Annotated in this window: 48 protein-coding genes and 3 pseudogenes; 28 read left to right on the forward strand and 23 right to left on the reverse strand. The window is 69.5% G+C overall.

The genetic code is table 11. The features are described from left to right. The first annotated feature begins 259 nt into the window (after positions 1-259). Together MXD95_RS05490 and MXD95_RS05495 are read left to right on the forward strand one after the other, a co-directional pair. On the forward strand, positions 260-538 hold the full coding sequence (locus tag MXD95_RS05490) for a UBP-type zinc finger domain-containing protein (protein WP_250639443.1): 279 nt from the start codon (positions 260-262) through the stop codon (positions 536-538). 153 nt (positions 539-691) lie between these two features. Continuing rightward, positions 692-2,755: a serine/threonine-protein kinase gene (locus MXD95_RS05495; protein ID WP_250639444.1), complete on the forward strand. Its 2,064-nt coding sequence runs from the start codon at positions 692-694 to the stop codon at positions 2,753-2,755. A gap of 169 nt (positions 2,756-2,924) precedes the next feature. Here MXD95_RS05495 and MXD95_RS05500 read toward each other — a convergent pair whose 3' ends face one another. Further along, positions 2,925-3,224 carry a hypothetical protein gene (locus MXD95_RS05500; RefSeq protein ID WP_250639445.1) on the reverse strand — a complete coding sequence of 100 codons (300 nt, stop codon included), beginning with the start codon at positions 3,222-3,224 and terminating at the stop codon, positions 2,925-2,927. 376 nt (positions 3,225-3,600) lie between these two features. Here MXD95_RS05500 and MXD95_RS05505 point away from each other — a divergent pair, with 376 nt between their 5' ends. Both MXD95_RS05505 and MXD95_RS05510 read left to right on the forward strand, forming a co-directional pair. Then, complete coding sequence (locus MXD95_RS05505; RefSeq protein ID WP_250639446.1) at positions 3,601-5,256, forward strand: FAD-dependent oxidoreductase; 1,656 nt, start codon at positions 3,601-3,603, stop codon at positions 5,254-5,256. Positions 5,257-5,707: 451 nt separating this feature from the next. After that, entirely contained in the window at positions 5,708-6,937 is a 1,230-nt protein-coding gene (locus MXD95_RS05510; RefSeq protein ID WP_250639447.1) for a cytochrome P450, read from the forward strand. Here MXD95_RS05510 and MXD95_RS05515 read toward each other — a convergent pair. Beyond that, a complete protein-coding gene (locus tag MXD95_RS05515) occupies positions 6,924-7,772 on the reverse strand; it encodes an enoyl-CoA hydratase/isomerase family protein (RefSeq protein ID WP_250639448.1) in 849 nt (282 codons plus the stop codon). The genes MXD95_RS05510 and MXD95_RS05515 overlap by 14 nt on opposite strands. Positions 7,773-7,868: 96 nt before the next feature. Here MXD95_RS05515 and MXD95_RS05520 point away from each other — a divergent pair, with 96 nt between their 5' ends. From MXD95_RS05520 to MXD95_RS05535, 4 genes are all read left to right on the forward strand, one after another. Next, positions 7,869-8,339 carry a winged helix-turn-helix transcriptional regulator gene (locus MXD95_RS05520; protein WP_250639449.1) on the forward strand — a complete coding sequence of 157 codons (471 nt, stop codon included), beginning with the start codon at positions 7,869-7,871 and terminating at the stop codon, positions 8,337-8,339. Positions 8,340-8,431: 92 nt separating this feature from the next. Next, positions 8,432-9,229, forward strand: coding sequence for an NADPH-dependent oxidoreductase (locus MXD95_RS05525; protein ID WP_250639450.1), 798 nt, complete (start codon positions 8,432-8,434; stop codon positions 9,227-9,229). 322 nt (positions 9,230-9,551) lie between these two features. Beyond that, positions 9,552-10,172, forward strand: coding sequence for a GNAT family N-acetyltransferase (locus tag MXD95_RS05530; protein WP_250639451.1), 621 nt, complete (start codon positions 9,552-9,554; stop codon positions 10,170-10,172). 6 nt (positions 10,173-10,178) lie between these two features. Continuing rightward, on the forward strand, positions 10,179-10,667 hold the full coding sequence (locus MXD95_RS05535) for a hypothetical protein (RefSeq protein WP_250639452.1): 489 nt from the start codon (positions 10,179-10,181) through the stop codon (positions 10,665-10,667). A 367-nt stretch (positions 10,668-11,034) separates the two neighbouring features. On the opposite strand, the gene MXD95_RS05540 is transcribed toward MXD95_RS05535, so the two are convergent. The 7 genes from MXD95_RS05540 to MXD95_RS05570 form a co-directional block, all read right to left on the reverse strand. Continuing rightward, positions 11,035-13,071 (reverse strand): serine/threonine-protein kinase, encoded by a 2,037-nt coding sequence (locus MXD95_RS05540; RefSeq protein ID WP_250639453.1) that lies wholly within the window; start codon positions 13,069-13,071, stop codon positions 11,035-11,037. A gap of 233 nt (positions 13,072-13,304) precedes the next feature. Next, positions 13,305-17,798, reverse strand: a complete 4,494-nt coding sequence (locus MXD95_RS05545; RefSeq protein ID WP_250639454.1) for a PDDEXK-like endonuclease domain-containing protein — start codon at positions 17,796-17,798, stop codon at positions 13,305-13,307. 338 nt (positions 17,799-18,136) lie between these two features. After that, entirely contained in the window at positions 18,137-19,132 is a 996-nt protein-coding gene (locus MXD95_RS05550; protein WP_250639455.1) for an aldo/keto reductase, read from the reverse strand. A gap of 161 nt (positions 19,133-19,293) precedes the next feature. Next, on the reverse strand, positions 19,294-20,061 hold the full coding sequence (locus MXD95_RS05555) for a DUF11 domain-containing protein (RefSeq protein WP_250639456.1): 768 nt from the start codon (positions 20,059-20,061) through the stop codon (positions 19,294-19,296). A 125-nt stretch (positions 20,062-20,186) separates the two neighbouring features. After that, positions 20,187-29,492, reverse strand: coding sequence for a DUF7927 domain-containing protein (locus tag MXD95_RS05560; RefSeq protein WP_250639457.1), 9,306 nt, complete (start codon positions 29,490-29,492; stop codon positions 20,187-20,189). Positions 29,493-29,625: 133 nt separating this feature from the next. Further along, positions 29,626-30,579, reverse strand: a complete 954-nt coding sequence (locus MXD95_RS05565; RefSeq protein ID WP_250639458.1) for a hypothetical protein — start codon at positions 30,577-30,579, stop codon at positions 29,626-29,628. Between the two features lie 267 nt (positions 30,580-30,846). Continuing rightward, positions 30,847-31,311: a hypothetical protein gene (locus tag MXD95_RS05570; RefSeq protein ID WP_250639459.1), complete on the reverse strand. Its 465-nt coding sequence runs from the start codon at positions 31,309-31,311 to the stop codon at positions 30,847-30,849. 798 nt (positions 31,312-32,109) lie between these two features. Between MXD95_RS05570 and MXD95_RS05575 the strand changes: the two genes are divergently transcribed. From MXD95_RS05575 to MXD95_RS05600, 7 genes are all read left to right on the forward strand, one after another. Then, positions 32,110-33,030 carry a CLIPPER-2 domain-containing protein gene (locus tag MXD95_RS05575; RefSeq protein ID WP_250639460.1) on the forward strand — a complete coding sequence of 307 codons (921 nt, stop codon included), beginning with the start codon at positions 32,110-32,112 and terminating at the stop codon, positions 33,028-33,030. Between the two features lie 152 nt (positions 33,031-33,182). Further along, the gene (locus MXD95_RS29165) at positions 33,183-33,899 is read left to right on the forward strand and encodes a class F sortase (RefSeq protein ID WP_374121976.1); all 717 of its coding nucleotides are present in this window, start codon (positions 33,183-33,185) and stop codon (positions 33,897-33,899) included. A gap of 138 nt (positions 33,900-34,037) precedes the next feature. Further along, positions 34,038-34,136 (forward strand): type II toxin-antitoxin system HicA family toxin, encoded by a 99-nt coding sequence (locus tag MXD95_RS05580; RefSeq protein ID WP_250639461.1) that lies wholly within the window; start codon positions 34,038-34,040, stop codon positions 34,134-34,136. Between the two features lie 120 nt (positions 34,137-34,256). Continuing rightward, positions 34,257-35,198 (forward strand): LLM class flavin-dependent oxidoreductase, encoded by a 942-nt coding sequence (locus tag MXD95_RS05585; protein WP_250639462.1) that lies wholly within the window; start codon positions 34,257-34,259, stop codon positions 35,196-35,198. A 172-nt stretch (positions 35,199-35,370) separates the two neighbouring features. Further along, the gene (locus MXD95_RS05590) at positions 35,371-35,868 is read left to right on the forward strand and encodes an NUDIX hydrolase (RefSeq protein ID WP_250639463.1); all 498 of its coding nucleotides are present in this window, start codon (positions 35,371-35,373) and stop codon (positions 35,866-35,868) included. A 226-nt stretch (positions 35,869-36,094) separates the two neighbouring features. Beyond that, positions 36,095-36,283, forward strand: a complete 189-nt coding sequence (locus MXD95_RS05595) for a hypothetical protein (protein ID WP_250639464.1) — start codon at positions 36,095-36,097, stop codon at positions 36,281-36,283. A 218-nt stretch (positions 36,284-36,501) separates the two neighbouring features. Continuing rightward, entirely contained in the window at positions 36,502-37,833 is a 1,332-nt protein-coding gene (locus MXD95_RS05600) for an APC family permease (RefSeq protein ID WP_250639465.1), read from the forward strand. Positions 37,834-37,932: 99 nt separating this feature from the next. On the opposite strand, the gene MXD95_RS05605 is transcribed toward MXD95_RS05600, so the two are convergent. Together MXD95_RS05605 and MXD95_RS05610 are read right to left on the reverse strand one after the other, a co-directional pair. Continuing rightward, complete coding sequence (locus MXD95_RS05605) at positions 37,933-38,133, reverse strand: DUF86 domain-containing protein (protein WP_308301450.1); 201 nt, start codon at positions 38,131-38,133, stop codon at positions 37,933-37,935. 19 nt (positions 38,134-38,152) lie between these two features. After that, positions 38,153-38,638, reverse strand: coding sequence for an HAD family hydrolase (locus tag MXD95_RS05610; RefSeq protein WP_250639466.1), 486 nt, complete (start codon positions 38,636-38,638; stop codon positions 38,153-38,155). A 70-nt stretch (positions 38,639-38,708) separates the two neighbouring features. Between MXD95_RS05610 and MXD95_RS05615 the strand changes: the two genes are divergently transcribed. The 3 genes from MXD95_RS05615 (at position 38,709) to MXD95_RS05625 (ending at position 39,884) form a co-directional block, all read left to right on the forward strand. Next, complete coding sequence (locus MXD95_RS05615; RefSeq protein ID WP_250639467.1) at positions 38,709-38,915, forward strand: putative endonuclease domain-containing protein; 207 nt, start codon at positions 38,709-38,711, stop codon at positions 38,913-38,915. Positions 38,916-38,987: 72 nt separating this feature from the next. After that, a complete protein-coding gene (locus MXD95_RS05620) occupies positions 38,988-39,452 on the forward strand; it encodes a flavodoxin family protein (RefSeq protein WP_250639516.1) in 465 nt (154 codons plus the stop codon). Between the two features lie 267 nt (positions 39,453-39,719). Continuing rightward, a complete protein-coding gene (locus MXD95_RS05625) occupies positions 39,720-39,884 on the forward strand; it encodes a hypothetical protein (RefSeq protein WP_250639468.1) in 165 nt (54 codons plus the stop codon). A gap of 102 nt (positions 39,885-39,986) precedes the next feature. On the opposite strand, the gene relB is transcribed toward MXD95_RS05625, so the two are convergent. From relB to MXD95_RS05640, 3 genes are read right to left on the reverse strand one after another with little or no spacing between them, the layout of a single operon-like run. After that, a complete protein-coding gene (gene relB, locus MXD95_RS05630; RefSeq protein ID WP_250639469.1) occupies positions 39,987-40,322 on the reverse strand; it encodes a type II toxin-antitoxin system RelB family anti-toxin in 336 nt (111 codons plus the stop codon). Next, on the reverse strand, positions 40,319-40,624 hold the full coding sequence (locus MXD95_RS05635; protein WP_308301451.1) for a type II toxin-antitoxin system RelE/ParE family toxin: 306 nt from the start codon (positions 40,622-40,624) through the stop codon (positions 40,319-40,321). Before MXD95_RS05635 ends, relB begins: the two co-directional genes overlap by 4 nt. Positions 40,625-40,627: 3 nt before the next feature. Further along, positions 40,628-41,584, reverse strand: a complete 957-nt coding sequence (locus MXD95_RS05640; RefSeq protein ID WP_250639470.1) for a GlxA family transcriptional regulator — start codon at positions 41,582-41,584, stop codon at positions 40,628-40,630. Between the two features lie 71 nt (positions 41,585-41,655). Here MXD95_RS05640 and MXD95_RS05645 point away from each other — a divergent pair, with 71 nt between their 5' ends. The 4 genes from MXD95_RS05645 (at position 41,656) to MXD95_RS05660 (ending at position 43,830) form a co-directional block, all read left to right on the forward strand. Beyond that, positions 41,656-42,603, forward strand: a complete 948-nt coding sequence (locus MXD95_RS05645; RefSeq protein ID WP_250639471.1) for an NADP-dependent oxidoreductase — start codon at positions 41,656-41,658, stop codon at positions 42,601-42,603. A gap of 76 nt (positions 42,604-42,679) precedes the next feature. Beyond that, complete coding sequence (locus MXD95_RS05650) at positions 42,680-43,147, forward strand: Fic family protein (protein WP_250639472.1); 468 nt, start codon at positions 42,680-42,682, stop codon at positions 43,145-43,147. Positions 43,148-43,156: 9 nt separating this feature from the next. Further along, positions 43,157-43,444: a type II toxin-antitoxin system Phd/YefM family antitoxin gene (locus MXD95_RS05655; RefSeq protein ID WP_250639473.1), complete on the forward strand. Its 288-nt coding sequence runs from the start codon at positions 43,157-43,159 to the stop codon at positions 43,442-43,444. Continuing rightward, on the forward strand, positions 43,441-43,830 hold the full coding sequence (locus MXD95_RS05660; protein WP_250639474.1) for a type II toxin-antitoxin system VapC family toxin: 390 nt from the start codon (positions 43,441-43,443) through the stop codon (positions 43,828-43,830). The genes MXD95_RS05655 and MXD95_RS05660 overlap by 4 nt, the downstream gene beginning before the upstream one ends. A 188-nt stretch (positions 43,831-44,018) precedes the next feature. Here the strand turns inward: MXD95_RS05660 and MXD95_RS05665 are convergent, their stop codons facing one another. Together MXD95_RS05665 and MXD95_RS05670 are read right to left on the reverse strand one after the other, a co-directional pair. Continuing rightward, positions 44,019-44,675 carry an alpha/beta hydrolase family protein gene (locus tag MXD95_RS05665; protein WP_250639475.1) on the reverse strand — a complete coding sequence of 219 codons (657 nt, stop codon included), beginning with the start codon at positions 44,673-44,675 and terminating at the stop codon, positions 44,019-44,021. Positions 44,676-44,769: 94 nt separating this feature from the next. Continuing rightward, positions 44,770-47,157: a 2OG-Fe(II) oxygenase gene (locus MXD95_RS05670; RefSeq protein ID WP_250639476.1), complete on the reverse strand. Its 2,388-nt coding sequence runs from the start codon at positions 47,155-47,157 to the stop codon at positions 44,770-44,772. Positions 47,158-47,365: 208 nt separating this feature from the next. Here MXD95_RS05670 and MXD95_RS05675 point away from each other — a divergent pair. Next, positions 47,366-47,828, forward strand: a pseudogene (locus tag MXD95_RS05675) (flavodoxin family protein). Between the two features lie 320 nt (positions 47,829-48,148). On the opposite strand, the gene MXD95_RS05680 reads toward MXD95_RS05675, so the two are convergent. Further along, on the reverse strand, positions 48,149-49,741 hold the full coding sequence (locus MXD95_RS05680; protein WP_250639477.1) for a P-loop NTPase family protein: 1,593 nt from the start codon (positions 49,739-49,741) through the stop codon (positions 48,149-48,151). Between the two features lie 181 nt (positions 49,742-49,922). Here MXD95_RS05680 and MXD95_RS05685 point away from each other — a divergent pair, with 181 nt between their 5' ends. Then, positions 49,923-50,066, forward strand: coding sequence for a hypothetical protein (locus MXD95_RS05685; protein WP_250639478.1), 144 nt, complete (start codon positions 49,923-49,925; stop codon positions 50,064-50,066). A gap of 556 nt (positions 50,067-50,622) precedes the next feature. Here the strand turns inward: MXD95_RS05685 and MXD95_RS05690 are convergent. Continuing rightward, positions 50,623-51,606: an NAD(P)H-binding protein gene (locus MXD95_RS05690; protein WP_250639479.1), complete on the reverse strand. Its 984-nt coding sequence runs from the start codon at positions 51,604-51,606 to the stop codon at positions 50,623-50,625. Positions 51,607-51,718: 112 nt separating this feature from the next. Here MXD95_RS05690 and MXD95_RS28840 point away from each other — a divergent pair, with 112 nt between their 5' ends. From MXD95_RS28840 to MXD95_RS05705, 3 genes are all read left to right on the forward strand, one after another. Further along, complete coding sequence (locus MXD95_RS28840) at positions 51,719-52,507, forward strand: AraC family transcriptional regulator (RefSeq protein WP_250639480.1); 789 nt, start codon at positions 51,719-51,721, stop codon at positions 52,505-52,507. A 488-nt stretch (positions 52,508-52,995) separates the two neighbouring features. Continuing rightward, a complete protein-coding gene (locus MXD95_RS29545) occupies positions 52,996-53,328 on the forward strand; it encodes a type II toxin-antitoxin system PemK/MazF family toxin (RefSeq protein ID WP_250639481.1) in 333 nt (110 codons plus the stop codon). 69 nt (positions 53,329-53,397) lie between these two features. Further along, positions 53,398-53,865 (forward strand): Rossmann-fold NAD(P)-binding domain-containing protein, encoded by a 468-nt coding sequence (locus MXD95_RS05705; RefSeq protein WP_250639482.1) that lies wholly within the window; start codon positions 53,398-53,400, stop codon positions 53,863-53,865. A gap of 40 nt (positions 53,866-53,905) precedes the next feature. On the opposite strand, the pseudogene MXD95_RS05710 reads toward MXD95_RS05705, so the two are convergent. Together MXD95_RS05710 and MXD95_RS05715 are read right to left on the reverse strand one after the other, a co-directional pair. Continuing rightward, positions 53,906-54,148 (reverse strand): annotated as a pseudogene (locus MXD95_RS05710) (flavodoxin); the annotation flags it as partial. Positions 54,149-54,227: 79 nt separating this feature from the next. Beyond that, the gene (locus MXD95_RS05715) at positions 54,228-55,217 is read right to left on the reverse strand and encodes a GlxA family transcriptional regulator (protein ID WP_250639483.1); all 990 of its coding nucleotides are present in this window, start codon (positions 55,215-55,217) and stop codon (positions 54,228-54,230) included. 51 nt (positions 55,218-55,268) lie between these two features. Between MXD95_RS05715 and MXD95_RS05720 the strand changes: the two genes are divergently transcribed. Continuing rightward, on the forward strand, positions 55,269-55,664 hold the full coding sequence (locus MXD95_RS05720) for a cupin domain-containing protein (RefSeq protein WP_250639484.1): 396 nt from the start codon (positions 55,269-55,271) through the stop codon (positions 55,662-55,664). Positions 55,665-55,806: 142 nt separating this feature from the next. Here the strand turns inward: MXD95_RS05720 and MXD95_RS05725 are convergent, their stop codons facing one another. The 3 genes and pseudogenes from MXD95_RS05725 to MXD95_RS05735 form a co-directional block, all read right to left on the reverse strand. Continuing rightward, entirely contained in the window at positions 55,807-56,208 is a 402-nt protein-coding gene (locus MXD95_RS05725; protein ID WP_250639485.1) for a type II toxin-antitoxin system VapC family toxin, read from the reverse strand. Further along, positions 56,205-56,450 carry a hypothetical protein gene (locus MXD95_RS05730; RefSeq protein WP_250639486.1) on the reverse strand — a complete coding sequence of 82 codons (246 nt, stop codon included), beginning with the start codon at positions 56,448-56,450 and terminating at the stop codon, positions 56,205-56,207. The genes MXD95_RS05725 and MXD95_RS05730 overlap by 4 nt, the downstream gene beginning before the upstream one ends. Positions 56,451-56,518: 68 nt before the next feature. Next, positions 56,519-56,758: pseudogene (locus MXD95_RS05735) on the reverse strand (flavodoxin); the annotation flags it as partial. Positions 56,759-57,671 lie beyond the last annotated feature (913 nt).

Consider the following 57,671-nt stretch of genomic DNA (forward strand, 5'->3'; position numbering starts at 1 on the left):
CTTCACCACCCGCTTCCCCATACCTGACAGAATACATGAATCCGGCGTCACCGTGACGGCGGAGTTGATGCGCTAACCCCGCCCGGAAGGACGGGGCCTGCGCGCTACGTTTCATGGTCGCTGGTCTGACCACCCCTGATCCGCCGCCTTGGGCGGTCCGCGCGCAGGGGCCGAGCGGCCGCGACGGCCGTAGGCTGGCGGCCGATGCCGTGGCGCGGGCGGCGAGCTGGCCCGCCGTCTTCGTGGAGGTGCCGAGCGGATGAGCGCGACCTGTACCCACCTGGACTCCGTCAAGGTGACCACGCTGCCCGCCGCCATCCGCGGCTGCGAGGAGTGCCTGGCCACCGGCGGAGTCTGGGTCCACCTGCGCATGTGCGAAAGCTGCGGCCGGATCGGCTGCTGCGACAGCTCACCGGGCCGGCACGCCTCCCGGCACGCCGCGAGCGCGCACCATCCGATCGCGCGTTCCGCCGAGCCTGGCGAGCACTGGAGCTGGTGCTTCGTGGACGAGACCCCCGTCACGCCAAACCCGAGCTGAGGACCCCGGCGGCGCAGTGGTCCGCAGCCCCACACCACCCGCCCGCTCCACGCAGCGATGGCGGGTTGTGGCCCTTCGTGGCGGAATACTAGGCTCCATCCCGATGGCGCCTAGTGCAGACGAAGTGGGGCGACGGACCTTGCGGGACGATCGGTGATCGTCGACCGGGAGCGGGTGGCGAAGGCCCTGCCTGGTTATGAACTGGGCGAGCAGCTCGGGTCCGGGGCGTTCGGGCTGGTGCTGGCGGGCACGCACCGTCAGATGGGCCGACCGGTGGCCATCAAGGTGGTGGAGGCCAGGGGCACCGCGGCCGCCGCCGCGGGTTTCGCCGCCGAGGCGCGGGTCCTGGGCCGGCTCGATCATCCGCATGTCGTGCGGGTCTACGACTACGTCGAGGACAGCGGCCTGTGCATGGTCGTGATGGAGCTGCTGGCGGGGGGCACCCTGAACGGGCGGCGAGCGGCGATGAGCCCCGAGCGGATCTGCGCGGTGGCGCTCGCGGCCGCCGCGGCGCTGGAGCATGCGCACCGCCACAAGGTGCTCCACCGCGACATCAAGGCCGACAACGTCATGTTCACCGCCGACGGCACGCTCAAGGTCACCGATTTCGGCATCGCCAAGTTGTTCGAGGGGTCGGGGACGACCGCCAGCGGCATCGCCGGCACGCCGGCGTACATGGCCCCGGAACAGATCGAGGGTGGCCAGCTCGGGCCGTGGACCGATCTGTACGCGCTGGGGATCGTCCTGTACAGCCTGTTCACCGGGCGGCTTCCGTTCGATCCGAAGACACCTCTACTCACCCTGCTGAGCCAGCAGATCTCCGAGCCGCCGCCGTCGATGGCCGGTGTCGCCGCTCCGCTGGCCGACCTGGTCGTGCGCATGCTGGCCAAATCCCCCGCCGACCGACCTCCGGACGCCGCCACGTTCGCACTCGAGCTGGCCGCCGCCGCCACCGCCGTGTTCGGTGTCGGGTGGGCCGCCCGCGGGCAGTTGCCGCTGTTTCTCGGCGATGCGGTCCGCGCCGCCACCGACCGGCCATCCGAGCCGGCTCGCTGGCGAACGGGCTCCCCGGTACCGGCCGCGGGCCCCGATTCGCTGGGGCTGGACCAGCTGGTGCCGATCGGAACCGGCGGCGGCATCAGCTCCGTCCCACCGAAGTCGGAACCACCGAAGTCGGAACCGCCGACGCCGGACTGGCCGACACCAGAGCCCTCGGCGCCGGACTCGCGGGAGCCGCGGGAGCGCGCGCTGACCGGACGCGGCGACGACGACATCACGTTCGTTCCGCCGACGCCCGAACCGCTCGTGTCCGCGCCGCCGAACTCCCTCCCGCCGACGTCCGAACCGCTGGTGCCGGACGGGCGGGGGTCCGAGGTGGCTGGGCTGCCGACCGAGGTCGTCGCGCAGCACGCGCGGCGGTCGGCGGACGGATCCGGGGAGAAACCGCCCACCGGCTCGCCCGCCGCTTCGCCCGCCGAGGGGCCGCGACGGCGGCGGGACCGTGGCGCCTGGATCGTCGGCGCTGTCGCACTCGTTCTGGTCGTCGCGGTGGCGCTGGTCGGGCTGGTCATCTACCCCGACCTGACATCTCCGCGGCACTCCACGGCGCACCCGTCCGCCTCGGCGTCGGCCGGCACGGTGCCCGTGGTGAGGGCGGCGGGGTCGCCGTCTTCGGGGCCGCGTGGCACGGCCGCACCGACCGCCGGGTCGGCCGTGCCACCCAGCGGTTCCAGCCCGGCCACGGCGGTGAGCACCGCGCCCACCGACGCCGGGGCCACCCACGCCACGACCGCGGACGTCACGCTCACGCACGCCCCCACGGCGAACGCCCTACCCGAGGTCGCCGCACACCCGACCGCGTCGGCGATCCGCGGCATCAACGGCGGGGACGACCGGGCCCAGGTCCCGGGCTCCGAGGCGGACACCGTCTGGGTGGCCAACGCCGCCGCATGTTCGGCGTGGTTGGACGACAACGGTTCCGGCGCACTCGCGGGAGTACTCAACACATCGCTCACCCAGGCCTGCGCCGCCAACCTGTACCGCAGCGACGGAATGGCGTACACCTTCTCCGCGTCCTGGGGCGCCGCGAAGACGAACTTCATTCCGGTCTCGGGATACACGATGTGGATCTGCGTGTGGCGCGCGGGCGACCAGTCGAACACCGAGGTGTGCTCAGCCCGCTTCGGCCTGAACGGCACCACCCCGGTCAGGAGGTGACCCGCACCGGGAGCGACCCGGTGATCGAGCTGATCGACCAGGCGGATCCGGATCAGCCGTCTGCGCCTCTTCTGATTCCGATGACCGTTGATCCCGGCATTCCGTTGATCCCGGCATTCCGTGGCTGGCGCGCCTGGCCGCGCGCCAGCCTGTGCGGCCCTGGGAGGGCTCAGCTCACGCGGGTGCCCGTGAAGGACATCCCGGGCATGATGCCGGGCTTCGCCTTGCCCGTCATCGTGTCGCCGCTGACGGTGGCCGTCGATTTGAGGGTGAGTTTCATCGGCGAGGTGACCTTGACCGACCAGGAGATCTTGTCGCCGTCGATACGACCGTCGGCGATCTCGAGCGTCATGCCGTCCTGCACCATGGAACCGGTGAATCCGGCACCGTCGGTCTTGATTTCGAGTGCGCCTTTCTGTTCCCCGATCGGTGACGAAAGGACAATTTCCCAGCGTCCGTCGATGCTCATCTGCGCCGCTCCTTTGAAGTGTGAACAGAGGCAGGCGGTTTATATCACTTCGCCCCGCTACGCGCCCGGGTTGACGTACGTATGGGCCAGCCGACGAGGGGGCGTCGGCGAGGCCGACGGTCAGCGCGGGGATCACCGCCAGTCCTCTCGCCGCCGGTCACGCCGCCCGGAGGTCGCCGATGGCCCACGATCACGTGACCGTCGCCGGCCACCTTCAGCCGGGCAGCGTGTCGCGTACGTCCGGGGCCTCGCTGACCGACGACGCCGCCCGCCCGCGGCCTGGTCGAACGGGAGACTACCGCCGCCGTGCGGTTGATTGACCGCCCAGTACAGAAACTTCTTGACCGAGCGGTACAAGAAATCCAGAATCCGGTGCATGAGCGGTCTTGAGTGGGATGAGGTCTTCGACGTCGTCGTCGTGGGGAGCGGTGCGGGTGCCCTCACCTCGGCACTGCTCGCCGCGGACGGCGGCGCGAGCGTCTGCGTCGTGGAGAAGTCCGAGTTCATCGGCGGGACGACGGCGGTCTCCGGCGGAGACATGTGGATCCCGTGCAACCGCCACATCGCCGATCAGGACACGCGCGAGGAGGCGATCGCCTACGTCACGCGCCTCTCCGACGGCCGCGCCTACGATCCGCACCTCATCGAGGTCTACGTCGACACCGGTGCCGAAGCCCTCGACTACCTCGAGACCCACACCGGCCTCGTGACCCGCGCGCACAAGGGGCTGCCCGACTACTACGCCGTCGTGCCCGGTCGCGTTCCCGGCACCAAGGACATCCCGCGGTCGGTCTCCTGTCAGCCCTATCCGGCGGTGGCCGAACTCGGCGCCGAGTGGGCCGCGCGAGTGAACCCCAGCCCCTGGGTGAAGCCGCCCGAGGTGGCCTACGCGGAGGAGATCCCGGTCGTTCCCCGGGAGGAGCTGCTGCGCCGCCGGCGGGAAGGGTACCGGGCCAAGGGAGGCGGTCTCGTCGCCGCGCTGTTGAAGGCGCTGCTGGACCGCGGGGTCTCGGTGCGCCACTCGACCCCGGGGCGCGAACTGGTGACGAACGACGAACGCGGCGTCATCGGCGTCGTCGTCGGTGCGGACGGGGCGCTCACCCGCCTCGGAGCGCGCAAGGGCGTCGTCCTGGCCACCGGCGGCTTCGAGTGGAACCCCGACATGGTGTCGACGTTCCTCGGCTACGACGTGAAGCCGTGCACGCCATGGAGCAACACCGGGGACGGCCACCGGATGGCGATGCGCGCCGGGGCCCGGCTCGGCCTGATGACGTCGTTCTTCAGCTACGGCGTGATGTACGACCCCTGGGAGGTCGGCCGCGACGGCAACCCGCTGCCGCAGATGGAGATGGGCCTGGGCGCCGGGTCGATCATCGTCAACCAGCGGGGCCGGCGCTTCATGCACGGCGGCTACACGTACAACGACTTCTCGCACCCGTTCAACGCCTTCGACCAGCGCAACCCGGGCTACACGAACAAGGGGCCCGCCTGGTGCGTCTTCGGCGCGGCGCACTTCGAGGGGAAGGGCGTCTTCGGCGGCCGGCTCGTCGACGGCGCCCTCGTCGGGCCGAACGGCCAGCCGGCCCCGCCGTGGCTCGTCGTGGCGGACAGCGTCCGCGAGCTCGCGGCGAAGATCGGCGTCGACCCGGACACCCTCGAGGAAACGGTGCTCCGGTACAACACGTTCGCGGAGAAGGGCGAGGACCCCGACTGGGGCGACCCCGAGCAGGTCCGCTCGGCCACCGGCCCGGACACGACGAGCCTGAAGCCCGTGCTCGGCCCGACCTACGGCGCGATCCAGCAGTGGCCCGGGACGCTGGGAACCAGCGGAGGCCCGCAGATCGACGCCGACGCCCGCGTCCTGGGCACCGAGGTGCCGATCATCGACGGACTCTACGCCGCCGGCAACACCGCGGCCTCCGTCCTCGGCGGCACCTACCCGGGCGGCGGCTCCTGCATCGGCCCCAGCATGGTGATGGGCTACCGCGCCGGCCGGCACGCCGCCGCCCGGCCCGCCCGCGACATCGGCTGAACGCGCCCCGGTCCCCGGCGCCGGATCGAGGCCCGCGCGCCGAGGGTCGGCGTGCGGGGCGGGCCTCCTGCCATGCTCGTTCGGGTCCGGGCCAGGGCTCGCGGAGATCAGCGTCCGCGAATACGAGGTGCTGCACCTGTCCGCGCCGCGTCTGGCCGACCTGCCGGTCGGCCAGATCTGGTAGGCGACGCCCGGCGCGTCCTCCTGCCGCCGAGCGATTCGGAAACGTCACCCAAGCTTCTTCTGGAAACACATTCGGCTGATGACGAGGCTTTTCTCCCGTCCTCCGCGCTCCAGCCGGACAGACGATCACATAATCCGGTGGGTGCGATAGGTGGCCTCGATGGCTCTATCGCCTTAGCGCCGGAATCCTTGACGACGTCAAGACCGCGGACAACGCTGGCAGCGCCCCCGACGCTGACCGACGCGTCTCCCGAGCAGCGAGGAAACGATGACCGCAGGGACCACCGCCCCGGCCACGTTCGACGCGTTCGACCCCGCCCACCGCCTCGACCCCTATCCGGTGTACGAGCGGGTCCGAGAGACCGCCCGGTTCTGCCCCTTCGCGATCGGCGATGTTCCCGTCACCGTCGTCACCCGGTACGAGGATCTTGAGGAGATTCTGCAGAGCGAGGACTGGGTGCACGGCTATGACGCCGGCATCAGCCCGTTCCGGGAGCCCACGGCGGACGTTCCCCGGTCGTTCCTGCGGATGGATCCGCCCGACCACACCCGGCTGCGCGGGCTGGTGAACAAGGCGTTCACCCCCCGCACCATCTCCGCGTTGGAACCGGCGATTCACGCCACCGCCAGACGAATCATCGAGGCGGCGCTCGATGACGGCCGGCTCGAGGTCATGAACGGCCTCGGCGCCCCCGTCGCCAGCACCACGATCGGCCATCTGCTCGGCGTGCCGGACGATGTCGGTACGCGGCTGCGCGACTGGGCACTCGCGATCGCCCGCGGCACCGACCCGGACAACCTCCTGTCCGAGGCGGAGATCGCCAGCCGTACCCGGGCCACCCACGACTTCCGGGTGTACTTCCGGGAGCTCATCAACGAGCGCCGCGCCCGGCCGACCCGCGACGTGCTCGGCATCCTGGCCAGCGCTGAGGAACGCGGTGACGTGCTGCGCGAGGACGAACTGCTCGGCATCTCGTCGTTGATGCTCGTCGCCGGCATGGAGACGAGCATCAACTTCATCGGCAACAGCGTGCTGGCTCTTCTGCGGCACCCCGACCAGCTCGCGTTGCTGCGGGAGCGGCCCGAGCTCACCGCGTCGGCGGTCGAGGAGGTCCTGCGCTACGACCCGCCGACCCAGTTCACCATGCGCACGGCGGCGACCAGGACCACCGTCGGCGGGCACACCTTCTCCCGCGGCGACGGCGTGATGCTCGTCAGCGCCGCGGCCGGCCGGGATCCGCGGGTCTACGACGAGCCCGACCGGTTCGACATCACCCGATTCCACCCGCCGAAGCCGGCGCGGCGCCATCTCGGGTTCAGCGTCGGCATCCACTTCTGCCTCGGCGCGCCACTGGCCCGAATCGAGGCGGCGGCGACCGTGGGCGCGCTGGTCCAGGCCACCCGCTCCCTCGCCCTCGACGAGACCGCGGGCGTGCTCGCCTACCTGCCGAGCCTGATCCACCGCGGCCTGGTATCGCTGCCGATCACCCTGGCCTGATCACGCTGGCGGCCGGACCCGCGATCAGGCCCTCGAGGTCGAGTTCGCCCGCCCTGGTCTGCGCACCCGCGGCCAGTGCGCCGGTGAACCGTGAGATGGCCACGGGGCTGGTGAACAGCGGCCAGAGCAGTTCGCCTTCGGCCGTCAGCCCTTCGGCGAGCGGTAGGGCCGCCGCGTCCACAGCCTTTCTGGCCGCGGTCACGGCCGCCCTGGGATATGACGCGATGCGCAGAGCCAGCCGCTCGACAAAGCCATCGAGTTCGCCCGGCGGCAGGGCCCGATTGACCAGCCCGTACCGCTGCGCGGTCTCGGCGTCGAGGAGGTCCGCGCCCAGGATGACCTCCAGCGCGCGGGAACGGCCGATCAGACGCGGCAGCTGCTGCGTGCCGCCGCCACCGGGAAGGATCCCGAGGCTGACCTCAGGCTGCCCGAACCACGCCTGCCCACTGGCGGCGAACCGCAGGTCCAGGGACAGCAGGAATTCGTGGCCACTACCGCGAACGCGCCCGACCACCTTGCCGATGGTGACCTGCTCCAGGCTCCGGTACTGATGCAGCAGACCCGGCCCCGGGCCGGCGGCGAACTGCGCCATCGCGGCCGGGTCGAGCACCAGCCGCATGTCGCCGTGCCCCAGGAAGAACTCCGGGTCGGCGCTTTCGAAGACGATGACCCGCACCGCGTCGTCGGCGCGCACCTCGGTCTGGAAACGGTCGAGATCGGCGATCAGCGGACCGTCGAGCAGGTTGAGGGGCGGATGGTCGATGACGACGAACGCGACTCCCTCCCGCCGCCTGACCGTGAGCGCCTCGTACCCCTCATACCTCTCGTGCCCCATCCACATCTCCCCTGGCTTCGATCTTTCTGACTTCTGTTTTCCTACCCAGCAGGATAGCTGGCTTCGCTATCAGAAGTCAGGAGGTATCCTGGGCGCATGGAGTGGACGGATGTCGATCTCGACAACTGCTCCATCGCGAGGGCGCTCGCCGTCGTGGGTTCGCGCTGGACCCTGGTGGTCCTGCGCGAGGCGTTCAACGGCGTGCGGCGCTTCGAGGACTTCCAGCGGCATCTGGGGGTCTCACCGTCGGTCCTCAGTCAGCGCCTGCGGGGCATGACCCAGGACGGCCTCCTCGAGCGCGTGCCCTACCGCGAGGATGGCGACCGCGAGCGCCACGAGTACCGCCCCTCCGAGAAGGCGTGGGACCTCTATCCCGTTGTCGTCGGCCTCATGCAGTGGGGCGACCGGCACCTCGGCGACGGCGACGCTCCCCCGGTCCACCTGATCGACGTCAACTCCGGCAAGCCGGTGATCGCCGCCCTCGTCCCGCACGACGCCCCGACCTGCGCGCCATCGGACATCACCGTGCAGGTCGGGGACTCGCTGACGATCCTGCCGCCGGAGTAGACCTGGGCGGATCAGACGGTAAGCATACGGACGACTTGGTATTCTTCACCAAAACGATCGACAAAGCGCCGATGATGAGAGGTTGTTGTCCGATGCCTGCTGCCGCCCGCTACGGGGATCCCGCCGCGACCCTCGATCTGGTCAATGACGTCCTGCGGGTGCAGCTCGCGCACCGTTCGGTGCGCAGCTTCGGGCCGCGCGACGTCAGCGAGGACGAGCTGGCCGCGCTGGTCACGGCCGCGCAGTCCGCGTCGACCTCGTCCAATCTCCAGGTGTGGAGCGTGATCGCGGTGCGCGAGCCCGCCCGCAAGGCGCGCCTGGCCGCACTCGCCGGCAACCAGAAGTTCATCGCGCAGGCCCCGCTGTTCCTGGTCTGGATCGCCGACCTCAGCCGGGTCCACCGCCTCGCCGAGCGGGCCGGAACCCAGGTGGCCGCAGTCGACTATCTGGAGACCACCATCGTCGGCTTCGTCGACACCGCCCTCGCGGCGCAGAACGCCGCCGTCGCCGCCGAGTCGCTGGGCCTTGGCACCGTGTTCGTCGGCGCGGTCCGCAACCAGCCGCAGGAGGTGGCGGCCGAACTCGGGCTGCCCCCGCATGCCGTCGCGGCCTTCGGCCTGGCCGTCGGCGAGCCGGACCCGACCGAGCGGGCCGACGTCAAGCCACGGCTGCCGCGGGACGCGGTGCTGCACCGGGAGCGGTACGCCGTCACCGCGGACGCCCACATCGAGACCTACGACCAGCGGCTGGCCGCCTACAACAGCCGCTTCGGACTGGCGGCCGACACCTGGAGCGACCGCGCACTCGCCCGTCTCGCGGGCCCCGAGTCGATGGCCGGCCGCCACCGCCTGCGCGGAATTCTGGAAAACCTGGGCCTGCCCTCCCGCTGACCGGCTCTCCATTCCGGCGACCCGCCAGGCCAGAGCACCGCACAGGCCGCCACACCAGGCCGCCACACCAGGCCATCGCGCCAGGCCAGAACGATGACCGGCGGACATGGAGCGAAGGACAGGCGAGAGTGATGCGGTGCGGCGAGTCGCCTGTCCCGAGTATCCCGGGAGCCGGACGGCGATTCCGGAGGGTTACCCGAAGAGTGACGATATAACACACTGTGACCACTATCCAGCGCCGGCCATGCTCGGACTGATGCCGGGCATTGACTTCCGGGATACTCCGTGCCGGAATGTGGCCCGGGAGGCTAGTATGTGAGGTATGCGGGTCACGGCGCTCTCCGACCTCAGGCCACCGCAGGTCCGTGCGGTCGAGGAAATTTATCTGGAGGCTTTCCCGTCGGGAGAGCGGATGCCGTTCGACGAGATTTTGAGCGACGCCAACAATGGTGTTCGCGTCGCATATTTCGCGCTGGACGAGGACACGGCAATAGGCTTCGCCTCGGCGTGCGTCCTCCAGTCGGTCCAGACGTTCTTCCTCGAATACATCGCGATCAGCAGGTCGCAACGCGGCAGCGGTTTCGGCGGCGAACTGTGGCGCCACATCTGCGCTGACGCCCAGCTTCACCAGAATGTGTCAGCAATCGTCCTTGAGGTCGAGGACCCGGACGAGCCGGATATCGATCCGGGCACAGCCGCCGACCGCCGACGGCGTATCTCTTTCTACACGGACAGAGGCGCCCGCGTACTGCCCATCACCGACTACCGCGTCCCACTTCTCCAGGGCGACGGAGAACTGCCGATGCTCCTGCTGTGGACGCCTGCGGCCCGATCACAGCCACCGACCGGTGATGAGCTCGTCGACCTCGTACGAGCGCTGTACGAAGAGGGCTACGATCTCCTTCCCAGCCACCCACTTGTGATCGCGGCAACCGGAAAGTAGCGACCGATGGGGACCTCAAACATTGTCGCGGTCGTCGCACTGATACTTTCCATCGGCGCGACGGTGCTGTCGGTATCGGATGCCAGGCAGAATCGGACGGTCACGACCTACAACAGCACGACCGATCTGACCCTCCAGATCGACCGGATCTTCATCGAGTATCCGCACTGGCGGCCCCACTTCTACGACGACAGGCCAGTGCCGGAAAACATGACGGACCCGGATCGCTGCCAGGTACTGGCGATAGCGGAGTTCTGCCTTGACATCCTTGAGTGCATCTGGGATCGGAAAACCGAGTACTCCAAGCAGGATCTCCCCTCCTGGCGTGCCTGGATACTGGACATCTTCAACTTGTCACCGGTCCTGCGGAGTTATTTCACCGAGCACAGCTCCTGGTATCCGACCCTCATGAGTCTGCACCGGGAGGAACGGTCGGCCTGGTGGTCCGACGACGATTCCCCAGCTCCCGCGCCTCCTCAGCCGCGGGCCGGCTGATCGCCACAGGACACGGCTGCAACCGGCCCGCGCTGTTCCGTCCCCGCTTTATGATGTTCGGATTGCGACCGACTGGCGGGATGTGGCCAGTCAGGGTGTGGAGAACGCCCGCGACAGTAATCTACGAAGCGGTAAGGTCAGACTCGGCATGGAAGAGTCGGCCCGCGCGGGCCGCCCCCGGGCAATATCGCGGCCTACGACTACAGGCACGGGATCGCTGTCCGTCTCCGCGGCGAAGGTCGTACCTGTCGGTCACCGACTCCGGCATGAATGCGATCTGAACGGTTCTGTCGGGAGAAGAGCGTGGCGTCGGCATCTGGTCCTCGGTGCACACCGAGCGGTGGCTGGCGCGCCGTATGGTTGCGGTTCAGCCGGCGGAGAGCTGCCAGTGCTGGTAGTCTCCGCCGTTGCAGTCCTGGGTATACAATTCCCCCTGGGAGTTACCGTCCAGACATTCGTTGGTCGCGCGATTCTCGAACTGCTTGCCGTGCGGGCTCTCGGCCGGAATCCAGATCTGGCTCGCGGTGTCCGAGCACAGTGTGGTGAACACGGTGCCGCGGTATTTCGTGCCATCCGCAGCCGGATTGGCCTTTGCGCCCAGGCACAGCCCGGTCTGCACGTCCCTGATCCGGTATCCGCCGCCGGACGAGAGGAGGCTCCAACGCTGGTAGAGGCCGCCATTACAGCCGAGGACGTACGCTGAGCCGCCGGAGTCGCTGTCCAGGCAGAGCGCCGTCGCCGTGCTGAGGAACGTGGTGGTGCCGGCGGCGCCGGACGATACCCCGGTACTCCCGCCGGATGCTGCGGTGCCCCCGCCGGACACCCCGGTACTCCCGCCGGATGCCCTGGAACTCTGGCTCCCGGCCGCGCTCTGATCGCCCACCGGCTGGGCCGAACCACTGGCCGGCACCTGATCGACGCGTGAGGTGGCCGCAGCCGGAGTCTGGCCGCTGGCGGTCGCGGTGGCGGACGTCGTCGCTGCGACCGGCGAGGCCGGCGCCGTCGGAGTCTGGGTCGTTCGGGAGTCGAGCCGAGCTGGCCCCGGATCTGACCCATCCGTCAGCACGACCACGAGAGCGATGACCACAGCGAGGACCGTCGCGATGCCGGCGACGACGGCGACGATCCGGCCCTGGCGGCGCCGCCTGGCGTTCCCGCCCGGTGCCGCGGCGGGAACAGGATTGCCCGTCGACGGCGGTGGGCCGACCATCGGTGCGGCTCCGGCAGCCGGCGGCGGCGTCCCGATGGCCTGCCCGGCGGGGTGCGATGGGCCGGGCTCGGTCGGGACAGCGGCGTCGGGCCCGGAGTCGGACGTGCCCGACGGCAGGGAGGAGGCATCCGGCGGGCCGGAGGACGGCGGCCCACTGGACGGTGCCGGCTCGGCAGGGTCAGCCGGTGTGGCAGGGCCGGCCGGTGTGGCAGGGCCGTGCGGCTGGGCGACGACGGCCGCCGCGGTGGTTGTAGCCGCAGTGAGTGGATCAGGGAGGCGGCCGGACGACGCCGCGGGAGAGGCGTCCAGCCGAGGGCTGAACACAGGCGGCCCGCTGTGCCCGCCGCCCGCGGCGGATGGTGGCCGGGTGAGCGGTGGCAGCGCCGGCAGGTCGGCCAGGCTTGGCAGCAGTTGCCGCACATCGTTCAGTCCGGGACGATCGCGCGGGTTCTTGGCGAGCATCGCCGACAGCACTGCCCACAGGTCGTCAGGAATGCCCGGGGGCCGGGCCGGAATCTCGTTCAGATGAGCGTGCAGGAGCGCCATCACCGGGCGGCCACCGAACGGGGTGAGCCCGCACAACATCTCGTACAGCATGATTCCGGCCGCATACGTGTCGGTGGCCGGAGTGACCGGTGCGGAACTGGCGGATTCGGGGGCCATGTACAGCGGTGTCCCAAGCACGGCCAGGGTGCCGGTCAGCCGGGTGGACGCCTCCATGACGGAGGCGATACCGAAGTCCGAGACCTTGGGTAGATAGGTGTCGTCTCGATAGTCCAGCAGCACGTTCGCCGGCTTCAGGTCACGGTGGACCACACCGAGCGCATGCGCGGCGTCCAAGCCCGTCATGATCTCTATCGTCAGGGTGACGGCTGTGGCTGGTGGGAGGGTGCCCCGCCGGACCAGCTCGCGGCGAAGGTCGGCACCGGCCACGTATTCCATCACGATCGCCAGCTCGCCGCCCTCCGCGACCAGGTCATGGATCGTGACGACGAAAGGTGACCGGACCCGCAGCAGAATTCCACGTTCCCGCAGGAAGCGCGTGATGACCTCGGGATCATCGGCAAACTGGGGATGCAGAAGCTTGAACGCGAAATCGTTTCCCTCGGCGTCATGGCCGCACCACACCTCGCCCATGCCGCCGCGGCCGATCTGCTTTTCCAGCGTATAAGCACTACCCAGCCTTCTCGGCATTTTTGTTTATCCGCTCCACTGTCGTCCACCCTCTGGGTGTACGGAGTGTATCCCGATCACCAATCTCGGACCTGAGGCGCAGGCCGTCCAGCTACCTGGTGAGTTGACGGTGGCCTCTCAATATCACTAACTGTGATCACATGTCATGTCGGCCCGAGTGCCGGATCGATACGCAGGGATAGGGGATGACGAGGAGACTCTGACCACCGAACCGCCTGCGGGACGGGCGGCGGTCAGACCCTGTTCGCCACAGAAGCGGACGCCGGTGGGAGGTCGACGTGCGCCGAGGCGGGCTCGATACCCAGGTGGTCGAGTGTCTCCCACAGCGAGGCGAGGGCGGCGTGGGGATGCCGGTAGAAGGCGGAACCCCGCACCCGCCAGAACGTCCAGCCCTGGCGTTCCAGCACGCGCTGTCGACGCAGGTCGTCCTCCCACTGGTCGGGCCCGTGGAACCGGTCACCGTCGCACTCGACGGCGAGCCGGCCGGCGTCGCCCTCGACGACCAGGTCGATGCGGTACCGGCCGACCTGATGCTGCGGCCGGACCCGGTAGCCCCGTGCCACCAGGGCGCGTAGCACCTGGAGCTCGAAGTCGCTCTCGCACTTCTCCTCGAGCGCCTCGGCCCGCGCCCGCGGGGTGCCCACCCCGTAGGCGTAGAGCAGAAGCTGCCCGCGGACATCGTCGGGATGCAGCGCGGCGGGATCGACGGTGTGGTAGATCCACAGCTGGTTGCGGGCCCGACTGGCCGCGACGTTGACCCGCTGCTGATCCAGTTTCCGGGTGGCCGCGTAGCTCGCGCTGTCGGCGACGACCGACAGGAAGATGACGTCACGTTCGTCGCCCTGGAAGTTGTACGGGTCGCCGACCCGTAGCTCGCGGCGCTCGAACTCCTCGCTACCCAGGCGGTCGAGCAGCAGCTGTTCGATCAGCCGCCCCTGCCCGCTGCCGAGCAGCGTCACCACGCCGAACGTCATGCCGGCGTAGGCCTCATCCCCGCAGCAGGCGATGAGCCGCTCGACGAGCGCCACCGCCTCGGGCTGGTTGGCGTCGCCGTACTGGCCGACCATCCGAGCGCCGTCGGGCACCCGCACCGGTCGCACCGGCGGGCCGATGCCCAGCTCGGGCGTCTCGCGCAACGGCAGGATGCGCCCGTCGTAGAACCGGTTGGAGAACTCGATGATGTCGCGTACACAGCGGAAGTGCTCCCGCAACAGGACGACATCGGGGAACACCCGGGTCGCGATGTCGTACAGGCTCGCTTCCAGATCGAGCAGTGACCGCTGCTCGAAACCCGACAGGTGCGCCTCGATCAGGGCGAAGACGCGTTCCCGGTTCGTGCCGACGGCGGCCGGGCTGATCTGCCGGTCGTCGCCGACGACCACGACCTTGCGGCCCAGCGCCAGCACTCCCAGGGACAGCACGTCGCACTGGCTGGACTCGTCGATGATGACCACGTCGAACAGGTCCGTCCGGCGCGGGTCGAAGCTCTGCAGCACCCGGTGGATCGGCATGATCCAGACCGGCACGGCGCCCATCGCGGCGGGCATCTGCTCGCGGGCGTCGGCCTCCCAGCGGCCGGCGTAGCGGCCGGTACCCTTCCCGATGCGGGCCAGGGACTGCAGCCAACCCAGCAGAGCCCGGCGCTGTTCCTCGCGCAGGTTCGCCTTCATCGCGAGCCGGGCCGAGCACACGGCGATCCGCAACACCAGGTCCCGGACCCGCGTACCGGTCTCCTCGAGGCGGCGCTGCAACATCGCCGCGTCGCCGCGCGCGTGCAGCGCGGCCAGCCAGGTCTCCGCCTGCGTCCACAGCCACAGCCGCGGCAGGTCGGCAGCCTGGCCGCACACCCGCGGGTCACCACCGGTCTCGACGATCCGGGCCGCCCACAGCGGGGCTCGAACGGCGAGCCGACCGGCCAGTTCGTCCCGGCGGGCGAGGGGCGCGCCCAACCCGGTCAGGCGCGTGACCTCCGCACGCGCCTGCGTCCAGGCGGCGAGATCACGCCGGGCGCAGGCCTGGGACAGCGCTTCCCACAGCGGGCTTGCCCGCGGGTGGCGGTGTCCGGCGCGCAGCTGCTCCTGCAGTTGGGCCAGCCAGGAGGTGAGGTCCCGTTCCTGCCCGCGGCGGGCAGCGGCCTCGAGCAGGTCGGCCGCCTCGGCCAGCTGCGCACCGGTCGGCCGGGAGGGGAACGCCGCGAGCAGGGTGCGCACCCGGGCCACCAGCGCCGGGCCGTCCGCCGACTCCCAGTCGAGCGCGTCGCGCAACCGGGAGACGCGCTCCCCCAGTGCGGGGATGAATGCCGACGCGTCACCCGGCAGCGGTGGTGCGCCCACCTCGCCGACGACGGCCTGGTACTGCCGCCCGGCCGCGGTGGTCAGCACGCGCGCCCGCAGCGTGGCCCGCACGACCTCGACGTCGTCGGCCGCGCGCGGCTCCAGTCCGTCCACCCGGAGCGCGCTGTGGAAGGCCCGCAGCTCCCTGCCGCCCATCCGAGGCAGGCCCCGGCCGCTGGCGAACCGGGTGGCCAGCTCGTCGAGCAGCTCGGTGTGCACCCGATGATCGCCCTCGGGCAGGACCACCTCACGGCCGAAGGTCACCCGGCGCAGGTCGATGATCTCGGCGTGGGCGTTGGCGAGCGCCCCGGCCAGGTCACGCCACCAGGCGGCGAACTCCCGGGACTGCGCGACCTGGTCGCGTACCTGGGCAAGCCACGGTTCCTCGAGGGCCGCCACCCGCCGCGAGGCGATGCGCAGGCCGGTGGCGAACTCGGCCAGCGCCGCCGGCCCCACCTGATCCACCCCGGCGAGTTCGACCCCGCGCGCCTCGAGGCTCGCCAGCTGGTCGCGCAGGCCGTCCAGACGGCCCAGCCACCCACCCAGATCGGCCGTGCTCGGCAGCTGCCCGGGCTCGGGAAGGTACTGCCGTGCCGCGTGCGCGTCCGGCGCGAGTTCACCGGCGAGCGTGAACAGCTCGGCCAGCTCGGCCACCCTCAGCGGTGGCTCCAGGCCGCCCGGGAGCTGGTCCGGGATGCGGTGGTGGTCCGACTCGTGCCGGGCCAGCCACTGCGCCACCTGTGCGGCCGGTGCCGGGCCGTCCGCGAGTGGGAACCGCGCGCCCTCGTCGGCCAACAACTCCAGCAGCCGCAGTTCCAGGTGCCGGTGCTCCGCACGGGCGTCATCGAGCTGCTGGACCATGCTCGCCAGCGCCGCCCGCTGCGCGCCCGGGTCCAGCCCCGAGACCACCTCCATGATCATCTGTGCGGAGGCGCGTAGCTGGGTCAGTGCGCCGGAGTTGGCGCCCAGGACCGCGATCGACAGGTCCCGCAGCTCGGCGGGGATCTTGTCCCGCAGGACGGCCAGGGCCTGTTCGTTGTGCGCGGTGACCAGCACCCGCTGGCCGTGCGCCACCAGGTGGCTTACCAGGTTCGCGATGGTGTGGCTCTTCCCGGTGCCCGGCGGGCCCTGGACGGTGACACCACGGGCATGGGCCAGCTGGACCGCGATGCGTTCCTGCTCGGCGTTGCTGGCGAGCGGGAGCAGCAGCCGTTCCCCGAGGATCTCCCCCGCACCCCCGGCACCCCCGGCCGCCTGGCCATCGGCCCCCGGCCGCGCGGCCGGCGATGTGCTGGCGGCCGCGCGCCCAAGCGCACCGTCGTCGTCGACGACCGCCGCGAACGCGTCGGGCAGGATGCCCCGCTCGGCCAGCACCTCGCGCAGCTCCGCGTAGAACCGGGGGAACATCGCGGGCCGCGGGCGCACGAACAGCACCCAGGTGTCCACCAGTACCGCCCGTGCGGCCGGCGGGGGGATCCGGTGCCCCGCGAGCACGACGGCATCGAGCCCGAGAGGCGCGACCACCTGGGCATAGATCTCCGCCAGGTCGTGGCCGACGCCCGGGCCGGCGGCGCTGCCCGCCCCGCCACCCGCACTGTCCGCCGCGCCACCCGCGCCGCGGCCGGCCCACGGATCCGGCGGGTTGCCGCGCACCCGGTCACACAGCCTTCCGATCTCCTCCCGCGCCGCCGTTCCCAGGTCGTCGAGCGGCGCCGTCTCCAACGCGGGAGAACCATCCGGGACGACGGACAGGTCCCCGCTGTCGGTATCCATCTCGATGGTCATCCGGGTGATGACGAGCGGGTGTTCCACGGCCTGGCCGTGCACCGACCAGGACAGAACGCCGTGGCCCCAGACCAGCTCATGTGTGGCGTTGTCCCGGGCCAACCGAAGGCGCAGGTCATACAGCTGCTGGTAGAGCGCCCGCGCTGCCCTGCTCGCCCGGGCGGACTCGGCCCAGGGCCGCCAGCTGCGTTCCACCCAGTCGGCGAACTGGGCCCGCCGGGCGGCCGGATCGTCGCCGGTGCGCTCGCATCGCTCGTCGAAGTCGCCCGGCAGCGACGGCGCGGCGTCCACGCCGATCGCCGTTTCCGCCAGGTGACGCGCGACGGCGGCCGGCAACGCCAGCGGCGCGGCCTCGCCAACCTTACGAATCCGCAGCCAGTCCGATCTGGTGGACGTCGGGCCCACCACGACAGCCCCGCTGTCGGGCACGTCGCCCGGACGGATCAGCGGCGGATCGTAATCGGACAACCGGCGGTGCGGCTTGCCCGAGAGCTGATGCGCGAGGGCGACCAGATAGTCCAGAAGTCGCAGCGATCGCTGGCTGGCCGCGCCCTGCGCGCTGTGCACCGACGTTCCCCCGCCTCCGTCGCACCACAGGGCCGGACGCATCCGACAATCCGGCGCGCCTGACTACCGACGAGCATCAACCCTATCGAACGAGCAATCGACCAAGTCGCTTTCCGCGGGTCAGCCCGATAGGCAAATGACTACGGAGAGTGTCACTACCGACCTCGACCGCCACGACGGGTAATCATTCGCCTGTGGCGCTCCACACAGGCTCACGCACATGGTCCAGTCCGCAACATCGGTGACGTCACCGGAGACGGCGCCGCCGACCGGCGACATCGGCGACGCCGGCGACGACACCGTGTCGGTGCTGCCGGGTGACGGCCAGGGAGGGCTCGGCCACAGCGCGAGGCATCTCCCCACCGCCGCTCCTCTTCTCACTACCAGGCGAAGTGCTCCGGGGCCGTCCGGTAGCCCGGGAAGATCTCGTCCACCCGGGCGAGCGCCTTCTCGTCCAGGTGGACGTCGAGCGCCCGGACAGCGTCGTCAAGCTGCTGCCTGACGCGCGGGCCGACGATCGGCGCGGTGACGGCCGGCTGGTGCAGCAGCCAGGCGAGCGCGACGTCACCCGGCTCGTGGCCGAGCTCGGCGGCGAAGTCCTCGTAGGCCTCGATCTGGGGGCGCCTGGCCTCCAGGGCCTGCGCGGCACGGCCTTCCAGACGCCGCCTGCCTTCACGCTCCTTGCGCAGCACGCCCCCGAGCAACCCGCTGTGCAATGGCGACCACGGCAGGATGCCCACACCGTAGTGCCGCGCGGCGGGCAGCACCTCCAGCTCAACCTCCCTGGTCAGGAGGTTGTAGATCGGCTGCTCACTGACCAGCCCGAACGTCCCACGCCGGGCCGCGGCGGCCTGCGCCTGGGCGATATGCCAACCCGCGAAATTGCTGCTCCCGACGTAGAGGATCTTGCCAGCCGTGACGGCGACGTCGATGGCCTGCCAGATCTCGTCCCACGGGGTGGTGCGGTCGACGTGGTGGAACTGGTAGAGATCGACATAGTCGGTCTGTAGCCGGGCCAGGCTCGCGTCCAGCGCACGGCGGATGTTCAGCGCCGACAGCCGGCCCTCGTTCGGCCACTCCCCCATCGCGCCGTACACCTTGGTCGCCAACACGGTGCGCTCGCGGCGTCCACCACCCTGCGCGAACCAACGGCCGATGATCGACTCGGTATGGCCCGCGCCCTCGCCAAGGCCCGACACGCCGGCCGAGCGCAGGCCGTAGACGTTGGCCGTGTCGAAGAAGTTGATGCCGTACTCGTGCGCCGAATCCATGATCGCGTGCGAATCAGCCTCGGTCGTCAGCGGACCGAAGTTCATCGTGCCCAGGCACAGGCGCGAGACGGAAAGGCCGGAACGGCCGAGTTGAGTGAACTGCATCCTGTGCGGAGTCCTCTCCGATGCGGGATCAGCCGGCCCACGCTCAGACGGGTGGCGAGCCGGCACCGTCCAGTGTCCCCCTTCGAGCGCGCTCCACGTCAAGCCAGCCGAGCGCCACGCCCGGGATGCGCGCAGACCTACGTCACACCGATACCAGCGGCTCACCGCGCCGTTGTCGCCTCGGATTCGGGCCGTGCGTCCTGGTCGGTGTCGCTGTCGAGGGCGAGGTCTGGCGCCACCAGCAACTGGTCACCACGGCGGGTCCGTGCCCGTCGACGGGACGACCATCGAAGCCGCCCAGCGATGCCTGCGACGAGGGCCACGACAATACCGGCGCCGACGTACAACGCCACGAGCCAGCCGTGCGGCCCACCAGCGGCATGGGAGCCTGCGCCCGTGTCCGATGCTCCCGCGGCCCCGCCCGCCGGCAACCGGTCCGAATCGGCGGCGCAGACGATCGGTCTGGAGGTGCCGTCCGTCGTCGCGCACACCACGGAGGCGAGACGTTGCTGGCCGGGCGACGTCTTCGTCACCTCGGCATGGACGACAAGGGCGGTGTCCCGCCCGGCGGCCAGATCCGTGCGCCAGGCGACCGCTCCGGCGCGGATGACCCCGTTGCGCTCGGCCGAAACGAATCGTGCGCCGGCTGGTAGCGTCTGAGTGATAAGCAGATCTTTGGCGTTCACGGTGCCGATATTGCGAATCTTCACCGTGTAGGTGACGCGGTCGCCCACACCAACACTGGTATGCCCGTCGTCGATCCCGATCGCCAGCTCCGGGCCCGTGGCCTGATCCGGTGACGATGGCGCATCAGCGGCGATGGCGGGGGCGGACGTCGCAAGCATTCCAACGGTGAACAGCGGGCCACCGAGCAGCCCGGCGACGAGGACCACAACCCCGCGGACCTTCCTGCGGCACAGGACGTTCATCTCAGTCTCTTTCCGATTGGCCGGTCAGTGGTTGAACGGTGGACCGGTATCCCGGTGGTGGGGTGCCGGTTCTCGTGACGTCCGGCAGTCCCCCGGCGAGTGGTGTCCGGTGTTCGGGACATCCGTCACTGTGTGGCCGCTATGTAGTCCAGGGTGGTGGAGTAGGTATCGGAGGCGACGAACGGTATGTGAATCGAATAGTCGTTACTGATCGCGTCCCCGTTCGGTGCGGACTGCTGGCCCTGGGAGTGGACATTCACCGCGGCGACATCCGACAACGGTTGGAAACCCGACGTGCCAGGCGCCCGGACCAGCAGGGATCCCATCGGGATGCTGTCGCCATTGCCGGGTGTCGCGGGCGTCAACGTCGGCGATGTCCCCTGGACCGCGACCGTGTAGCCGTTGGCACTGTTCGTCGTGACAGTCATGGTCACCGCCGCGTCCTGGGTGGCGGTGCTGCCTGGCTCTCCTGTCAGGGCGAAGGAGCTGGTGAGGCCGGTGAAGGTGAGGCTCTGGGCCAGGACGGTGGTCGAGGTCGTACACGCTGGCTCGGCGCCGGCGCCCGTGCAGGTACTTCCGGCGGCGCTCGACGCCACCCGGTTCGTGAGTACCGCGCCCGGTGTCGCCGCGTCGTCGACCGTGACGGAGTAGGTGATGGTTACCGCCGCGCCGACCGCGAGGTTCCCGGTCCAGGTCAGCGTGGGCGCCGCATAGGTGACCGCGCCCGCCGTGGCGGTCGCGTCGGCGTTGTAGACCGCGTTGCCCACGACCGAGGCGAGGTCGTCGGTGATGGTCGCGCCGGTGTAGGCGCTCGCGCCGGTGTTCGTCGCGGTGATCGTGTACTGGATGGTCGAGTCGACGACGGCGCTGGTCTGGTCCGCCGTCTTGATGATCGACAGGGCTGGGATCAGCACCGCGGTGGTCGTCGTGCAGTCGGCGGCCCCCCCGCCGACCACGCAGGTGGAGCCAGGTGTCGTCGAGGCGATCGCGTTGGTGGCCAGCCGGTCGCCGTTCGCGGGCAGCGCGGTGGTCACGGAGTAGGTGATGGTCGCGGTCGCGCCGACGGCGAGGTCGCCTGTCCAGGTCAGGTCGGGCGAGGTGAAAGAGACCACGCCTGTGCTCGCCGCGGCGTCGGCGTTGTAGACGGCGTCGTCGAGCACCCTCGCGAGGTCGTCCGTGAACGAGGCACCCGTGTACGGCGTCTGCCCGGTGTTCTGGACGGTGACCGTGTAGTCGATCGGGCTGCCCGCGACGACGGTCGCGTTCCCGGTGCCGGTGGCGGCCCTCTTCGTGATGGTGAGTGCTGGGACGAGTACCGAGACGACGGCACGGCAGGCAGGAGCGCCACCACCACCGCTCGGGCAGGTGCTGCCGAGCGCGTCCGAGGTCACAGTGTTGATCATCACGCGGTCGCCCAGATCCGGGTTGTTGACCGTGATCGAATAGGTGATCGTCGCGCTCGCCCCGACCGCGAGGTTGCCCGACCAGCTCACCGTCGGTGCCGTGTAGGTGACTGTGCCGCCGGTGGTACTCGCGTCGTTGTTGTAGACGGAATCGTTGAGGACACTGCCGAGTTGGTCGTTGACCGTGGCGCCCGTATAGGGGCTCTCTCCGCTGTTCGTCACGGTGATCGTGTAAGTGACGGCGCTGCCGGGAGTCGTGGTCGTCGTGTCGGCGGCTTTGGTGATGGTGAGCTGCGGGGTCAGGATGTCGACGGTCGCGCTGCAAGCCGGGCTCGGGCTTCCCGGTGGACAGCTGCTCCCGGCCGCCGAGGACGATGCGAAGACGTGAGCCATCTTGTCGCCGGGATCAGGAGACTTCACCGTGGCCGACGCGGTGATGACCACCGACTGGCCCGGTGCGAGATCACCCGTCCAGACGAGCTGACCGGTGGGGATGTCCAACTGCAGCGATCCCGTCGTGGCGGTGCCGTCACCGTTGTAGTCCACATCATCCACCGCCCCCGCGAGGTTGGCGTTCACCACGGCATTCGTGTAGGCGATCTGGCCGGAGTTGGTCGCGGTGAGCGTGAGGGACACGACCTGCCCCGGAATGGCCGTGGACGCATCCAGGGCGAGCGTGATGGTGAGTGCACTGACCGGCACGGACACCGAGCAGCGCGGATCGGTGCTTCCGGTGGCGCAGTTGTTGCCCGCCACGGTGGAACTGACCGTGTTCACCAGCGTGCCGTCACCGCTGCCCGACGCCAGGGTCGTGACCGAATAGGTGATGGTGGCCGAACTGCCCGGGTTCAGGCTCCCGGTCCAGGTGAGGGTCGGGCTGACGAAAGCGACGGTGCCGACGGACGCGGCCGCGTCGTTGTTGTAGGTGGCGTCGTCGAGCACCCCGGCCAGGGCGTCGCTGACGGTGGCGCCCGTGAAGGGAGTCTGCCCCACGTTGGTCACCGCGAGGGTGTAGGTGACGGTGCCGCCGGGCACGGTCGACGCCACGCTGGCCGACTTCACGATCGTCACCGCCGGGGTGAGGGTGATCACGGTCCCGTTACACCCCGGGTTTCCGCTGGCCGGCGGGCAGGAACTGCCCGCATCGGTCGAGGACAGGAGGTTGGCGAGAATCTTGTCGCCCTGATCCGGATTGCCCACCGTCACCGTGAACGTCACGGTCACCACGTCGTCGACGGCAAGGTCACCCGTCCAGGTCAGCGTCTGCGCCGCGAAGGACAGCGATCCGGCGGAGGCGGTGGCGTCCCCGTTGTAGGTGGCGTCGTCCAGAACACCGGCGAGGCTGTTCGCGACGGTCGCGCCGGTGTAGGGCGTCTCCCCGCTGTTTGTGATCGTGGTCGTGTACGCCACGGTACCGCCGGGCGTAGTGATGCTGGTGTTCGCGGATGTCGTCATCGTCAGCCCGGGGAGCAGGACCGGGACGCTGAGGGCGCAGGCGGGGGCCGGGTCGGCGACCGGGCAGTTGCTGCCGGGGGCGTCCGTGGTGGCGAGTGCGTTCAGGACCCGGTTTCCGGTGTCCGGATCGTTGACCTGAACGCTTCCGCTCACGGTGACCGTCGCGCCGACCGGGATGCTTCCCGTCCAGGTGGCGCCGGTCGTTCCGACCGTCAGCGTCCCGGAACTCGCATTCTGGTCACCGGCTGCACTGACGTCGTCCGCGACGTCGAGACCGGCCAACGACACGGTGATTCCCGTATAGGGGGTCTGGCCATTGTTGGTAAAAGTCACGGCGTACAGGACCACGCCACCCGGCGTCGTCGACGTGACGTTCGCGGAATACAGGATGTTCAGCTCGGATACCGATACCGTCGCCGTGCACCGCGGGTCGGTGCTCGCCACCGGGCAGTTACCGCCGGACGAATCCGACTCCACCGAGTTCACGAGGATGTCGTCGCCCCCCAGTTCCGCCTCCACGACGGAATAGGTGATGGTGACGGCGGCGGACGCGGGAACGTTGCCGGTCCAGGACAACACGGGCTCGCTGTAGGTCACCGTGCCGGCGGACGCGGCCGCGTCGTTGTTGTAGGTGGCGTTGGTCAGGACGTCGGTCAGGTCGTCCGTGAAGTGCGCCCCCAGGTAGGGCGAGAGGCCGGTGTTCGCGACCCTGATCGTGTAGGTCAACGTCCCACCCCTGGCCACCGAAGGCGCACCCGCGGTCTTGGTGAACGTGAGCTCCGCCGCCGGCACGGCCGTCACCGTCACCGTGCACCGCGGGTCGGAGCCGCCAGACGGGCAGTTCGACCCCGTCGTCGACGAGACGACCGTGTTGGTCAGTGACCGGTCACCCGGGACCGGGTTGTCCACGGTCACCGTGTAGCTGATCGTGGCGCTGGCGCCCGGGTTGAGACTGCCGGTCCAGGTCAGGGTCGGAGTGCTGAAGGAGACGGCGCCCACCGACGCCGTGGCGTCCGCGTTGTAGACCGCGTCGTCGAGGACGCCGGCGAGGGAGGTGCTGAAGGTGGCCGCCGGATAGGGCGTCTGCCCGGAGTTCGTCACCGTGATCGTGTAGGCGACCGTCGCCCCCGGTACCGCGGTGGCGCTGTCTGCGGTCTGTGTGATCGTCAACGCCGGGGTGAGAATGGCGACGTTCGTCGTGCAGGCGGGGTTTCCGGTGGCCGGCGGGCAGGTGTTGCCGGGCTCACTCGAACTGGCGACGGTCACGAGCAGCTTGCCACCTCCCACGTCCGCGGCGTGCACGGTGGCCGAGAAGGTGATGGTCACGACCGCGCCGACGCCGAGGTCGCCGGTCCAGGTGAGAACCGGTGCCGCATAGCTGACCGAGCCGGACGAGGCCGCCGCGTCGGCGTTGTAGTCGGCTTCGTCGACCAGGCCGGCAAGCGAGTTGGACACGGTGGCACCGGTGTACGGGGTCTGACCACTGTTCGTCACGGTCATCGTGTAGCCCACCGTGGCGCCCGGCAGCGTCGTCGCCGTGTCCGCCGAGGTCGCGATAATCAGGCCGGGAAGCAGGACCGGGATGCTGCTGGAGCAGGCGGGGTCGGTGCTGCCGTCTGGGCAGTTACTGCCGGGCACGTTCGCGATGATTCTGCCGTTCAGAACTCGGTTTCCGGTGTCCGGATTGTTGACGAGGAGGCTTCCGGTAATGGTGACCGTTGCGCCGACCGGAATGTCTCCCGTCCACACGGCTCCCGTCCCTCCGATTGACAGCGTCCCGGAGCTGGCGTGTTGGTCACCGGTTGGAGTGATGTCATCCGCGATGTCGGCGCCGATGATCGATGCGGAGATTCCCGTATAGGGAGTCTGGCCCGTGTTGGTGTATGTCGAGGTGAACACGACCACGCTGCCCGGAGTGGTCGTGGCGACGTTCGCGAAGCCCACGATGTGCAGGCTGCTCACCTTCACCGTCGCCGTGCACCGCGGGTCCGTGCTTCCGGTCGGGCAGTTGCTGCCCAGGGTCGGCGAGGTCAGCGTGTTCGTCAACAGTCCGTCACCGGTGTTCGCGGTGTGGGTGGTGACCGAGTAGACGATCGTCGCCGTCGCCCCGGCCGTCAGGTCTCCCGTCCAGGTCAGGGTGGGCGCGGCATAGCTGGCCGTGCCCACCGACGCCGTGACGTCGGCGTTGTAGGTGGCGTCGTCCAGCACGTCGCTGAGCGAGTCGGTGAACGACGCACCGAGATACGGGGTCTGGCCCGAGTTCGTCACGGCCACCGTGTAGGTGACGACTCCGCCGGGGGTGGTCGTCGCCGAACTCGCGGACTTCGCGATCGTGAGGGCCGGCAGGAGGACGTTCACCACGGCGGAGCACGCCGGAGCGCTCCCACCGACCGGGCAGTTGCTGCCGATCACCGGCGAGGTGACGGCGTTGACCAGCAGCCTGTCGCCGGGATCGGGGTTGAGCACCGTGACCGTGAACGTGATGGTCGCGCTCCCCCCGACAGCAAGGTCGCCGGTCCACGTGAGGTTGGGGGCGGTGTACGACAGGGAGCCGGTGGACGCGGTGGCGTCGCCGTTGTAGGTCGCGTCGGGCAGGACCCGGGCCAGCGAGTCGGTGACGGAGGCGCCGGTGTACGGCGTCTCACCCGTGTTCGTCAGCGCGAGCGTGTACGTGATGGTTCCACCGGGGGTGGTCGTGGAGACGTCGGCCGTCGTCGTGATGGCAAGGCCCGGGGTCAGCACCGGCACGGTGGAGGTGCAGGCGGGTGCCGGCGCGGCGGCGGGGCACGTGTTGCCCTGCATGGTCGATCTGATGGTGGCGCTCAGGACCTTGTTGGCGGTGTCGGGGCTGTTCACCGTGACCGACGACGTGGTCGTCACCGATGCGCCCGGGGCGAGGCTGCCCGTCCATACCAGGTCACTCCCGACCAACGCGATCGATCCCGACGTGGCCTGGCCGTCCAGGTTGTACGTGGCGTCGTCGAGCAGGTTTCCGAGCGGCACGGAGAACGTCGCGTTGGGATAAGGAGTCTGGCCGTTGTTCACCGCTGTGTAGGTGAAGCCGACCACTGCGCCCGGCTGCGTCGTCGTCACCGTGCTCGACGAGGTGATCGTCAGTACCGAGACGGTCACGGCGTCGACGCAGCGCGGATCCGTTCCTCCGGCAGGGCAGGTCGTCCCCACCGTCGACGAGGTGACCGCGTTGGAGAGGATCTTGTTGCCCGTGTCGGGGTTCGCCACCGTCACCGAGTAGGTCACCGTCACGGCGGCCCCGGCGGCGAGGTTTCCCGTCCAGGTGACGTTGGGGCTGGTGAAGGCCACCGTGCCGGTCGTCGCGGCCGCGTCGCCGTTGTAGACGGCGTCGTCGAGGACTCCCGCCAGCGCGTCGGTGAAGGTCACGCCCGAGAAGGCCGCGGCAGCCGTGTTGGTGGCCGTGATGGTGTAGTTCACGGTGTTGCCGGGCGCGGCCGACGAGGTGCTGGCGGACTTCGCGATGACGATCGGGCCAGCCGTGACGGACAGCGTGACCGCCTGAGTGGCGGTGACCCCGAACGCGTCGCTCACCTGGACGGTGAACGGGTAGCTGCCGGTGGTGGTCGGGGTGCCGGACAGGGTGCCGGTCGACGGATTGAGCGTGATCCCGGGCGGCAGCGTCCCGGCGGTGACGGACCAGGCGAACGGGGCGGTCCCCCCGGTGACCACCAGGGTGTTGCTGTAGGGGACGCCAACCTGCGCGGCCGGCGGCGCAGGGAACCCGAGGGTCGGTCGCGCCGCGATCGGCAAGCTGACGGTCCTCGTCGCCGAGAGGCCGAGCGCATCGACCACGCGGACCGCGAACGAGGCGGTGCCCGCGGTGGTCGGAGTGCCCGACAGCAGACCGGTCGAGGCGTTCAGGGTGACTCCCGGTGGCAGCGCACCCGCGCTCACCGACCAGACGAAGGGGCTCGTTCCTCCCGAGACGGTCAGCTGATCGCTGTAGACCACGCCGACCTCGCCCGCCGGCGGCGGCGGGAAGGGCAGCGTCGGCGCCGACGCGATCGAGACCGTCAGGTTCTGGGTCGCGGCCTGACCGCTGGCGTCCACCACCCGGACCGTGAACGGATAACTACCGGCTGCTGTCGGTGTGCCCGAGAGCAGGCCCGTCGCGCCGTTGAGCGCGAGACCCGGCGGCAGGCTTCCGCTGCTGACCGACCAGACGAACGGGGAGGTGCCACCGGTGACGGTGAACTGGTCGGAGTAGGCGGCGCCCACTCCACCCGCCGGCGGTGGCGGCAGCGCCAGGCTGGGCGAGCCATTGATCGTGACAGCGGACGAGGCGGCCGACTGAGGCCCGGTCCCGGCCGCGTTGATCGCCGCGACCCTGAAGGTGTAGGACGTGCCGCCGGTCAACCCGCTGATGGTCTGCGTGGTGGCCGTGCCGGTGAAGGTCTGGGGCGTCTGCGCCACTCCGGCGATGTACGGCGTGACGGTGTAGCCGGTGATCGCGCTGCCGTTGCTGGCCGGCGCCGTCCAGGACAGCGTCGCCGACGTGCTGCCCGCGCTCACCGCCGTGATCGCCGGGGCGGCTGGCAGGGCGTATGGCACCACGGCGACAGAGGGCGGGCTCGCCTGGCCCGTGCCGATCGCGTTGATGGCGGTCACCGTGAAGGTGTAGGAGGCGCCCGCGGTCAGACTACTCAGCGTTCGGGTGGTCGTCGAGGCATCAAAGGAGACCGCCGTCTGCGCGACCCCGGCCCGGATGGGCGTCACGATGTACCCGGTGATGGCGCTGCCGTTGCTCGCCGGGGCGACCCAGGTGACCGTGGCACTCGTGATGCCCGCGGTCGCGGTCGGAGCCGCCGCAGTCGCGGGAGTGCTCGTGTAGACGTAGGAGGCCACCCCGGCAACTCCGCTTGTCACGACGGTGACGCCGACGGCCGCGGCACTCGCCCGGGCTGGCATCGACGAGATCTGCAGCGAACCATCGCCGTTCACGGTGAAGCACCCGGCGGCGGGGCCTGACTGGCAGGGCAGCAACACCACCGGCGTCCCCGCCTGCTGCTGCGCCGTCGTCCCGATCTCGATCGCCGTCGCGCCGGAGATGTTCGAGCCGGCCACCCTGACGGCGCCGCCGCCGGAGATCGTCCCCGAGGTCGGCGACGCGGCCAGGGCCGTAGGTGTCGCCGGTACCGTTCCCGCCGTCGTCGTGTTGGCGAACCCGGGATTCGCGTCGTTCGCGGACGAGGTGCTGACCGACGTCGTCTGGATCAGCGACGGCGTGACACCCGACCCGGTCACGATCGCCACCACGTTCAGGGGGGTGAGCGTCGTGCCGCCCAGGAACGGCCCGTTGCTGTTCGTGCAGGTGATACTTCGGCCTACCGGCGCCTGGCAGACCCAGCCGGCGCCGAACGCACCCACCGGCACCACGTTGACCGGCACCGTCTCCGTCACCGAGATCGGCGACGCCTCGTCAGCGCCGGCACTGACCCCGGCCGTCACGGTGTAGTTGACCGGGTCACCCGGTTGCGGGGTCGGGCCGTTGTAGCTCGTCGCGGCCACGTTCAACTGCGGAACCGGGTTGAAGGTCACCACCCGGGCGTTGTCGACCTCGTGGAAGTCGGTCACCGAGCCGGTGGAGGCCACCCAGCCGAACGCCAGCTGGCGCGGAATCCCGGCCGCCGTGGTCCAGGTGGACGACGGGTACAGGCCGGCGGGCACGGTGGGCAGTGCACCCTGCAACGTGCGGGGCGTGCCGCCCACCGGGGTGAACACGACCTTGTAGGTGCTGGGAGCCGCCGAGACGCCGGAGTTGGTCACGATGGTCTGCCCGGTGGGGTTGATAACCACCTCCACCGGCACCAGCGACGCGGCGCGGGCAGTGGCCCCCAACGCCACCGGCGGGGACGCCGTCGTCGTCGCCGTGCTGTTGAGCGCGCAGTACCCGACAAGACCCGCGCCGGGTCCGCGTACGACGACCTGGCCCGGCACCCTTCCCGTGGTGGAGATGTACGCCGGATTCGTGCACCCGGAGCCCTGGTAGGTACTGCTGCTGTAGTTCCCGAACACGTCCAGGCCGATGCCGAGGTAGCCGTTGCTGAGCCCAGCCAGGCTCCCGCTGGCCGGCGTGTATCCGAGCGCGCCGCCCGGCTGCCCGATGTTCGCCGGCGCCGTCGGGGCCGCGGGGTTCACCGCTGATGCCACGAACGCCAAGCCGTCCGCGTGGGTGCCGCCGTACTGATAGGTGTTGAAGGTCACGTCCAGGCCCTGCGAGGTCGGCACGCTCGCCGCCCCGAAGAGCCCACCCTCGACGAAGGTCGAACTATTGGTGAGACGCAGTTTCCCCGAGCCCGGGCTGTCCGTACTCGAGGTGCAGCTGCGCAGGACGCCGGTGGTCGAGTTCCCGGCCGCCGTAAGGCAGGCCGTATTCGAACCAGCGGCACCAGTCGGCAGCGCGGGCAGAACGACGCTGCCGACTCCGTCGGGAATGTTGTTATGGAAAGGCTGGTCGAACAGCAGAGTCCCGGCGGCAGAGGCTACATTGGGGGCGAGAGCCGACATTGAGCCGGTAACAATCAGGCTGACCAACGCCATAACCAGTACCTTGAGCGCCTGCCGATGCCGAATGGCCGCAGACGTCCAGAGCGGTCGTCGCCGTCTCGATCCCCTCACACCGTTCATCACTGCAAGTATAAATGAAGTTACCTACGGTATTCGGAGATGCTGGCTAACGATCCGGCGTGTCGTTTCCGGGATCCCCGTCCGGCTTCAGAAGATCTTCGGGCGGATCGCCGCCCGCAATCCCGGAGGCGGCGGAGGAATGCGTGGAAGTCCCCGTCCGCCCGGAACCGGTAGGATCACCGAGGTCTTCTCGCCGCCGCAACGCACGGGCCTCCGCCATCACCCGGGCGCGATACCCCCGGCGTACGAACAGGCCGAACAGCAAGATGGCAAGAACTCCGACCAGTACGGCCACTGCCTGGCGAAGCGGGAAGACGACCACGGTGGCACGCGCGGTGGCGAGAGTCCCGCCCCGGCCAGAAACGGCGACGGTCGCATGGCATACACATATGAGTGGCGGGTTGTCCCACCGCGCGGTGACCTGCCGCGTCGAGCCGCGCTGCACCGTGAAGTCCGGGAATGCGACGTCGTGCCCGCCGACGCTGATGTTGAGGTGGCCTTTTCCGCGAAAATCCCGATGAACGGTCCCGGTGTCCCGGAGGACGGCGGTGAAGTCGATGGGACCGCCCGTCGCGAACCCCGACGTCCGCACGGAGGAGATCTTCACGGTGTCGTCGACCGGGCCGGGCACCGTGATGAAGAGCGGGACCCCGATCCCCCGGTTCAGCTTGATCTGCTTCTCGTCCTTGCCGGGAGGAACCATGAACAGGATCGCGACCTGGTGGTCGCCCGGCTCGGGGTGCTCGGGAACGGCGATCCGCACGGCCACCACCTGGCGTGCTCCCGGCGCCAGGTGGAAGTTCACCGGGCTGGCCGATAGCCAGGTCATCGCCGAGTAGGGAGCCTCCTCATGCTGGAACTGGAGGGTCCCGTTCCGTCCCGCCGTGAAGCCGGCCCGGTTCACCACGATGTTGAGGGGCAGCCGGCCGTGGTTGGTCACGGCGAAATGCTGGTCCTTCGAGAGCTGTTCCTGCGGTATGACCAGTCTTGTCGGGCTCACTGTCAACGCGAAGTCCGGTGTCGGCCCGGCGGAGGCCCGCGCCGAAGGTGCGGGGGATGCGGCGAGAGCGGCGGACCCTGGACCAGCCAGGGCCGCCCCCCACAAAAGCAGTACCGCGACGGCAGACGCACGCCGACCCAGTCGAAGCCGGTTGGTCACCGTTGCCCCGCCGTCATAGGTACCGTCCCCTGTCAACAGCCTCAATCGGCTTCCAGATCGGGGCATATATCCCCGACCGCCAGGTCGTACCGCCCGGCCATGCAGTTGTTACAGGGTCGTGGCAACATAGTCGAGCACCGCGGAGTAGGTGTCCGGGATGACGAACGGAATCGTGATCTGATAGTTGTTGGTGATGGTGTCACCCAACTCTGCCGAGGGGGTCGCCTGCGTGTGCACCTGCACCGGAGTGCCAAATATCAGCGGCGAGAATGTCGTGGTTCCCGCCTCTCGAACCCGGAGGTTGCCGATCGGAATGGTGCTTGTGTTGCCCGGCGCGGTCGGGTTCAACGTCGGTGTCCTCGGCTGGACAGTCACGGCATATCCCTCATTATTGTTGGTCGCGACCGTCATGGTCACCGGCGGCACGGTGGTCGAGACGGTCTCACCCGGGTTACCCGTCAGCGAAAAGGATGGGACGAGACCGGTCAGTGTGATCGATGAGCCCACCACGACGTTGGCCGTGGTGCTCTCGGTGGCCGTCTGCCCCGGAACAGCATTTGCCCCGGTTGCCATACCAGCGAGGACCGTCACAACGCCCGCCGTCAGGACAAGTCCCCGCCTGCACGCGGAATACGATCGACTTTTCTTAGACATTCAAGACCCCGTTCACTCGGAACAACTACAGAGAGTGTTTTCACGGTCGCCCTCAACGTCAAGGACCTCTGGTCTGCACCGATACCGGCCGGCCCGCTGCCTGTGGATATCGCGGCTCCGCAGCGGGACGAACCATCTGGTAAGCGATCAGCCCGAGCGACACGACCGCGATTCGGCCGGAGCGGGCACGTTCCGCAGCGGCAATCTCCGCCGCGCCCTGCCCCACAACAGATGTGGGCAGCCGCCCCGCCGCCCGCATCCGCCAGCACGGCGTGAGAGACCCAGCCATCACCAACTGGACCCGGTGCGGCCGGGACTGGCCGGGCGCACACGACCGGCTGGGCGGTTACACCCAACCGTGGCCTGGGCAGACATCACTCGCCAGACCGCGCGGACGGCGCGGTCCCCGGGCCCCACACGTCACGTCGCGGGGCCCGGCGGGGGTGCCGTGACCGGCCACTCGTCACGTATCCACCGGATCACGGGCATCCACGACCGTTCCGCTCGTGCCGCCGCGGAGTTGGCCGCGAGCCAGGGCCGCGCTACGTTACTCTGCGTAACTGACGGTGCGGCTGCACGGGGGGATCTTATGACAGCGGGACCGTTGCTGGATTCGGTGGACCATCAACATTGCCCCGCATCTGACGCCTTCGGCGTTCGCGTCCCCATGCTCCCTTGGGGTTGTTCCACCGGATACGCGGCCGAATCCGCGACGTCATGAGCGGCCGTCAGCAGCCGCCCGGCGACGACTCGGCCGGCCGGGCGGCACCGAGAGCCCTCCGTCGCTGGCCGCTGCTGTGCTCACTGACGGTGTCCGGGCTGGTAGCCGCGATGGTCGCCCTGGCAGGACTGCCCGCCGGCGCGGATGCCAGTTCATCCCAAACCACGGTCGGCATCATCGTCACCGGGTCACCCGCGCTGACCATCACCAAACGCGGCGCCGTCGTGGCCGCCACTTCTGACGACAAGATCGGCGGCGCTCGTCGGGTGCGTTGGACGATCACGGTGACCAACGCCGGCGACACGATGCTGACCGCGCTGACCGTGAGCGACCCCAAGGCAGGTCCAGTCCGTTGCCCCACCACATCCCTCGCCCCAAAGCAGGTTATGACCTGCACTGCGCCTGACCATGTGATCACGGTCGGGGATGGCGCGGCGGGCGTGGTCACCAACGTGGCGACCGCGTCCGCTTCCGCTCCGGGTGGACAGATCGTCGCGCCGCCCGGATTCGCCAGTGTGCGGATCCCGACCACGAAGCCCGCTGTCATCTTCCTTCCCCCGCTGGGGATATTCGGGTTCCCCGGCGCTCCTCCCGGCAGCCCTGGTTCCGATGAGCATGCGGCGGGAGGCGGCGGGGGCGGCGCGCTTGACGGGGGCGGATCGCCCGGTGGGGCCGGCGGCAACGCAGGTGGTGGCCCAAACGCCGCCGGGCCAGCGTCACCGAACGGCAGAGGCGGCCTGCCGTCCTCGGCGGCGGATCAACAGCGCGCCCATCCGCCGGTAGCCGTGGCGGGGGGACAGCCTGACAAGCCGGGGCACGGTGGCCTCACCCTGGTCCTACTCGGCGCGATCACCGCCGTCGGCGCCCTCGCCGCTCTCGGGGTGCGCGCCAGCCGGCGGACCAGACGCCGGCGTTGATCCGATGGCCGATGGAACGCCGCCAGCGAGTTGACCGCGGCTCGTCACCGGTGACCACGAGATGCACGTCCGGTTCGGTGATCGCCCTCGGTACCCTGGTCATCGTCGGGATCGTGCTGGTCATCCTGGGATGGCCGTCCAGGCCCACTCCCATGGCCGCTCCGTTGCCCCCGGACCACGGGCCGCGTGTACCCGGTCCGCGGCCGGGACTCGGCGGTGCAAGAGCGCTCCAGATCCCGCGACACCAGACAGATCTGCCACCGTCCAGCCTTCGGATACCGTCGCTCGGCGTCACCGCCAGAATCGGCGTGGCCAGCGAGGAGAACGGCACCCTCATTCCGCCGCGGACACCAACCGAGGTCGGACTGTGGTCCGGTTCGGCTGCGCTGGGCGCCGGTGCCGGCGAAGTAACGATTGTCGGACACGTGAACTGGCGGGGAATGCCTCCATTCGCATTCGGACGCCTGGCCGATCTGCGTGCCGGAGACCTCGTCTTCACCAGCGATCCGCACGGAGTCCAGACCGCGTGGCAGGTTCTGCGGGTCTTCGCGCGTCCCAAGGCCGACGGCGTCGATCCGACTGCGTTCGCCGGACCCGGCGGCCCACGCCAACTGATCATGATTACCTGTGGTGGAGCGTTCGATGTCCGCGCCGGCTCCTATTTTGACAACGTGTACGTACGTGCGGTGCCCGCGTCATCCAAGATGACCGCCCGAACGGGGCCGGGAGGTGACACTCTGCGAGGGAGGCGTGCTCCAGGGCCAGGCCGTGGCCAACATCTACAACAACGGCGGACTGGTGCCGGCCACCCATTACTCGAAGGCGGGCGTGAGCCCGTGCTATGGATTTCACGCTTCCTTCCCAGGTAACAGGAAAATCAACAACAAGGGCAACTACCAACTTTCCGGGGCTCACCCTGTAACGGAGGGTGGCCATTTGCGGCGACCGAGGGTGCGCTGGAGCGCCACGGCTTCACGAAGGCGAGGATCAACGGCAGCCATCACGTCATGCGGTACCCGGACGGGCGTGGCAGGACGGTCCCCGTGCACGGCACCCGCGACCTGCCCAAGGGCACCCCGCGCGGCGTTCTGAACCCGTCGGCCTGACGATCGAGGAGCTTGCCCCCTAGCAGAAGCTGCATCAGCGTCCGAGTGGGCGGAGTAAGAAGTAGATATCGGACGCCCGGTTCCGTGATCGCTGACTGAAGTGGTTCCGAGGAGACGTCGATGACATCGCCGAGCCCGTCACCGCGCTGGGGGGTCAACCTTCCGCTGCCCGGTCTGCCGTTGCGCGAGCAGGGGCGGATAGTACGGGTGCTGCCGGACCTGGGTTTCACCGACGTGTGGACGGCTGAGGGGGGCGGCATCGACGCGTTCACCCCGCTGGCCGCAGCCGCCGCCTGGCAGCCTCGGCTTCGGGTGGGCACCGGGGTGGTGCCAGCGCAGACCCGCGGCGCCGGGGTGCTCGCGCAGACCGCGCTGGGCCTGGCCGAACTGGCCGAGGGAGGCGTGCTGCTGGGCGTCGGCTCGTCAGTGCCCGCGCACGTGACCGCGTTGAACGGGCTGCCGCACGGCAGGCCCCTGGAAACCGTGCGGAACACGGTGCGCGCCTTGCGGCAGAACCTGGCCGGCCAGGTCCCGAAGCCGCCGAAGGTGATCGTGGGCGCCCTGCGACCGAGGATGCTGCGGCTGGGGTACGAGGAGGCGGACGGTGCGATCCTCAACGTGCTCTGCGCGCGGGACGTGCCACGGGTGATCGAGGCCGCCGGCGGTCCGCGATCGGACCGGGAGACCGTGGTCAAGCTCTTCCTGTGTCCGACGGAGGACATCGCGACCGCCCGGCAGGCAGGCCGCGCCTTCCTCGGTTGGATTCTCAACCAAGCGCCCTACCACGCCTTTCACGAATGGCTGGGCCGCGGGGAGGTGCTGCGGGCCTCGTACGAGCGCTATCAGGCCGGGGACCGCCGCGGCGCCGAGCTGGCCCTGCCCGACGACCTCGTCGACGAGCTGTGGCTCAGCGGGCGCCCGGCCGAACTTCGCGACCGGATCGCCGGCTTCCTCCATCCCGGCGTCACGACCATCCTGCTCTATGTGGCCGGGACTCCCGAGCTCGTCGCCGATCCCGCGCGGCTGCCCCAACTGCTGGCCGATCTGCGTCCGGACGCCTGATCGAGACGACGCTGACCGAGGTGAGCCTCGGTGGCCGGAGCCCTCATCAGGATGACGGCGACCGAGTCGCCACCTTCGCGGCGGGCCTCCCGCGCAGCGGGGCGGGCCTCCCGCGCAGCGGGGCGTCCGCCTCGCCGGCACAGCCGTCTATCGGCAGACATATGATTTCCGAATGTCATCGCCGAAGCTGCGCCACTCGGTGCGGGCGCTCATCCTCGACGAGGACGAGCGAATTCTGCTATGCCGTCTGACGATCCCGAAGCCGGGCGGTACGGTCATCGTCTGGGCAACTCCTGGCGGCGGCATCGAGTCGGGCGAGACGCCCCTGGTCGCCCTGCGGCGTGAACTGCGTGAAGAGGTAGGGCTGGCAGTCGACGCTGACCCAGCGCATGTCTGGCATCAGCAGGTCATTGCGCCCGGATATGCGGCAGGCTATGACGGCGTCATCAACGACTACTACATCGTCCGCACGGCATCGTTTCGCCCCCGAGGCACCATGTCCGACGACGAGCTCGCTGCCGAGCACATTGACGGCCTTCGCTGGTGGCGGCTGCGGGATATCGCCGACTACTGCGGTCCCGACCTGTTCTCGCCCCGGAACCTGGCGTCACCATTGGCGACGCTGCTGTCCAGCGGGATTCCGGAGAGACCTGTTTTGCTAGGCCGGTGACTCCTCCGTCCGCAGGCGAGCCATTCGCTACCTTGAGTGTCTAAACTGCGCCTCAGGGCAACTTCCCGAGCAGCCCGGGCGCTCCGGTCTCTGCCGAAACCGGGGCGCGACCCGACGCTTCACCGATGCCTGGTGCGACAGTTTCCGCCACGGCTGGATCGGCCGTGACCTGCCCCGCCTCGCCCGCGACGCCGGCTTCCACGACGTCACCTTCGCCGGGCACCTCGTGGTCGCGACGGGATTCTCCGCCGTCGACACGCTGCTGGAGGTCAGCCGCACCGTGGCGTGCATCAAGGAGAAGCCGCGGCCCGGGTCGGCCTCCCTCACCACCTGGCTGGACTCGCTGCGGGACTCGGCGGCCGCCAACCCGGTCACGGCCACCGTGACGATGTTCCACGTCTCCGGCCGTCGCTAGGCATTCCCTACCAGGTCGTACAAGCCCCAAGGGTTCGGTGCCCTCCCACCCACCTCGTGGAGCCGTTCCCAACTGTCGCCGACAGCGCCGGGCGGGCGACAGGGCGACAGGCTGGCAGGGTGGCAGGCACGGTGTCAGTATCGGCCGGGTGACGCCGGCCGGCTCTCCCGGCGGCGTAGCGGGCAGCGACCAGCCCGCGGATCAGGGACAGCCACACGATGAACGGGCGAACGGCGCCTGCCGCACAGCCCACCCTGGCGCGCGTCCTGAGCGGGCGGATGCTGTTGTTCCTCGTGCTCGGCGACGTCCTCGGATCGGGGATCTACGCGCTCACCGGGCAGATCGCCGCCGACGTCGGCGGGATGATCTGGGCACCCTTCCTGCTCGCCTTCGCACTCGCGTTCCTCACCGGGACGGCCTACGCCGAGCTCGTCGGCAAGTACCCTCGGGCGGCCGGAGCGGCGCTCTACGCCAACGAGGCGTTCCGGCGCCCGTTGCTCACCTTCATGGTCGGCTTCACCGTGCTGGCCGCCGGGGTCACCTCCACCGCCACTGCCGCGCGGGCCATGGGGGGCAAATACCTCGCGGAGTTCGTGGCTGCCCCGACGGGCGTCGTCGCGGTTGCGTTCATCCTGCTGACTGCCGTCCTCAATGCCCGTGGGATCGAGGAGTCCGCCCGAGTAAACCTTGTGCTCACCGTGATCGAGCTGGCAGGGCTGTTGCTGATCGTCGGGATCGGCGTGCACGCGCTGGCTACCGGAGCGGGTGAACCTGGACGGGCCTTCGAGCTGCGTACCGAGCAGCCCGCGCCGCTCGCTCTGCTCGCCGGCACGACGCTCGCGTTGTACGCGATGCTCGGCTTCGAGAACTCGGTGAACCTCGTCGAGGAGGCCCGCCGGCCGCGCCGAGACCTGCCCCGGGCGCTGTTCGGCGGCATGTTCATCGCCGGCATGGTCTACCTGTTCGTCGCGTTCACCTGCGCGATGCTGGTGGATCCCGACACCCTCGCTGGCTCCGGTGCCCCGCTGCTGGAGGTGGTGAAGGCCTCCGATGTGCCGGTACCGTCGAAGCTGTTCGCCGCGGTCGCGCTGGTCGCGGTCGCCAACACCGCCCTGATGAACATGGTGATGGCCTCCCGTCTCATCTACGGCATGGCGGCCCAGGGCACGATCCCGACCGTCTTCGCATGGGTCCTGCCCGGCCGACGGACTCCACTCGTAGCGATCGGCTTCGTGACGGCCCTGACGGTGGCACTGGCCAGCACCGGCCAGCTGGCTGGCCTCGCCGACACCACCGTCGTCCTCCTCCTGCTTGTCTTCTTCGTCGTCAACATCAGCGCGCTGGTGCTGCGGCGTGAGCCTGCCCCGCCGGGCGCCTACCGTGCCCCGATCTGGGCCCCGGCACTCGGCGCGCTGTCCTGCGCGGTGCTGGCATCCCCACTGGTCCACCGTGAGAGGACCGTCTACCTTCGCGCGATCGGCCTGCTCGCGTTCGCGGCCGTCCTCGTCGTTGCCCAGAAGGCTGTTCGGCGGCCGGCTCCGCGCGGGTGAGTCGCGTGGGTACGGTCACGCCACGTGTCGTACAAGGCTCGCTGTCACGGGCGGCGTGGCCATCGTCAAGGTCGCGCCCGATTACCGGCGGGCCTCCGGCTACGCCCCTTCGGCAGTTAGGTACACCGCTATCTGCCGGACGAATTCGTCCAGGTCGTCGAGGGCATTCAGCCGAGCAACGACGATCTCATCGTCGACCGCGATGTAGTCGTGGACGAGAACGTTTCTGAAGCCGACAGCCTTGCGGAGCGATGGTGCGAGCGTCGCGGCCAGCGCTCCATGGTCGCCGAGGAGACGGATCGCGTCGCCGTTGTCGGCGCTACATCCAGGCCCTCGGCGGCCAGATCCAGATCACCGCCGTCTTCGGCGACGACCTGTACATCCTGCCCGGCACCTCGTGGGAGTACACAATCACATCGGTGACGTCCGCGAAACCATAGCGTTCCTGCTCGCGCTCGCGCGCACCGACAAAACTGTTGCTCAGGATTCCGGTACGAAATCGCGGCCGGAGCCCCCGGAACCACTCGAACAGTTCCACGTTCAACGTCCCCAGGTATTCCTCCCACATGAGTGTCCAGAAACTGGTCAGCTGGTCCTCGGAGACACCCAGCCGCACGCGAGCGGCGGCGACTACCTCGGTCTCCGACATAGTCCCCACCGAGCCCGCGAGGAAGACGTCATGCAACCGATCGAGGACGGTGCCCGCTGCCAGCCCCGCCGCCCGTTCCCATTGCTGCACCCATCCGGTCGGCGACGTCACCTCCAGCACTCCCCCGATGTCAAGCACAACGCACCGCGCATCCATTCGTCGGGCTCCTTCGGGTGTCGACACCGCTCCGGGCAGGCCACACCTGGAGTCCGGACATGCGCTCGTCATGGGACGCGGGCAGGCCTTCGTGATCGAGGTCGACGGACCTCACCATCGCGCTCAGCGACGCTTCGCCGACGACCGCAACCGCGATCTCCAATGGGGGCGCTGCGGGATCCACGTCGTCCGTCTGCCCGTCGAGGATCTCGATGATGCCACCGCCCTCGAGGCCCGGCTCCACGAGGAGATCCGCCGACACCTTCCGCGTCGCTAGTCCGAGTCCATCAACCGGGCAGCGCCGGTCCGGCGTTGTGAGGACGGTGCGATGGGCGGCCGGGCCAATAACATGGCGTCGATGCCGACGCTGTTGATCGTCCACCACACCCCGTCGCCGTCCACGCAGGCGATGTTGGAGGCCGTGCTCGCCGGTGCCAGGGACGAGGCGATCGAGGGCGTGGAGGTCGTAGTACGCCCGGCCTTGGCGGCCACAACGGTTGATGTGCTGGCCGCCGACGGCTACCTACTGGGGACGCCGGCCAACATCGGCTACATGTCAGGGGCTTTGAAGCACTTTTTTGATCAAGCCTATTACCCCTGCCTGGAAGCAACCATTGGTCGGCCGTACGCCCTGTATGTCCACGGTAACTCCGACACCACTGGCGCGGTCCGCAGCGTGGAGACAATCGCCACCGGTCTGAAGTGGAAGCGCCTGCGCGAGCCGTTGTCGATCGTCGGCGAGGTGGACGCTGTTGCGCGCGAGGCCTGCTGGGAGCTCGGCGCGGCTGTCGCTGCCAGCCTGATGCCCGACTGACCTGGCCTCGGCATCTGATGGACAAGGGGCGCGTGAATGTTCCGCTCGCGGCCTGACGGACGATCGCTCGGGACACGCCCCGTCGCACGCGACCGTTGAAGGCCGAATTCATCGATTGTCAGTCCGATCTCGTTCAGGATGCTCCGGAAGGTGCCCTTGGCCAGGCCGCGGGTGTCGTGCGCCGCAAGGAGATCCCGGTTCGACCTCGGACCGAGCGGTCCGGGGACCGAACTGCGGTGAGCCCGGCCGCCGTCCGGCGGTTCGACCGTGACCGCCAGCACCACCGACGTCGACTGCCCCGCGACCGTCATCGACCGGGTCGACGGCTCGGATCTGATCCAGCCCGGTATCCGCGCCCGCGCCGCTGTCCTTGACTCGACGCCGGGCTGTGCCGCCGGCGCCACGGTTGCGGCCTGCCTGATGCCTGTGTGATCTGGACGAGTCAGGCGGACATCTGTCGAGGCATGCCTGGCCACCTGATGGTCGGGCCCCGGCCGCTTAGCCCAGGTAGTGCGTGGGCGTAGTTCGTCGCTTTCACGCGGCGGGCGTGTCGGTGCCGCGCAGGATGTACAGGTCGTCGCCGAAGACGGCGGTGATCTGGATCTGTCCACCGAGAGCCCGGACGTAGCGGGCGATGACATCGACAGTGGAGACTTCGCCGCGTTCGATCTGGGAGACCCGGCTCTTGCTGACGCCCATGTGCTCGGCGACGTCGGTCTGCGTCAGGCCGAGGAGTCTGCGGCGTTCTGCGAGCCGGTGGCCGTCGATGTAGGCCTGGTTGCGCCTGCGGGCCTCGGTCAGGGTTTCCTCGCCGCCGGCGTCGGCGACCAGGCCGGCGCGGACGTCGTTCCACCGGGAAAGTCTGGTCATGAGCTGTCCTCCTCGGCTTCCCGTTCCTTCACATACGCGACGTACAGCTCCTCCGCCCGTGGAATCGCCGTGCGGTACCAGCCGGACCAGTTGCCCGACTTGTCCCCGCCGACCAGCAGGATCGCGCAGCGCCAGGGATCGAAGACGAACAGGACGCGGATCTCGGAGGAGCCCGCGGAACCTGGCCTGAGTTCCTTGAGGTTGTGAAGCTCCGAGCCGACCAGGCGGTCGACCAGTGGCCGCCCCAGGACTGGCCCGGCGTCGGCGGGTAGCCGTCGCCACCACCGGGGCGAGAGCCTGATCCACTAGGAACGGAAGGTCTTGCGGTAGGCATTGGGGGAAACGGCGATGGCGCCGCGAAGATGCTGGCGTAGCGAGGCAGCCGTGCCGAACCCCGAACGCTCGGCAATGCGGTCTATCGGTAGATCGCTGTGTTCCAGCAGATGCCGGGCGAGGTCGATCCGTTGTTGAGTGAGCCACTTTCCGGGGCTTTGGCCGACCTCGGCCCGGAACCGCCGGGTGAAGGTTCGGCGGCTCATCCCGGCGTGGGCAGCCAGATCCGTCAGCTGGACGGGGTGGTCCAGTCGCTCGAGGGCCCACAGACGGGTGGGCGCGGTGCCTGTCTCCGTGACCTCGGGGACTGGGCGCTCGATGTACTGGGCCTGGCCGCCGTCCCGCCACGGGGGAATGACACAGCGACGGGCCACCTGGTTGCCGATGGCGCTGCCGTGGTCGCGGCGGATCAGGTGCAGGCAGAGATCCACACCCGCGGCCGCGCCCGCCGAGGTCAGGACCCGTCCCGCGTCGATGAAAAGGGCCTCGGGGTTGACCTTGACGGCGGGGAAGGACCGTTGGAAGTCCTCGGCGTGCCGCCAGTGGGTGGTCGCGGGCAGACCCTCCAGCAGGCCCGCAGCGGCCAACACGTAGGAGGCCAGGCAGATCGAGACCATCCGGGCCTCGGGACGAACCCGTGCGAGCGCCTCCGCCAGGGTGGGCGGGAGCGCGTCGGGGTGGGTGATCTTGACCATCGCCTCCGACGGGGGGATGACGACGGTGTCGGCGGTGGTCAGCACCGCCGCGTCATGGGCGACCGTGACGGAGTAGTCGGTGGCGGTAGCCACTGGGCGACCGTCCAGCGTGCAGGTGATCACCTCGTACAGTGGCCGTTCGCCGGCAGTGCGTGCGGTGCCGAAGATCCGGGAGGCGAGGCTGAGCTCGAAGGGGATCACGCCGTCCACGGCGAGTACGACGACGCGATGCATGGCCCGATCCTTGCACATCATGACCTTCGGGCCACTCGCTGAGCTGCCGGCCGGGGCAGCAGGCTGGGCGCATGACGACTCCAACGATGCGGGCTATCAGCCAGTCCGAACTGGGCGCCCCTGACGTGCTGCGTGAGGTCGAGATCGAACGTCCCGTCCCCGGACCGACCGAGGTTCTGGTGCGGGTCCATGCGGCGGGCTTGAACCCGACCGACTGGAAGCACCGGCAGATACCCGGCTTTCTCGGGCGGCTTCCGCTGGTCCTGGGCTGGGACGTGTCCGGCATGGTCGAGGCGCTCGGCGTCGGCGTGACAATCCACGAGGTGGGCGACGAGGTTTTCGGCATGCTGCCGTACCCGCGTGGCCACGGCTCCTGCGCCGAGTACGTCACGTCCCCCGCCCGTGCCCTCGTCCGAAAGCCCGCTGAGCTCGATCACGTCGAGGCCGCCGCGGTCCCGCTGGCCGCCCTCACCGCTTACCAGGCCCTGGTCGAGGTGGCCGACGTCCAGCCTGGCCAGCGCGTACTGATACATGCCGCGGCCGGCGGTGTCGGCCACTTCGCCGTACAGATCGCCAAGTCGCTGGGTGCTCACGTGATAGGCACCGCCAGCGCGCCCAAACACGATCTGCTCCGCACGCTCGGCGCCGACGAACTGATCGACTACCGCAATGTGGATTTCGAGCAGGCGGCCGGCAAGGTCGACGTGGTCGTCGACACCATCGGCGGCGACTACACGGCCCGTTCCCTGCGGACGCTGGTACCGGGCGGCGTCCTCGTCTCCCTCGCGCTCTCCAACACGCGGCCAATGCCAGAGGAGGCCGCGCAACTCGGCGTCCACCACCGGCTGATGCTGGTCGAGGCCGACCAGACGGGGATGCTCGCGGTGGCCGACCTGGTGAGGAGCGGCGCACTCCGCCCGGTCATCGAGGCCACCTACCCCTTGGAGCAGGCCGCCAAGGCGCACGAGCTGGGCGACGCGGGCCGGGTCACGGGCAAGGTGGTACTCACCGTCCGGTGACTGTCGACGCCGTGCTACCTGACCTGAGGAGCGGCTCGGTTCATCGCCGCACAACACGGCCCTTTACTATGCGGCGTTGGCCGAGACGCAGGGCGGAAGCTTCCTGCCGGATCGGGAGGCCCACGGCTGGGTTCGGTTCTGCCTGCGCGCGCACCACCTGCGGGCGCAGCTCGTCCAGCGACGGCTTGACCTGGCGGCCGAGGTCTGGCGAATCCTGACCGATCAGGTCGCCGCGGCCAGGTTGGGGGAGCGGTCGGTCGCAGCCCTCTACGCTGCGACTCGCCCGGCAGGCGCACGCCGGGCGACCTATGCCCGTGACGAGGGATTGACCCGCGACCAGGCGATACGGGACCTACAGGGCCTGAAGGCCGCTGGGCTGATCGAGGAGATCGGGCACGGCCGTACCCAGCGGTACATCGCCGCCGGTGCCGCTGCCAAGGCCGAACGGACGATCCGCGCCGCTCACAGTTCCCAGCCGCTGCGTGACCCCTACACTTCCCTGGCGGCATCGCCGCGACCGGATGTCATGTCTAACAGCTGTTAGACTCTTGGTATGGCTACTGTCAGTATGCGGGATCTCAGCCACGCCGTGGGTAGCTGGGTCGACCGTGCCCACGCGGGAGAGTCGATCGTCATCACTCGCAACGGGCGGCCGTGGGCGAGGCTGGTGCCGGAGCTGACCCAGACCGGCAGCGACTACCTGGATCAACTCGTCGCCGAGGGGCGTGTCACCGTGCCCACGGCGGGCTTGGCTGATCTCCCCGAACCGGTTCCCACCGGCGGCTGGGACGGGCGCGATTCCACGGATGTCGTCGCGGAACTGCGCGAGGATTCTGCGTGATCTATCTGGATTCCAGTGCGTTGGTGAAGCTGGTTCATCCAGAACCGGAGACACGCGCGCTGCGATCCTGGCTCGCCGTCCGGCCTGGCGTCTCGGTGTCCTCTGCGCTTGCCACGCTGGAAGTGACCCGTGCACTGCGTCGCAGTGACCCCGGCGCGCTTCCCCGGGTTCCCGACGTCCTGGCTCGCGTCACGCTCGTGCCCATCGAGGAGCCGATCCTGGTCTCCGCCGCGGCCTTGACGGATCCCCTGCTGCGGTCGCTGGACGCTCTTCATCTCGCGACGGCTCTCCGGCTCGACGCGCCGTCGCTCGTCTTCATCAGCTATGATAAACGCCTTTCCGCCGCGGCCGCCCAGGAACGCCTGAATGTCGCGGTGCCGGTCTGATCGCAGGCGCCCCGTCTGGCCGGTCACCGTCGACCTGCATGGCAGGTCCTCGCCGATGATTGCGCGGCCCTGACCGCGCGGGGAATCGTCATCACCGTGATCACTCAGCCCGACCGAGGCCGCGCCGTGGGCAACGGGCCGGCAGCCTCACCGTGGCGCCAACCCTCCTCGGATACGCGACGTAACCGCTACAGGTCCTTCGGCTCGTCGAGAAACCGCTGGGTCTCGCGGGCGAGCTGGACGAGGAAGCGGTTGCGTTCGAACGTGGGGTCCGCGGTCGCGTCCGGCGGCGGCGTGTTCATGAAACTGAAATGTCCGGCTCCCGCTACGGTCCGGACGTCCACCGGGCCGGGTGCCTTCGTGAGGTTGAGGATCTGTTCGACCGGGGTGATCCGATCCTGTTCTGCGGCGTAGACGAGCATCGGTGCCGTCACGGCGTCCAGAGAACCCGGCGCGGCGAACCAGCCGACGGCGGGCGCGTACAGGACCAGACGGGACACCCGCGGTTCGCGCGGCACCTCCATCGGCGTGCCGTCGCGAGCCCAGGGCGTCGCCCCGGCCAGGCAGAGCGCGGCCCATCCCCCGATCGAATGACCGACCACGGCGACCGGCAGGCCCGGCGTGGCGTGTTCCCGCAGCGCCGCGACCAGCCCACGCGGCCGCGCGAGCAGATCCTCGGCGGTCATCTCGGCGGGGAAACGTTCGAAGTACGGCGCGATGACCTGGCAACCGTGGGCCGCCAGGTACTTCAGCAACGGCCGATGCCGTTGCGGATCGCCGCCCGCACCCGCGGCGAACAGCACCACTCGCCGGCTGTCGGGAGCACCGAGCGTGAGAGCGTCCACCAGTTCCTCCTCAGGACGTGGTGCGTGCGGCGACAGTCTCGGCCGCGGCGTCGGCGTAGCGTGTGACTGGCCGGTAACCGGGGCGGCGCGGCGATCAGGCCCTCAGCGGCCGATGCGCCGAGGTGAAGCTCTCCGTGAGCCACTCCAGATCCGCCTGATCGCTGGCCCGGGCTGCCGCCTCGTCGGTGAAGAGCGTGTCGGTCTTGTGGAGGATGAGAGTGTAAGGGCGGCCCAGCCGCCGGGTGACGTGGCTGACGGGCAGTTCGGCTGTGTCGATGCGGGAGTGGACATGCTGCCTGCCCCCCTTGGCGAGCGGCCATTCGAGGGTGCGCTGGTCCGGGTCCGCCAGGAACGCGCGCAGGGTGTCGCACAGGTCGCAGGCGCAGCCGCCGGTGGGCAGCGTGATCGACCAGTCGATGGACGTGCGCCGTGGGAGGGCCAGCCGGGCCGACAGCCGCGCCGCGCAGTCCGTGGCCAGGTCGCCGAAGCCTGCCTCGCCGCGGAGGCCGTCGCCGGGCAGGTCCGTCGCGGCGCGCAGCGCGGGCATTTCCAGCGCGGTGATCGCGTCCGGCTGCTGCCGGAGGTACGCGGCCACCGCGGCCCGGATGCTGGCCGTCCCGGTCGCGGCGGCGGCCGTCAGCACCGCCGCGAGCGGCCTGCCCAGGTCGTCGAGGCCGCGGTCACGCAGGCGAGGGGACGACGACCTGACCGCGATGCCGATGGCCTCGCTGAGCCACCTCCACGCCAGGTCGAGGAGCAGCTGCGCGGTCGTCGCGCCGGCACCGGGCGCGGCGTGCAGCCCCGCGCACAGGCCGGGCAGCGAGTCCGCCACCCATTGTCTGCGTTCCGGTCCGCGGCCGGCCCAGGTCGACTCGCCCGCGCCGGCCCACGTCCGCAGCAGGCCGACGGTCCACTGCTGACCGTAGCGGCTGGCGAGCCTTCCGAAGGACGTGACGTCGTCGGCGGTCAGGCTCTCAACCCGGAACGGGCGCAGCAGCATCGCCGCGGCCGGTGCGTCCGCTACGGCGTCCGCCGTGCGCAGCGCCACACCGAACGTCGCGGAGATCCTGTCCTTGTCCCGCGGCGACCGTGCGCGCAGGGCGCCGTCCCAGAACGGTTCGAGCGTCGCCGCGGCGGCCCTCGCGCCCGACACGTCGCCCGCCAGCGCCATCTCGGTGAGCGTGTCGAGCGCCCAGGCTGGCGATGTCTCGGCCCGGTTGGCGAAGGCCTGCTCGCGGGGCCACACGACGACGGCCGCCCGGTGGTACCAGCGGTCCAGCGTGTTGCCCCAGTTACCCATGTAGCCCTCGTATTCCGTGGCATAGGGCTCGAGATCGTCCGTCGGCGCCGACGCGCACACCTCGTCGGCGCTGACGGACAGTGAGGTCGCCTCCAACTGGCCGCCGTGCGGACCGGTCCAGTGCGTGAGCGTGATGTCGACGTCGATCAGCTCCTGGATGTCGTAGTCGGCCGTGCCGTCGACATCCTCGCCGTCCTCATCGTTCTCGCCATTCTCATCGTCATCCCAGGAGCGCTGTCGGTACCCGTACTCGTCGTCATCCGCGTCGAAGGCACTGTGCGTCGTCTTCACCTCGGCGAGCGCGAGGACGGCCTCGTACCCCGCCCGTGTGGACGCCGCCCGCAGCAGGGAGGCCCGAGCGGCGTCGGCGCCCTTCAGCGCGCTCCAGCCCAGCGCACGTGGGGTGTACTCGTGGTCGAGGAGGTAGACGAGGCGGTTCGGCGGGTGTTCCGCGACCGCGGGACGATGGGTGGGCACCGGTGTGCTGAAGTGCTCGCGAAGGAAATCGGCGAGTTCGGCGACTGCTCCCTCGTCGCCCTCGGGCAGGTCGGTATCCCCGCGCAGCAGCAGGTTGTAGGTGAGCGCGATCCGGTACCCCGACCGGACCTCGCGTACCTCATGCCTGCAGTCGGCGTAGAAGGCGACCAGCGACAGCTCTGCCGTCGACCCCCGGTGAACCGTTCGCTCGTCGAGATGCCGCACCACCAGCTCGCCGCCGGTATGACTGGACGGCAGCGTCACCACGAGGGTGCCGATCATCGAGTCATCCTTCTCGCTGTCCTGATGCGCGAGGAAGAACTGGCCCGGCTCGTACACGAGAAGAGAATGCAGATCGGCGGTCAGTTCGGCGGCGATCGGCAGGCCAAGCTCGTCCTTCGCCGCTGTCAAAATGCCGTTCAGCGCATCGTCGTCCCATCGGGCGCGGACGAGGTCCTTCGGGATCTCCCACGTGTCGCGGACGCCCGGGTCAGTCAGAGTCTCCTCACCGCGGCCGAACCGGGCGGGCTGGCCGAGGCCGAGGAGCGTTCGGGCCTGCGCGGGCGGCACCGGAAACGTGACGGGCCCAATGCCCTCGACCTCGAGGGCCAGCTCATCCGTACTCGCCGTCAACTCCACGCAGAAGGCGGTCTCCGTATCGCCGCGCAACATCCTCGCCAGCCGGTCACGTGCCACGGTCGCCATCGTCCGTGTCCCTCCGCGTCTTTGCGTTCCCGCCCTGAGCGGCATCGTCAGGCAGGAATCTAGAGGGAGCCGCCGACCAGGCCGGAAGCGGTGTGGGCTCGACCCCGCCCGGCATCGCGTCGCGGAGACCCACCGGCGGTGGACGTCGCGCCGATGCCGGACGGAGCGGAGAGCTCCATGCGTGTCCATGCGTCGGCCGGGCCACAGCATGGCCGCGATGCCAGCTCTCCTGATCGTCCACCACACGCCGTCGCCGACGATGCAGGCGATGCTGGAGGCGGTCCTCGCCGGCGCGCGAGACGACGCGATCGAGGGTGTGGATGTGGTCTCGTGCGGCCGGCGCTGGCCGCGACCGCGGTCGACGTGCTCGCCGCTGACGGCTACCTGCTCGGCACCCCGGCCAACATCGGCTATATGTCCGGGGCTTGAGACACTTCTTCGACCAAGCCTATTACCCGGTCTTGGAAGCTACGGTGGGCCGCCCCTACGCCCTGTACGTGCATGGCAACAACGACACCACCGGCGCCGTCCGGGCCGTCGAGTCGATTGCGACCGGCCTGCGCTGGAAGCGACTGCGGGAACCGGTGACGGTGATCGGTACACCCGAGGCGAAGGACCGGGAAGCATGCTGGGAACTGGGCGCCACCACGGCCGCGAGCCTGATGCCGTAGCTCGCTGGCCTGCGCCTAAGGACCGTGGGTCGTTCGCCCAAGACCCACATAGGAACGTCACCAAGAGCGAGGACCTTGTGATCAGAGTTCGGCACACCTTTCGCACCAGAGCTGGACAGGCCAGCGTGCCTGCGGACCTTGAGTAGCGACTCGGCCGGGAGATCAGCCAAAACGTGCGGGGCGAGATATGCCTCCGTAGCGAGCATGGCGCCGACCTGCTGTGACCTGGCCTTCCGCTTGTACGGAGGTCCACGCCTGATCATCGCTGACGTCGGAGCGGAGGACTCGCGAGGTCAGGTCCTTGGGCCGAGGTGAGAGCATCAGATTCGCACCACCGTGATGGTGCGCCCGCTCGGGCTGGTGGCGGTCTGGGCGCCCATCTCGGTGCCGACGCGTTTGCGTTCGGCGGGCCGCTGATCGAAGATCACGAGGTGGCCGGTGGGGAGACCGAGGCGTAGCAGGTAGCCGTCGAGTTGGCTGATGCCAGCCTGGGTCGGATCGGCGTCCCCGGGGCGGTGGGTCTTGACCTCCAATGCCTCGCGCTGGACGGCGGGTTTGCCGTCGGGCCCGGTGTGACTCCAGCGGACGAGTAGATCCATGGCGCCACGGCCCACGCCGTACTCACGGTCGACGAAGCCGCTGCCATTGATGGCGCGGTCGAGGTATCCGAGCAGCGTGACGTGGGGGGTCACCTCGCGGTAGGGTTCGTCGGCCTTGAGGACGTCCTCGGTCCGGTGCCAGAACTCGGTGAAGCGGGCGAGTAGTCCGGGTAGGTCAAGGCGCCCGTCAGCCAGGACAAACGAACGCGGTTGCGGCGCACCGGTCACGCCGTCGAACAGGCCGTCGGCGAGAACTCGTGTGATCACATTGCGGTAGATCGGGTTGGAGATCTCGACCGTCGACGCGGTCCGTCGGATCAGGCCGAGGTCGGTGGTGTACGCGAGGTCGTCGGAGAACGGGTCGAACCTGACTTCCGTGCCGGCGAGGATCGGCTCGATGATCCGCCGGACGCGGGGGTCACGGAGCCGGTCGAGCAGGGAGTCCAGGTGGGTCTCCCGCGCGACGATGAGCCGCTCGTCGGCCTCGTCGACGTGGTCGGCGGTGATCGTCGTCGTCGTGGGGACCTTCATGCGGTCGACGATCTCGTAGGCGAGGGCGTTGACCAGCCACGGCTGCCCCATCGTCAGCGCGTAGGCGTACTCCACGGCCTGGGGGGTGAACTCCTGGCCGGTGTCGGCGGTGTGCTGCCCGTAGAGGACACGGACCTCGTCGAGGGTGAAGTCGCTCAGCCGTAGCGACGTCACCTTGATGTTGAACGGGCTAGGTGAGGTGAGCCGGGTCGGATCACCTCCTGAGGCGACCTTGTAATCGCGGACGTCGCGCAGGCCGCAGAGGGCGATCGACGAGGGGAAGCCGGCCGGCCGTCGGCGGTAGCCGTCGCGCACCTGGCCGAGGACGCTGAGCAGCGTGCGCCCGGACAGTGCGTCGATCTCGTCGAGGAACAGCACCAGGGGACGTGGACAAGCCCGCGCCCACGCGCCGAAAGCGGCTGCGAGCAGGCTCTCGTCCCAGGCGTCCGGCCAGGCCGACGGGCGCAGGTCGGCCGGCAGGTAGTCCTCCGCCGCTTCCCTGGCGAGGCCGAGGATTGCTCTGGTAGCCGCGCCGACGTCGTCGGGCCAGGAGCGTCCGGCCTCCAACGACAGCACGACCGCCGCGTAGCGACCACTCGCGGTCAGGTCCGTGGCGAGCGCCTGTAGCGCCGTCGTCTTGCCGGTCTGGCGCGGGGCATGCAGGACGAAGTAGTCCTCCCTGGCCACCAGGTCGGGCACCTCGGGAAGCCGCGCGGACGCCGGGATCATGAAGTGCTTGCCAGGCAAGCACGGCCCGGCCGTGCCGAACTTGCGAGCCACCACCCACCATCCCTCCCGGCCACGCGCCACTGATCGCAACTCTACGGAATCCCAGGCGAACGTCGGCTCGCGGTCGCATGGTCCACCGCCGGACGGCCGAGGCCGCGGTAGGGATCGACGAGGACGAAGCCAGGTTCGGTAGTCGGATGAGCCGCGGGTAGCCGTCCGCGGCGAACTCCACCAGTTGGAGTTAGGACTCGACGATCTCGCCGAACAGCCGCTGTCCGTTGCGTACGACGACGAGTTCCCGTGCTCCGCGCGCCTCGGGTATGTCACCCTGGTTCTGGGATACCCGTGGATCGCGGACGGGAGACAGGGCGCCGAGTGACGGTTTCGGGGGGCCGATGGGTACTCGCCTACGAATACGACAGCGTGCAGTGCTGCGTGCCTCGGGTCGCACGGGTTGGCGTCGGACAGTCACTGACAGCCGGCCGTCGGGGTCACCTACCCCTCGGTGTCGTCGTCAGTAACCACGGTGTCTCTCGGATCGCGCTTGAGGTGACCGCGACCGAGCAGGGCTGGCACGTCAACGTCCTGAACACGAACGGCGCGGTTATCTGCCCTTGGGGGCAGGCGGCCACACTGATCAGGCGGGGTCCGCGCAGCGTGGCCGGGCCACGGGTAGCCGTCCTGGTACTGAGCGACCCACGTGGCGGGCGGGGAGATGCCGGGAGCACGCCAGACCGCTGGGTCGCCGACCAGGCGGCCCACTGGCTGCTCCTGGAAACGGCGACGAGCCCGGAGGTGGGGCCGGATACCGCATGGGCCGGTGCACCCACATCGCCCAGATCTGCGAGCAGCGATACCACGACGACCGCTGCGAGCCCGGCGCCGCCTCCTTTGACTGCGGCACAGGCGGAGGCGCTTCGGCTTACGTTCGCGCATCAGCTGTACTGGCCGCCACGTCCCGCCACCGAACCGCCGACCCTGGACCCTCTCTGCGTTCCTTCGAGTCGATCGCGACCGGTCTGCGCTGGACACGCCTGCGCGACCCGGTCACCATTCGATCGTCCTTGCGCAAAGCTGTCGAGGTGGTCGAGTGCCCAGGCCTCAAAGCTGGCGGCGGGGCGTCCGAGGAGCCGGGGCACGTCCTCGGTGAGGACCGCGTTGTGTCCCGCCCGCGCCCACCCGGAGCCGGTGACGATGACATCGACGACGGAGCTGTCCAGCCCGGAGGCAATCATCTCGTCGCGTGCCACGTCGAGCGGTAGGTCAATGGTGGTGACCGGGCAGCCGAGCAACTTTTCGAGCTGGGCGGCCTGGTCGGGCACGGCCAGCAGGTCCGGGCCTGTGAGGGTGTAGGTCTGGCCCGCGTGCGCGGGGGATACCAGTGCTTCGATGGCGACCGCGGCCACGTCGCGCGGGTCGATGACGCCCTGCCTGCCGTTCCCCGTCAGGTTGCGTACCGGGCTTCCGGATCTGATCGCCAGGGCCCAGTCCAGGGTGTTCGACGCGAAGGCGGATGGCCGCAGCACCGTCCAGGCGATGCCACTGGTTTGCACAGCCCGCTCCGCCTGCTGGTGCCATGCGCCCACTGTCCTGCCATGGTCGTCGGTCTCGCCGGTCCCGATGGCTGAGAGTTTCACCACTCTGCGCACGCCGGCCGCGACGGCGGCTTCGAGCAGGGCTAGGTCGTGGTGGGGCGAGGGTGATGCTGGCGCCGTCAGCAGGAATACGCTCTCGACGTCGTCGACCGCCGCGTAAAGCGACGCGGAGTCATCGAAGTCGGCCCGCGCGATGTCCACACCGAGCGAGGCGGGAACGTTCGCGGGATTGCGCGTCATCGCGCGGACCGCCGCGCCGCGGGCGACCAGAAGCCGGACGACTTCGCTACCGACGGTGCCGGTGGCACCGGTGACAAGGATCATGTGGGCAACGGTGCCAGTGGGCAGACGGTGGCGGATAGGACGTTTCGGCACGCCCTGTCGGCCATGCCACCGGGCCGCTCACCACGGACAGGCTTCTATCGTGGGGTCGGTGGTGAATGACGACTCGGAACGCATCATCCCGCTGCCGGTCGGGTTGCGGCCATGGATCTCGCAACTGAGCGTCGCCGCGTCCGGCGGCGAACCTGCGCACCCCGTCCGCGCCGAGGCTCCGGACGCCACGACGGCTCTGGTCGTACGTGCGACCAGTGATCGCACTGAACTCGTGGTCATGGGGCCTCGTACGCGCGCCGAATATTTCGAGGTGAGCCGGGTGCCGTTCTGCGTCAAGATGCGAATGCAGCTCGGCCGGGCTCAGTCGCTGCTGGGCGTTCCCCTGAGCGGACTCGTCGACCGAGTCGTCCCAATAGGCGATTTGTGGGGTGTGACAGGTGATCGGCTCGTCGATGATCTGTCCAACGTCGAGTCAGATCCCACCGCAGTCGTCGGACTACTTGCCGCTACGCTGATGGACCGAGTGCGGACTCGGTCGCGTCACGACCTGGCTCGTGATGAACTCGTGCGCAGCGCTACCCTCGCCCTGACCTCCCTGACCAGCCCTGGACCGCGGGTTCAGCCAACAGCTCGGCGTCTGAAGGTCAGCGAGCGACACCTGCGTTCCCTCTTCACCGACGCCGTCGGCATTCCACCCAAACACGTCGCCCGCATTGCGCGGACACGGCATGTGCTCGCGGGCGCCAGCCATCAGTCCCTTGCCCGGCTCGCCGCCGAAGCAGGCTACTACGACCAGTCCCACATGACCGCCGAGTTCCGCCGCATGATGGGAACCTCTCCCAGAGCCTTCGTCGCCGGGCAACTGCCCGCCGCCGCGCCCTGCCATTAAGGGCTCTTCGTACTCGGCTTGCGTCCGCGATTGGCTGAGCACGTTGCGCAACGAAGTGCCATGACGTTGCGTGACCGTCCTGGGAGTGTGAAACAAGAGGGGAGTCGAAATGCTTATGCCCACCATGCGAGCGATACATCATCGCCGCTCCGACCCGTCACCCGCCGGCGGTGTCGGGCATCAGGCTGGCAGCGGTGGTCGCGCCGAGTTCCCAGCAAGCCTCTCGCGCGACGGCGTCCGCCTCGCCGATCACGGACAGCGGGTCGCGCAGGCGCTTCCATTTCAGTCCGGTCGTGATGGTCTCGACACCCCGGACCGCACCGGTGGTGTCGCTGTTCCCGTGGACGTAGAGCGCGTACGGCCGGCCGACGGTCGCCTCCAGGCACGAATAGTAGATCTGGTCGCGGCGCCCTTGCTAACGTATGGGTAGGGAAAACAAGCGAACAGCGCCCTGTCGGGATGCTAACCGGGCGGCGGCAGGAGAGCGGATGCGGGCTGGCGAAGTCTGGTGGGTGGATTTCGGCGAACGACGGCCGGTGGTTCTCCTCTCAGCTGAGGGCGAGTCCGGGTTCCTGGCTATGCAAGTGGTCCCCCCAGCCGGCACCGACCTCGATGGCGTGGCCGCGGAGGTTGCGATTGGAACTCCTGAAGGACTTCCCTTCGAGGGCGTCCTGCGCGTCGCGTTTCCGCGTCCAGGCGTAGTCCCCTGCACCTGGCTCCTTTCGGTGACCAGAGAGGACCTGGTCGAACGGGTCAGCACCCTGCCGCCAGCGAAGCTCGCCGAAATCGAGAACCTGGTCCGCCTCGGTAATCCAGCGTAGGCAGCGTCAACGGCTTCAGCCGACCGCACGGCTCCGAGGCCGGGGCGGGACAGCCGGGTGGTGCCACAGGTGTCCGCTTTCGCGTCGAACACCCTGTACTGGGCCCCAGCGATCAGATCTGGAAACCCGGTGCGCAACCTGACGGGGAACAGCGGGCAGGGCGTCATCGACCCGCGCGATGTGGCCGCGGTCGCTGTCGAAGCCCTGACCTCCTCCGCGCATGCGGGCCAGACCTACACCCTGACAGGCCCGGACCCGCTCGCCGTGCCCGACCAAGCCGCCCGGCTCCAACAGCTGCTCGGCAGCCCAGTCACGACTGTCGACGTGCCTCTCGACGTGGCACGCGACGAGATGCTCGCCGCCGGAATGGACAGCTCCGCCGTCGACGCCATCATCACCGGCTCCAGGTGGGCGCGGGCGGGACGCAGCGCCGTCCTCACCGACGATGTCGCCCGGCTCCTGAAACGCCCCGCCACCAGCTTCGAGGCCTGGGCACTCGACCACCTCGACGCCTTCACAGGACCACGATCAACATGATCCCCGAAGCGGGAGGCCATCCCGCCAGCGTGATCCGCTTTCATGCACCCGGCATCAGGCTGGCGGCGGCGGTGGCGGTGGCGCCGAGCTCCCACAGTGCCTCGCGGTCGGCAGTGTCCGGAGCGCCGATCACCGTCACCGGATCGCGCAGGCGCTTCCAGCGCAGCCCGGTGGCGATCGACTCGATGGCCCGCGCCGCGCCCGTCGTGTCGTTGTTGCCGTGAACGTAGTAGGCGTAAGGCCGGCCGATCGTCGCCTCGAGCACGGGGTAGTACACGGTGTCGCAGAAGTACCGGAAAGTCGGGTACGTCGGATGGCCACGCTACGTGTCCAACGGACTGCCGAACATGAATCCTGCGCCGTCAGGCGGAAGGCCCGAACTGGCGTCGGTACTCGGAGGGCGACAGGCTCGTCCACCGGCGCAGGAGGGTGCGTAGGTGGGCGGCGGTTCCAAGGCCGCTGCGCCGCGCCACGATCTCGAAACGTGGCTCGCCCTGTTCAATCATCCTGCAGGCGAATGCGACCCGCTCACCGGTGAGCCACGCCAGCGGGGTCGTACCCAACTGGGCCTGGAACCGGCGGTGCAGGGTCGCCGGGCTGACCGACGCCCGCCTGGCGAGGTCAGCGACCGTCAGCGGTGTGTCCAGCCGCTCAAGCGCCCAAGCCAGGAGCGGTGCGAGCGACTCGTCCCTGATCTCGGGAACGGGGCGGACGATGAACTGCCGCTGCCCGCCGTCGCGGCGCGGCGTGAACACCAGCCGCCGGCTGACGGCGGTGGCGATCTCGGCGCCGTGATCGCGGCGGACGAGGTGCAGGCCGAGGTCCAAGGCCGCCGCGCTCCCGGCGGCGGTGAGGATGTCGCCGTCGTCGACGAACAGCACGTCCTCCTCGAGGCGCACCGACGGGAACCGGGCGCGGAACGTGTCCGCCCACATCCAGTGGGCCGTCGCTCGCCGGCCGTCGAGGACGCCAGCCTCCGCGAGCGTGAACGCGCCGCTGCACAGGCCGACGAGGCGCGCTCCGCGGGCATGCGCGCGGCGGACGGCGTCCAGCACGGCCGGGCGGCGCGGCACGTGGACGTCGGGCCGGTTCGGAACGATCAGCATATCCGCCGTGTCGGCGAGACCCAGGTCGGCAATGCCCGTGAGCGTGAAGAACCCATCGCGCATGAGCGTGGCCGGCGCGGGCGAGCAGAGCTGGAAATCGTACAGTTCGCGACCGAGCTCGGGCCTGCGCAAACCGAACACCTCGGTGACGCAGCCGAGCTCGAACGGGTTCGACTGCTCGTCGACGATCACGACGACGCGGCGCGGGCCCACGGCACCGCCCCCCTGCGAGGAACCATGCGGCATATGCGATTCCTAGCACTGACGGCTGGGTGCGGATCTGGCGACGATGGGCGGGTGACCACTGAACCGATCGAACTGAGCGACGCTTTGGCCTCCTTCGACGCGCTGTGGAGCCCGCGCGTCGTGACCCGGGTCAACGACTACGACGTCCGTGTCGCCAAGGTCGCCGGTGAGCACCTCTGGCACGCACACGACGACACCGACGAGTTCTTCCTGGTCCTGGCCGGCGAGCTCCACATCGGCCTGCGGGAGGCCGCCGGGGAGCGGACGGTCCGGCTCCCGCGGGGCGTGGTGTTCACCGTGCCCCGCGGCGTCGAGCACCGGCCGGCCGCGCCGTCGGGCGCGGCGATTCTGCTGTTCGAGCCGACCGGGACGCCGACGGTCGGTACCCGCCACGAGGAGATCCCCGCCCACGTCGACGTCACGACTGGTCACCCTCTCGGCTTCTGACAGCCGCACGGATATCGACAGTCGCGCGGCGGCTGGACGGCCAGCGGGGCTGGCCACGCCGGCATGCCGGGTCGCCGCCGCCGGCCACGTGCCGGCCACCGAGCGGAGGTAGGCCGTGCATCCTCAACCTTTTCGACTTGTGCTACCGGGTGACGATGACCGTCGCGCGGTGTCCGGCAGCGTTCTTGAGCTTGGTGTCGCCTGTGAGCAGGTCGCAGCCGAGTGCTTCGGCGAGCGCGATGTAGGCGGCGTCGTAGGCGCCGAGGTTGTGCCGCAGCTTCCACATCCGGGGGTGGTAGGGCCAGACCGGATGGCGGGTGATCCGCAGGCGCGCGTAGTCAGCCAGCATCTGCTCGCCGCGATGGTCAGTGATCTTCTTCCCGGCCGCAAGCCCGCGGACTGTTGACGCGACCTCGACGTCGAGATGGTGCGGGGCGTGCAGCGTGCGCGGGGCGGACAGACGCTGCCGGAGCAGCTTGTCGTCGCCGCGGACGGAAAGCACATCAATGACGAGCGAGCAGTCGACCACGTACGTGAGAGTCAACGCCGTCCCTCGTCGCGCGCCGCGAGAATGTCGTCCATGGTGAGCTCCACCGGTTCCCTGTCGCGGGCGATGCGGGCGATGACCTCGGCATTGGTCTCCGTGGCCGCGTCGGCATCCATCAGGTCCCGCAAGTACCCGGACAGTGACTGGCCCAGCGATCTGGCGCGCTCGCGGAGGACCGCGAGCGTCGTCGGATCGACATCGCGCACCTGGATGATGCCCAGGTCGGCGGACTCGCTCATATATTTACGCTACCACGCTTTCATGCACGGCGCATGAACCCTCTTCGATATTCGACCAGACCCGAGCACTACGGCATCAGGTGCGCCGCCGTGCTGGCGCCCAGCTCCCAGCATGCCCCCCGGTCCTTCGCGTCCGCGGTACCGATCACCGTCACCGGCTCGCACAACCGCCGCCAACGCAGGCCGGTAGCGATCGACTCCACCGCCCGCACCGCACCCATCGTGTCGTTATTGCCATGCACGTACAGCGCGTAAGGGTGGCCGACGGTGGCGTCCAAACAGGGGTAATAGGCTTGGTCGAAGAAATGTGCCGAACCCTGGTCATGGCTCGGCCACGGGACGAAGTCACCCGGACCTGCCCAGTCGACCGACCGGGCAGGGTTCACCACCGGACGGCCATTGGCTCATCCGGCCGCCAAGCCGACGTGTGCATCGGATTCCGTGGAGTTGCGACCAGTCGCGCCTGGTCCGCAGGGGTGGTGCGTGCTGGGTCGCAAGTTCTGCACAGCCGGACCGTGCGTCGCCCGTGGTACTGGAACGACAACTACGTGATTCCGGCGTCGGCACGCCCCCTGAGGTGCCCCCTGCTCGGACTGGCCTGGCGACGAGGGAGTTGAGGATTTGCTAAACTTCAGGCCGTGGACGAGTGGGATGTCCGCGTCACAGACGAGTTCCTGAGCTGGGTCGACGAACTCGACCGGAGGTCCAAGGCGCTCGTCATCGACGCGATCGATCGACGACGAGCATCCCCTTCATGGTCGCGGACCGCGTCGCCGGCGGCGCGCTGCGCCGGTGGGTGCTGCGGCGACCGGCGGAGAAACCCCGCAATCCCTCCGCCCCGATTCGGATCGCGCTACGCCGGCCGCGGTATCCCGCCGTGGTCGGCGGCGTCCTGATCGGCGCGGTTGGTGGAACGCTGCTCCTGCTGGTGGCGAACAGACAACCCGGGCCCAGGGACAGCCTGGAGATCGGGATCGCGGCCGCTCTCGTCACCGTGCCGCTGTTGGTGCTGCTGCTCGAGCTCGGGCAGGGATCGTCGGTGGATACTGCGCGGGCCGCCGATCCCCGCGACGTCCTCGCCCAGGACCGCGCCGCCGCGCTGTTGCGTGGACTCTTCGCCGGGATCGTAGGTGGGGTCGCGGTCGGTCTGAGCGGCGGATACGCCGGTGGTGCCGCCGCGCCGTTCCTTGCTGGCCTCGTCAGCGGGGTGGCCCTTGCGAT

The organism is Frankia sp. AiPa1 (genome assembly GCF_023243075.1).
GTDB lineage: Bacteria > Actinomycetota > Actinomycetes > Frankiales > Frankiaceae > Frankia.

What these genes read in the sequence shown, in the direction of transcription:
- MXD95_RS05490 (WP_250639443.1), top strand. Translation starts at nt 260, where the DNA reads ATGAGCGCGACCTGTACCCACCTGGACTCCGTCAAGGTGACCACGCTG.
- MXD95_RS05500 (WP_250639445.1), bottom strand. Translation starts at nt 3,224, where the DNA reads ATGAGCATCGACGGACGCTGGGAAATTGTCCTTTCGTCACCGATCGGG.
- MXD95_RS05505 (WP_250639446.1), top strand. Translation starts at nt 3,601, where the DNA reads ATGAGCGGTCTTGAGTGGGATGAGGTCTTCGACGTCGTCGTCGTGGGG.
- MXD95_RS05510 (WP_250639447.1), top strand. Translation starts at nt 5,708, where the DNA reads ATGACCGCAGGGACCACCGCCCCGGCCACGTTCGACGCGTTCGACCCC.
- MXD95_RS05515 (WP_250639448.1), bottom strand. Translation starts at nt 7,772, where the DNA reads ATGGGGCACGAGAGGTATGAGGGGTACGAGGCGCTCACGGTCAGGCGG.
- MXD95_RS05520 (WP_250639449.1), top strand. Translation starts at nt 7,869, where the DNA reads ATGGAGTGGACGGATGTCGATCTCGACAACTGCTCCATCGCGAGGGCG.
- MXD95_RS05525 (WP_250639450.1), top strand. Translation starts at nt 8,432, where the DNA reads ATGCCTGCTGCCGCCCGCTACGGGGATCCCGCCGCGACCCTCGATCTG.
- MXD95_RS05530 (WP_250639451.1), top strand. Translation starts at nt 9,552, where the DNA reads ATGCGGGTCACGGCGCTCTCCGACCTCAGGCCACCGCAGGTCCGTGCG.
- MXD95_RS05535 (WP_250639452.1), top strand. Translation starts at nt 10,179, where the DNA reads ATGGGGACCTCAAACATTGTCGCGGTCGTCGCACTGATACTTTCCATC.
- MXD95_RS05540 (WP_250639453.1), bottom strand. Translation starts at nt 13,071, where the DNA reads ATGCCGAGAAGGCTGGGTAGTGCTTATACGCTGGAAAAGCAGATCGGC.
- MXD95_RS05545 (WP_250639454.1), bottom strand. Translation starts at nt 17,798, where the DNA reads ATGCGTCCGGCCCTGTGGTGCGACGGAGGCGGGGGAACGTCGGTGCAC.
- MXD95_RS05550 (WP_250639455.1), bottom strand. Translation starts at nt 19,132, where the DNA reads ATGCAGTTCACTCAACTCGGCCGTTCCGGCCTTTCCGTCTCGCGCCTG.
- MXD95_RS05555 (WP_250639456.1), bottom strand. Translation starts at nt 20,061, where the DNA reads ATGAACGTCCTGTGCCGCAGGAAGGTCCGCGGGGTTGTGGTCCTCGTC.
- MXD95_RS05560 (WP_250639457.1), bottom strand. Translation starts at nt 29,492, where the DNA reads ATGGCGTTGGTCAGCCTGATTGTTACCGGCTCAATGTCGGCTCTCGCC.
- MXD95_RS05570 (WP_250639459.1), bottom strand. Translation starts at nt 31,311, where the DNA reads ATGGCAACCGGGGCAAATGCTGTTCCGGGGCAGACGGCCACCGAGAGC.
- MXD95_RS05575 (WP_250639460.1), top strand. Translation starts at nt 32,110, where the DNA reads ATGAGCGGCCGTCAGCAGCCGCCCGGCGACGACTCGGCCGGCCGGGCG.
- MXD95_RS29165 (WP_374121976.1), top strand. Translation starts at nt 33,183, where the DNA reads ATGGCCGCTCCGTTGCCCCCGGACCACGGGCCGCGTGTACCCGGTCCG.
- MXD95_RS05580 (WP_250639461.1), top strand. Translation starts at nt 34,038, where the DNA reads ATGCGGTACCCGGACGGGCGTGGCAGGACGGTCCCCGTGCACGGCACC.
- MXD95_RS05585 (WP_250639462.1), top strand. Translation starts at nt 34,257, where the DNA reads ATGACATCGCCGAGCCCGTCACCGCGCTGGGGGGTCAACCTTCCGCTG.
- MXD95_RS05590 (WP_250639463.1), top strand. Translation starts at nt 35,371, where the DNA reads ATGTCATCGCCGAAGCTGCGCCACTCGGTGCGGGCGCTCATCCTCGAC.
- MXD95_RS05600 (WP_250639465.1), top strand. Translation starts at nt 36,502, where the DNA reads ATGAACGGGCGAACGGCGCCTGCCGCACAGCCCACCCTGGCGCGCGTC.
- MXD95_RS05610 (WP_250639466.1), bottom strand. Translation starts at nt 38,638, where the DNA reads ATGGATGCGCGGTGCGTTGTGCTTGACATCGGGGGAGTGCTGGAGGTG.
- MXD95_RS05615 (WP_250639467.1), top strand. Translation starts at nt 38,709, where the DNA reads ATGGGACGCGGGCAGGCCTTCGTGATCGAGGTCGACGGACCTCACCAT.
- MXD95_RS05620 (WP_250639516.1), top strand. Translation starts at nt 38,988, where the DNA reads ATGGCGTCGATGCCGACGCTGTTGATCGTCCACCACACCCCGTCGCCG.
- relB (WP_250639469.1), bottom strand. Translation starts at nt 40,322, where the DNA reads ATGACCAGACTTTCCCGGTGGAACGACGTCCGCGCCGGCCTGGTCGCC.
- MXD95_RS05640 (WP_250639470.1), bottom strand. Translation starts at nt 41,584, where the DNA reads ATGCATCGCGTCGTCGTACTCGCCGTGGACGGCGTGATCCCCTTCGAG.
- MXD95_RS05645 (WP_250639471.1), top strand. Translation starts at nt 41,656, where the DNA reads ATGACGACTCCAACGATGCGGGCTATCAGCCAGTCCGAACTGGGCGCC.
- MXD95_RS05655 (WP_250639473.1), top strand. Translation starts at nt 43,157, where the DNA reads ATGGCTACTGTCAGTATGCGGGATCTCAGCCACGCCGTGGGTAGCTGG.
- MXD95_RS05670 (WP_250639476.1), bottom strand. Translation starts at nt 47,157, where the DNA reads ATGGCGACCGTGGCACGTGACCGGCTGGCGAGGATGTTGCGCGGCGAT.
- MXD95_RS05690 (WP_250639479.1), bottom strand. Translation starts at nt 51,606, where the DNA reads ATGATCCTTGTCACCGGTGCCACCGGCACCGTCGGTAGCGAAGTCGTC.
- MXD95_RS29545 (WP_250639481.1), top strand. Translation starts at nt 52,996, where the DNA reads ATGCGGGCTGGCGAAGTCTGGTGGGTGGATTTCGGCGAACGACGGCCG.
- MXD95_RS05715 (WP_250639483.1), bottom strand. Translation starts at nt 55,217, where the DNA reads ATGCCGCATGGTTCCTCGCAGGGGGGCGGTGCCGTGGGCCCGCGCCGC.
- MXD95_RS05730 (WP_250639486.1), bottom strand. Translation starts at nt 56,450, where the DNA reads ATGAGCGAGTCCGCCGACCTGGGCATCATCCAGGTGCGCGATGTCGAT.